53 protein-coding genes (2 of these 53 running past the window's edge) are annotated in these 56095 nt (G+C 67.6%); 21 read left to right on the top strand and 32 right to left on the bottom strand.

Annotated elements, in window-relative coordinates; all coding sequences use genetic code 11:
- The 4 genes from mrdA to IU514_RS14050 form a co-directional block, all read right to left on the bottom strand.
- On the bottom strand, positions 1–1666 hold the 5' portion of the coding sequence (gene mrdA / locus IU514_RS14035) for a penicillin-binding protein 2 (RefSeq protein WP_194931753.1). It extends 389 nt beyond the left edge of the window; 1666 of the gene's 2055 nt are visible here — the first part of the coding sequence; it begins with the start codon at positions 1664–1666; its stop codon lies beyond the left edge, outside the window.
- A 1-nt stretch (position 1667) separates the two neighbouring features.
- Positions 1668–2153 (bottom strand): rod shape-determining protein MreD, encoded by a 486-nt coding sequence (gene mreD / locus IU514_RS14040; RefSeq protein WP_194931754.1) that lies wholly within the window; start codon positions 2151–2153, stop codon positions 1668–1670.
- Positions 2150–3337 (bottom strand): rod shape-determining protein MreC, encoded by a 1188-nt coding sequence (gene mreC / locus IU514_RS14045; protein WP_194931755.1) that lies wholly within the window; start codon positions 3335–3337, stop codon positions 2150–2152. The genes mreD and mreC overlap by 4 nt, the downstream gene beginning before the upstream one ends.
- Positions 3338–3473: 136 nt before the next feature.
- Positions 3474–4520, bottom strand: a complete 1047-nt coding sequence (locus IU514_RS14050; protein ID WP_194931756.1) for a rod shape-determining protein — start codon at positions 4518–4520, stop codon at positions 3474–3476.
- A gap of 297 nt (positions 4521–4817) precedes the next feature.
- Between IU514_RS14050 and IU514_RS14055 the strand changes: the two genes are divergently transcribed.
- From IU514_RS14055 to IU514_RS14080, 6 genes are all read left to right on the top strand, one after another.
- The gene (locus IU514_RS14055) at positions 4818–5750 is read left to right on the top strand and encodes a carbohydrate kinase family protein (protein WP_194931757.1); all 933 of its coding nucleotides are present in this window, start codon (positions 4818–4820) and stop codon (positions 5748–5750) included.
- A gap of 133 nt (positions 5751–5883) precedes the next feature.
- On the top strand, positions 5884–6240 hold the full coding sequence (locus IU514_RS14060) for a hypothetical protein (RefSeq protein ID WP_194931758.1): 357 nt from the start codon (positions 5884–5886) through the stop codon (positions 6238–6240).
- Positions 6241–6309: 69 nt separating this feature from the next.
- The gene (locus IU514_RS14065; protein WP_228760732.1) at positions 6310–6963 is read left to right on the top strand and encodes a hypothetical protein; all 654 of its coding nucleotides are present in this window, start codon (positions 6310–6312) and stop codon (positions 6961–6963) included.
- 10 nt (positions 6964–6973) lie between these two features.
- Entirely contained in the window at positions 6974–7303 is a 330-nt protein-coding gene (locus tag IU514_RS14070) for a heavy-metal-associated domain-containing protein (protein WP_194931759.1), read from the top strand.
- Positions 7293–7694 (top strand): hypothetical protein, encoded by a 402-nt coding sequence (locus IU514_RS14075; RefSeq protein WP_194931760.1) that lies wholly within the window; start codon positions 7293–7295, stop codon positions 7692–7694. Before IU514_RS14070 ends, IU514_RS14075 begins: the two co-directional genes overlap by 11 nt.
- 50 nt (positions 7695–7744) lie before the next feature.
- On the top strand, positions 7745–7951 hold the full coding sequence (locus IU514_RS14080) for a GDCCVxC domain-containing (seleno)protein (protein WP_194931761.1): 207 nt from the start codon (positions 7745–7747) through the stop codon (positions 7949–7951).
- Positions 7952–8398: 447 nt separating this feature from the next.
- On the opposite strand, the gene IU514_RS14085 is transcribed toward IU514_RS14080, so the two are convergent.
- From IU514_RS14085 to ubiE, 9 genes are all read right to left on the bottom strand, one after another.
- On the bottom strand, positions 8399–8653 hold the full coding sequence (locus IU514_RS14085; protein ID WP_194931762.1) for a hypothetical protein: 255 nt from the start codon (positions 8651–8653) through the stop codon (positions 8399–8401).
- A gap of 80 nt (positions 8654–8733) precedes the next feature.
- On the bottom strand, positions 8734–8961 hold the full coding sequence (locus tag IU514_RS14090; RefSeq protein ID WP_194931763.1) for a hypothetical protein: 228 nt from the start codon (positions 8959–8961) through the stop codon (positions 8734–8736).
- A gap of 324 nt (positions 8962–9285) precedes the next feature.
- A complete protein-coding gene (locus tag IU514_RS14095) occupies positions 9286–12354 on the bottom strand; it encodes an RHS repeat domain-containing protein (protein ID WP_228760733.1) in 3069 nt (1022 codons plus the stop codon).
- Between the two features lie 76 nt (positions 12355–12430).
- Complete coding sequence (locus IU514_RS14100) at positions 12431–15226, bottom strand: RHS repeat protein (RefSeq protein WP_228760734.1); 2796 nt, start codon at positions 15224–15226, stop codon at positions 12431–12433.
- 274 nt (positions 15227–15500) lie between these two features.
- A complete protein-coding gene (locus tag IU514_RS14105) occupies positions 15501–15968 on the bottom strand; it encodes an aminoacyl-tRNA deacylase (RefSeq protein ID WP_194931764.1) in 468 nt (155 codons plus the stop codon).
- 210 nt (positions 15969–16178) lie between these two features.
- Positions 16179–16916, bottom strand: a complete 738-nt coding sequence (locus IU514_RS14110; protein ID WP_194931765.1) for a hypothetical protein — start codon at positions 16914–16916, stop codon at positions 16179–16181.
- Entirely contained in the window at positions 16913–17887 is a 975-nt protein-coding gene (locus tag IU514_RS14115; RefSeq protein WP_324187845.1) for an alpha/beta fold hydrolase, read from the bottom strand. The genes IU514_RS14110 and IU514_RS14115 overlap by 4 nt, the downstream gene beginning before the upstream one ends.
- Positions 17888–18046: 159 nt before the next feature.
- Entirely contained in the window at positions 18047–19996 is a 1950-nt protein-coding gene (locus IU514_RS14120; protein WP_194931766.1) for a M1 family metallopeptidase, read from the bottom strand.
- 125 nt (positions 19997–20121) lie between these two features.
- On the bottom strand, positions 20122–20886 hold the full coding sequence (gene ubiE, locus IU514_RS14125; RefSeq protein WP_194931767.1) for a bifunctional demethylmenaquinone methyltransferase/2-methoxy-6-polyprenyl-1,4-benzoquinol methylase UbiE: 765 nt from the start codon (positions 20884–20886) through the stop codon (positions 20122–20124).
- A gap of 83 nt (positions 20887–20969) precedes the next feature.
- On the opposite strand from ubiE, the gene IU514_RS14130 reads away from it, so the two are divergent.
- The 6 genes from IU514_RS14130 (at position 20970) to IU514_RS14155 (ending at position 26574) form a co-directional block, all read left to right on the top strand.
- Positions 20970–22610, top strand: coding sequence for an MFS transporter (locus IU514_RS14130; RefSeq protein WP_194931768.1), 1641 nt, complete (start codon positions 20970–20972; stop codon positions 22608–22610).
- Positions 22607–23710, top strand: a complete 1104-nt coding sequence (locus IU514_RS14135; protein ID WP_194931769.1) for an HlyD family secretion protein — start codon at positions 22607–22609, stop codon at positions 23708–23710. The genes IU514_RS14130 and IU514_RS14135 overlap by 4 nt, the downstream gene beginning before the upstream one ends.
- Before the next feature lie 37 nt (positions 23711–23747).
- Positions 23748–24248, top strand: a complete 501-nt coding sequence (locus IU514_RS14140; RefSeq protein ID WP_194931770.1) for a GNAT family N-acetyltransferase — start codon at positions 23748–23750, stop codon at positions 24246–24248.
- A 4-nt stretch (positions 24249–24252) separates the two neighbouring features.
- Positions 24253–24714 carry a nucleoside deaminase gene (locus IU514_RS14145; protein ID WP_194931771.1) on the top strand — a complete coding sequence of 154 codons (462 nt, stop codon included), beginning with the start codon at positions 24253–24255 and terminating at the stop codon, positions 24712–24714.
- 64 nt (positions 24715–24778) lie between these two features.
- Positions 24779–25483 (top strand): helix-turn-helix transcriptional regulator, encoded by a 705-nt coding sequence (locus IU514_RS14150; protein ID WP_194931772.1) that lies wholly within the window; start codon positions 24779–24781, stop codon positions 25481–25483.
- A 41-nt stretch (positions 25484–25524) separates the two neighbouring features.
- A complete protein-coding gene (locus tag IU514_RS14155) occupies positions 25525–26574 on the top strand; it encodes a hypothetical protein (protein ID WP_194931773.1) in 1050 nt (349 codons plus the stop codon).
- A gap of 22 nt (positions 26575–26596) precedes the next feature.
- Here IU514_RS14155 and IU514_RS14160 read toward each other — a convergent pair whose 3' ends face one another.
- The 15 genes from IU514_RS14160 to IU514_RS14230 all read right to left on the bottom strand — a co-directional run bounded on the left by IU514_RS14160 (position 26597) and on the right by IU514_RS14230 (position 42980).
- Positions 26597–27187, bottom strand: coding sequence for a hypothetical protein (locus IU514_RS14160; RefSeq protein ID WP_194931774.1), 591 nt, complete (start codon positions 27185–27187; stop codon positions 26597–26599).
- A complete protein-coding gene (locus IU514_RS14165; protein WP_194931775.1) occupies positions 27184–27756 on the bottom strand; it encodes an RNA polymerase sigma factor in 573 nt (190 codons plus the stop codon). Before IU514_RS14165 ends, IU514_RS14160 begins: the two co-directional genes overlap by 4 nt.
- Positions 27757–27885: 129 nt before the next feature.
- On the bottom strand, positions 27886–30657 hold the full coding sequence (locus IU514_RS14170; RefSeq protein WP_194931776.1) for a TonB-dependent receptor: 2772 nt from the start codon (positions 30655–30657) through the stop codon (positions 27886–27888).
- 212 nt (positions 30658–30869) lie between these two features.
- Complete coding sequence (hslU, locus tag IU514_RS14175; protein ID WP_194931777.1) at positions 30870–32267, bottom strand: ATP-dependent protease ATPase subunit HslU; 1398 nt, start codon at positions 32265–32267, stop codon at positions 30870–30872.
- Positions 32268–32396: 129 nt separating this feature from the next.
- Positions 32397–32948, bottom strand: coding sequence for an ATP-dependent protease subunit HslV (hslV, locus tag IU514_RS14180; RefSeq protein ID WP_194931778.1), 552 nt, complete (start codon positions 32946–32948; stop codon positions 32397–32399).
- Between the two features lie 183 nt (positions 32949–33131).
- Positions 33132–34055, bottom strand: a complete 924-nt coding sequence (gene xerC, locus IU514_RS14185; RefSeq protein WP_194931779.1) for a tyrosine recombinase XerC — start codon at positions 34053–34055, stop codon at positions 33132–33134.
- A 4-nt stretch (positions 34056–34059) separates the two neighbouring features.
- Positions 34060–34734: a DUF484 family protein gene (locus IU514_RS14190; RefSeq protein WP_194931780.1), complete on the bottom strand. Its 675-nt coding sequence runs from the start codon at positions 34732–34734 to the stop codon at positions 34060–34062.
- A complete protein-coding gene (dapF, locus tag IU514_RS14195) occupies positions 34731–35585 on the bottom strand; it encodes a diaminopimelate epimerase (RefSeq protein ID WP_194931781.1) in 855 nt (284 codons plus the stop codon). The genes IU514_RS14190 and dapF overlap by 4 nt, the downstream gene beginning before the upstream one ends.
- Entirely contained in the window at positions 35578–35838 is a 261-nt protein-coding gene (gene lptM, locus IU514_RS14200; protein ID WP_194931782.1) for an LPS translocon maturation chaperone LptM, read from the bottom strand. The genes dapF and lptM overlap by 8 nt, the downstream gene beginning before the upstream one ends.
- Positions 35839–35889: 51 nt before the next feature.
- Positions 35890–36303, bottom strand: coding sequence for a YbaN family protein (locus IU514_RS14205; RefSeq protein WP_194931783.1), 414 nt, complete (start codon positions 36301–36303; stop codon positions 35890–35892).
- Between the two features lie 261 nt (positions 36304–36564).
- Positions 36565–38691 carry a S9 family peptidase gene (locus tag IU514_RS14210; protein ID WP_194931784.1) on the bottom strand — a complete coding sequence of 709 codons (2127 nt, stop codon included), beginning with the start codon at positions 38689–38691 and terminating at the stop codon, positions 36565–36567.
- Positions 38692–38768: 77 nt separating this feature from the next.
- Positions 38769–40832 (bottom strand): prolyl oligopeptidase family serine peptidase, encoded by a 2064-nt coding sequence (locus IU514_RS14215; RefSeq protein ID WP_194931785.1) that lies wholly within the window; start codon positions 40830–40832, stop codon positions 38769–38771.
- Between the two features lie 101 nt (positions 40833–40933).
- Positions 40934–41242, bottom strand: coding sequence for a hypothetical protein (locus tag IU514_RS14220; protein WP_194931786.1), 309 nt, complete (start codon positions 41240–41242; stop codon positions 40934–40936).
- A 192-nt stretch (positions 41243–41434) separates the two neighbouring features.
- Complete coding sequence (locus tag IU514_RS14225; protein WP_194931787.1) at positions 41435–42403, bottom strand: helix-turn-helix transcriptional regulator; 969 nt, start codon at positions 42401–42403, stop codon at positions 41435–41437.
- A 127-nt stretch (positions 42404–42530) separates the two neighbouring features.
- Positions 42531–42980, bottom strand: coding sequence for an acyloxyacyl hydrolase (locus IU514_RS14230; RefSeq protein WP_194931788.1), 450 nt, complete (start codon positions 42978–42980; stop codon positions 42531–42533).
- A gap of 131 nt (positions 42981–43111) precedes the next feature.
- Between IU514_RS14230 and IU514_RS14235 the strand changes: the two genes are divergently transcribed.
- The 6 genes from IU514_RS14235 (at position 43112) to IU514_RS14260 (ending at position 49490) form a co-directional block, all read left to right on the top strand.
- Positions 43112–43735, top strand: a complete 624-nt coding sequence (locus IU514_RS14235; RefSeq protein WP_194931789.1) for a hypothetical protein — start codon at positions 43112–43114, stop codon at positions 43733–43735.
- A gap of 59 nt (positions 43736–43794) precedes the next feature.
- Positions 43795–46677 carry a molybdopterin oxidoreductase family protein gene (locus IU514_RS14240; RefSeq protein WP_194931790.1) on the top strand — a complete coding sequence of 961 codons (2883 nt, stop codon included), beginning with the start codon at positions 43795–43797 and terminating at the stop codon, positions 46675–46677.
- A complete protein-coding gene (locus IU514_RS14245; RefSeq protein WP_194931791.1) occupies positions 46674–46892 on the top strand; it encodes a hypothetical protein in 219 nt (72 codons plus the stop codon). Before IU514_RS14240 ends, IU514_RS14245 begins: the two co-directional genes overlap by 4 nt.
- A 10-nt stretch (positions 46893–46902) precedes the next feature.
- Positions 46903–47742: a 4Fe-4S dicluster domain-containing protein gene (locus IU514_RS14250; RefSeq protein ID WP_194931792.1), complete on the top strand. Its 840-nt coding sequence runs from the start codon at positions 46903–46905 to the stop codon at positions 47740–47742.
- 24 nt (positions 47743–47766) lie between these two features.
- The gene (locus IU514_RS14255) at positions 47767–48723 is read left to right on the top strand and encodes a dimethyl sulfoxide reductase anchor subunit family protein (RefSeq protein WP_194931793.1); all 957 of its coding nucleotides are present in this window, start codon (positions 47767–47769) and stop codon (positions 48721–48723) included.
- Positions 48724–48821: 98 nt separating this feature from the next.
- Positions 48822–49490: a DUF481 domain-containing protein gene (locus tag IU514_RS14260; protein ID WP_194931794.1), complete on the top strand. Its 669-nt coding sequence runs from the start codon at positions 48822–48824 to the stop codon at positions 49488–49490.
- Between the two features lie 170 nt (positions 49491–49660).
- Here the strand turns inward: IU514_RS14260 and hemC are convergent, their stop codons facing one another.
- The 4 genes from hemC to IU514_RS14280 form a co-directional block, all read right to left on the bottom strand.
- Positions 49661–50581, bottom strand: a complete 921-nt coding sequence (gene hemC, locus IU514_RS14265; RefSeq protein WP_194931795.1) for a hydroxymethylbilane synthase — start codon at positions 50579–50581, stop codon at positions 49661–49663.
- 86 nt (positions 50582–50667) lie between these two features.
- Positions 50668–51396 carry a LytR/AlgR family response regulator transcription factor gene (locus tag IU514_RS14270; RefSeq protein ID WP_194931796.1) on the bottom strand — a complete coding sequence of 243 codons (729 nt, stop codon included), beginning with the start codon at positions 51394–51396 and terminating at the stop codon, positions 50668–50670.
- 25 nt (positions 51397–51421) lie between these two features.
- A complete protein-coding gene (locus tag IU514_RS14275; protein ID WP_194931797.1) occupies positions 51422–52501 on the bottom strand; it encodes a sensor histidine kinase in 1080 nt (359 codons plus the stop codon).
- 2 nt (positions 52502–52503) lie between these two features.
- Complete coding sequence (locus IU514_RS14280; RefSeq protein WP_194931798.1) at positions 52504–53193, bottom strand: alpha/beta hydrolase; 690 nt, start codon at positions 53191–53193, stop codon at positions 52504–52506.
- Between the two features lie 165 nt (positions 53194–53358).
- On the opposite strand from IU514_RS14280, the gene IU514_RS14285 reads away from it, so the two are divergent.
- The 3 genes from IU514_RS14285 to ccoN form a co-directional block, all read left to right on the top strand.
- On the top strand, positions 53359–53949 hold the full coding sequence (locus IU514_RS14285) for a hypothetical protein (protein ID WP_194931799.1): 591 nt from the start codon (positions 53359–53361) through the stop codon (positions 53947–53949).
- A gap of 111 nt (positions 53950–54060) precedes the next feature.
- A complete protein-coding gene (hemN, locus tag IU514_RS14290; protein ID WP_194931800.1) occupies positions 54061–55467 on the top strand; it encodes an oxygen-independent coproporphyrinogen III oxidase in 1407 nt (468 codons plus the stop codon).
- A gap of 221 nt (positions 55468–55688) precedes the next feature.
- Positions 55689–56095 carry the 5' portion of a cytochrome-c oxidase, cbb3-type subunit I gene (gene ccoN, locus IU514_RS14295; protein WP_228760735.1) on the top strand. 1039 nt of this gene lie beyond the right edge of the window, so 407 of the gene's 1446 nt are visible here — the first part of the coding sequence; the start codon lies at positions 55689–55691; the stop codon falls past the right edge of the window.

Below are 56095 nucleotides of genomic sequence, written 5' to 3' on the forward strand. Positions count from 1 at the left end.
GATCGAAACTGACGCTGCCCTTGCGGCTGATCTTCTGCGCGGTGCCGGTCTTGCCGGCCATCAGGTACGGCGCGCCGCGGGCCATGGCCGCACCGGTACCACCGCCGTGGATCGTCGCGATCATGCCTTCCTGCACCGCACGCAGGTGGTCGGGGTTGTCGGTGATGCGAGGCGGCGCCTGCTGCGGCAGCAGCGTCCATGGCGCCTCATAGCCGTCGCGGCGCGCGGCGACCAGGTGCGGGCGGACCAGATTGCCGCCATTGGCGATCGCCGCTGTGCCCCGCGCCAGTTGCAGCACGGTGGCGATCCAGTAACCCTGGCCGATGCCGGCGTTGACCGTCTCGCCCGCGTACCACGGCTCCTTGCTGCGCTTGCGCTTCCACTCCGGCGATGGCACCACGCCCTTGTTCTCGCCGGCCAGGTCGATGCCGGTCGGCTCGCCAAAGCCGTACTTCCGCATGTACTGGTCGAAACGGACGATGCCCATCTCGTACGCGAGCTTGTAGTAGTAGAAGTTGACCGACTGCGAGATCGACTTGCGCAGATCGGTCCAGCCGGCACCGCCGTGCGCGTCACGCCAGCCACGACGCTGGCCGGGGATGTAGAACGTACCGGTCGAGAACACCTTGTCTTCGGGCCTGCGCAGGCCGCTGTCGAGGCCGGCCAGGCCGATCAGCGGCTTCACCGTCGAGCCCGGCGGGCCGCCGCCGAGCACGTTGCGGTTGAACAGCGGGCGCGAAGGGTTGTCCATCAGCGCGCGGTAATCGGCATTGGAGATGCCGTTGACGAACAGGTTGGTGTCGTAGCCCGGCAGGCTGACCATGGCGAGGATCTCACCGGTGCGCGGATCCATCGCGACCGCCGAGCCGTCCATGTCGCCGAAGGCGGTGACCATCGCCTGCTGCAGGTCCAGATCGACGGACAGGCGCAGGTCCGCACCCGGCGTCGCCGGCACATGGCCGACCTGGCGCATCGGCCGGCCGTCGACGTTGGTCTCGATCTGCTCGTAGCCGACCTTGCCGCGCAGCGCTTCCTCGTAATAGCGCTCCAGGCCGGTCTTGCCGATGTGGGTGAGCGCGGCGTTGCCCTCGCCCATCGTCTCCAGGTCCTTGGCGTCGATGCGGCCGACATAGCCGATCACGTGCGAGAACAGGTCGCCGTGCGGATAACGGCGATTGAGGTAGGACACCAGCTCGATGCCCGGGTAGCGCCAGCGATCCACGGCGAAGCGCGCGACTTCCTCCTCGGTGACGCGCAGTTTCAGCGGGAGCGGCTTGAAGCCGCGCGAGGCGCGGCGCTCGTCTTCGAAGCGCTCGATGTCTTCCGGCGACAGCGCGATGATCTTCGACAGCGCCGGCAGCCAGGTCTCGGTCTTGCCCGCTTCGTAAGGCGTGACCTCGATGCGGTACGCCGGCACGTTGTCGGCGAGCACGCGCCCCTTGCGGTCCAGGATCAGTCCGCGTCCCGGCACCACCGGCCGCAGCTTGATGCGGTTGGCTTCCGAACGCGTGGCGTAGTCGGCGTGCTCCCACACCTGCAGGCGGAAATACCACAAGCCGAGCCCGATCAGCGCCAGCAGCACGCCGAGGAACGCGATCGCAGCGCGGCTGCGGAACTGCTCGGCCTCGGCGGCGGTGTTCTTCAGGATGCGGCGGCGTGGACCCACCTCAGCGCCTCTTCCACTGGCCCAGCCGCATCGTGTCCATGCCGAGGAACACCAGCGGCCACAGCAGCATGCCGATCAGCGGCGCGGCCCAGAACTCATGCTGCGGCGACGGCGCGCCGAGCACGAAATGGATCACCGCGGCGACGATGCGGTCGTTGAGCAGCAGGCCGCCGATCGCCAGCGCCTGCTGCGACATCGGGAAGAAGCGCAGGCGCGCGCGGAAGCGCTGCAGGATGAAGGCCATCACCACCAGCCGCAGCGCCTGTTCGCCGAACAGCGTGCCGAAGGTGAGGTCGGCGGCCAGGCCGGCGATGAACGCCACGCCGAGTCCGACGCGGTCGGGATCCTCGATCAGCCAGTACGCCAGGACCAGCGCCAGCCAGTACGGACGCAGCGGCTGCAGCATCACCGGAAGCGGCAGCAGTCCCAGCACCAGCGCCAGCAGCAGGCTGACCGGCAGCGCCCAGGAAGCGTTCGAGCGGCTCATCGGCGCTCCTCGCCGGCGGCCGGCGGTGCAGTGGGCGAAGGGGCCGGCTGGACCGGAGCCTGTACAGGTGGCTGCGCAGGCTTCTGCACCGGCGGCTGCACCGGCACGGTCGCCGTCGAAGGACGGGGCGCGCGCGCGGCGTTGCCTGAAGTTGAAGCCCCCGGCGCCGCAGTAGTCGCAGGTCTGGCGGTCGCAGCAGCGGGCTTCGCTGGGGCAGTCGTGGGCGCGGCATTGCCGGTGGCGTTCGCTGCCGTTCCTGCCGCCGTCACGGTGCCCGGCGCGACGGTGGCCGCGGTGCTTTCCGGCGGCGGCGTCGAATCGAACTTGCCGACATCCAGCGGCGTCGGCATCGACAGCAGCACCAGCACCTCGCGGCCGCGGTCGAACTGTGCGGAAGGCTTCACGTCGCCCTCGAGGAAGGCGCGACTGTCGTCCGGATGCAGACGGGTGATCGTGCCGACCGGGAAACCGGCCGGGAAGCGCCCGCCCAGGCCCGAGGTCACCAGCACGTCGCCGACCTTCACGTCGCTCGACAGCGGCACGCTCGACAGGCGCAGGAGGTCGCTGCGGCCTTCGCCGTAGGCGACCAGGCGCACGCCGTTGCGGGCGATGGCGACCGGCACCGCGTGCGAGGGATCGGTGATCAGCAGCACGCTGGCGTGCATCGGCGTGATGCCGATGATCTGGCCGAGCAGGCCACCGGAGTCGATCACGCTCTGTCCGACCTGAACGCGGTCGCGGCTGCCGGCGTCGAGCACCAGGCGCTGGCGCGCAGGATCGAGATCGATGTCGAGCACCGGAGCGAGCATCACGTCGAGGTTGCGGCCGCTGGACGCATCGAGCAACCCACGCAGGCGGGCATTGTCGGCGGCGAGCGTCTGCAGCCGCGCCATGCGCGCCTGGTTCAGCAGCAGCTCTTCGCGCAGTCGGCGGTTCTCGGTGGTCAACTGGCCGAGCGTGCCGGCGTCGTCGCTGATCCGTTCGGCGATGCGCCCGGGCACCCCGGCCACCGTCCACAGCGGCTGCACGAACAGCGCGGCCTGCTGGCGCATCCGGTTCAGCCAGCCGCCGCGATGGTCGAGCACGATCAGAACTACGGCCAGCGCCAGATACGCCAGCAGCCGGAGGGTTCCAGCGACTTCACCGGTTCGGGCAGCGGTGGGTGGACCGGCGTAGGAAGGCACAGGGCTTAAGGTTGAAGACCAGAAACGGGGAAAATCGGAGGGGAACGCGGCCGGCGGGGCAAGCGAAGCGGCAGCGCTGATGCGGCTGCCTGGGATTATCCCGTTTCCCCTTCCCCGTCCCCGTTACTTTGCGCCGTTACTCCGGCGCAAAGAACTCGTTGCCGTGCATGTCGACAAGTTCGAGCGCACGGCCGCCACCGCGAGCCACGCAGGTCAGCGGGTCGTCCGCCACCTGCACGTGCAGGCCGGTCTCCTCGCTGATCAGGCGGTCCAGGTCGCGCAGCAGCGCGCCGCCGCCGGTCAGGACGATGCCGCGCTCGGCGACGTCGGCACACAGTTCCGGCGGGGTCTGCTCCAGCGCCAGCTTGATCGCCGTGACGATGCCGGCCAGCGGCTCGCGCAGGGCGTCGAGCACTTCGTTGGAGTTGATCGTGATCATCTTCGGCACGCCCTCGGCGAGGTTGCGGCCGGAGACCTCGATCGACGTCGCCTTCTGCTGCGGGTAGGCGCAGCCGATCTCGAGCTTGATGCGCTCGGCGGTGGCCTCGCCGATCAGCGTGCCGTAGGTACGGCGCACGTAGTTGATGATCGACTCGTCGAAGCGGTCGCCGCCGATGCGGACCGAGGCCGAATAGACGATGCCGTTCAGCGCGATCACCGCGACCTCGGTGGTGCCGCCGCCGATGTCCACGACCATCGAGCCGCGCGCCTCGGTCACCGGCATGCCGGCGCCGATCGCGGCCGCCATCGGCTCCTCGATCAGGTAGACCTCGCGGGCACCGGCCTCTTCGGCCGATTCCTTGATCGCGCGGCGCTCGACCTGGGTCGAACCGCAGGGCACGCACACCAGCACGCGCGGGCTCGGGCGCATGAAGCGCGACTTGTGCACCTTGCGGATGAAATGCTTGAGCATTTCCTCGGTGTAGGTGAAGTCGGCGATGACGCCGTCCTTCATCGGCCGGATCGTGGTGATGTGGCCCGGCGTGCGGCCCAGCATCTGCTTGGCTTCGCTGCCGACCGCCGCGACCGTGCGCGTGCCACCGATCAGGCGATCCTGGCGCACCGCCACCACCGACGGCTCGTTCAGGACGATGCCCTGACCGCGCACGTAGATGAGCGTATTCGCCGTGCCCAGGTCGATGGACAGGTCATTGGAAAACATGCCGCGAAACTTCTTGAACATCGAGGGATTGACCGTCAAAAGAGGGGGGCGCACAGGGCCCGCTAGCCTAGCAACCGCCCCCCCTGCGAGCAAGGAAAAACCTGCATTCCGCGGCGCTTTTCGCCGCTGAGGGGCAGGCCGCGGCAATCCGTCCAGCCTACCGGCTGGAGCCGCCCCCGATTCAGGACGGGGGTCGCAAAAAACTGGTAGGGATGGCGCCCAGCGGCTACCCTACGCGCCCGCGCGGCATCCCGCCGCCCGCGATCCCGACCCGCACGACCGGTGCGGGCTCGGAAACACCACACCAGGACGATACCGATGTCTGCACTGATCTGCGGCTCGCTGGCCTACGACACCATCATGGTGTTTCCGGACCAGTTCAAGAACCACATCCTGCCGGACAAGGTGCACATCCTGAACGTCTCGTTCCTGGTGCCGCGCATGCGTCGCGAGTTCGGCGGCTGCGCCGGCAACATCGCCTACAACCTCAAGCTGCTGGGCGGCGACCCGATCCCGATGGCGACCGTCGGCACGGACTTCGGCCCGTACCGCGCCCACTTCGAGGAACAGGGCATCCGCCTCGACTGCATCAAGGTGATCGAGGAACTGTTCACGCCGCAGGCCTTCATCACCACCGACCACGACAACAATCAGATCACCGCGTTCCATCCGGGCGCGATGATGCGTTCGTTCGAGAACCACGTGCGCGACGTCAAGGGCGTCACCTTCGGCATCGTCAGCCCCGACGGCCGCGAGGGCATGCTGCAGAACGCGCAGGAGTTCGCCGAGGCCGGCATTCCCTTCATCTTCGACCCGGGCCAGGCGATGCCGCTGTTCAACGGCGCCGAGCTGCGCGCCTTCATCGAGCAGGCCGACTACGTCACCGTCAACGACTACGAGTCCAACCTGCTGCAGGAACGCACCGGCTGGAGCGAGAACGACATCGTCCAGCGCGTGAAGGCCTACATCACCACGCGCGGCCCGCACGGCTCGCAGATCCACACCAGCGAGAAGACCTTCGACATCCCGCCGGCGCACGAGCGCCGCGTGACCGATCCGACCGGCTGCGGCGACGCGTTCCGCGCCGGCCTGATCTTCGGCATCGAGAAGGGCTACGACTGGCTGACCATCGGCCGCATGGGCAACCTGATGGGCGCGCTGAAGGTGGAACACCCGGGCACCCAAAACCAGCGCTTCGACTACGAAGAGTTCGCCGAGCAGTTCAAGCAGCAGTTCGGTTACGCGCTGTAACTCCGCGCGATTCAGAGTCATGACAAAGCCCCGCTGTTGCGGGGCTTTTGTTTTTCACGTTCGTTCCGGCGGGCGCCCCATCCTGCCTCCACGCAGCAAGGCGAGCGCTTCTGACGGGGAGTAGAATCCGGGCATGCCGCTGCGCCACCTCGCCCGCGTCGCGTTCCACCTGCTCCTGGCCCTGATGCTGGCCTTGCCGGCCGCGGCTGCGCCCGCACAGGGCGTGCATGACGCCCTTCAGACGGCGAGCGCGGCGGCAACCGATGACATGCCCTGCGACGAGATGGGCATGCCGGAGCACGACTCGAAACCGTGCGATTGCTGCACGCCGCACCAGTGCGATTTTTCCGCGTGCCTGGGCGTGGCCTGCTTGCCGGAACTGCAGCGCGTCGTCGCTCACATTCCGCCCGCCAGGGCGCCCTCGGCGTGGCGTCACGTCGCCGCCGCACCGCGGCCGCTGGAAACTCCTTTCAGGCCTCCCATCGCCTGACACCTCCGTAGACGATCCGGGCGCATCGCGCGCCCCACGCCGCCGTGCGCGGCAATAACGGAGAGTTTCATGAAAACCACATCAGGCTGGGCAGCCGTTGCGCTGCTCGGGCTGCTGCCCATGGCGGCGGCGGCCAAGCCGATCGCCTTCGCGAAAGGCACGACGGTGATGGCGGAGTACGGCGCCGGCACCATGAACGAAGTCCAGGTGTTCCATGCACCGCGCTACTGGTGGTCCGTGGGCGGCGGGTGGCTGGAGCTGAGCAGCGAGGACGGCGACAAGCTGCGGCACATCACCTACGCACGCGCCAACCTGCTCGCCAAACGCTGGAACCTGCCCGCGGCTCAAGCCAACGTCTTCGTCTGGGGCGGCCTTGGCCGCGCCACCGGCAACGACTTCGATGGCAGCGACCTGGCACGCAATGTCGGCTTTCAGACCGACTACGAGACGCGGCGCGTCTACGCGGCGTTCCGCGCTGACCTGCAGGAGAGCGACCACTTCTCGCACCGCATCGACACCCTGCAACTCGGATGGGCGCCGTATGCCCACGACTACGACACGCTGGCCACCTGGTTCGTCGTACAGGGCCGCCGCTACACCGGCGACCTGTTCGATGGCACCGAGACCGCCCTGCTCGTCCGCTTCTTCAAGGGCGGCACCTGGGTCGAGTTCGGCGCCACTCGCGACGGCAAGCTCCAGGCCATGGCCATGTTCAACTTTTGAGGATTACTCCATGAAGCGATTCAAACTGCTGCTGGCCACGCTGCTGATGGGCGTATCGACCTTCGCATCCGCGAAGACCATCGAGATGGACGTCAACGGGCTGGTCTGCGCCTTCTGCGCGCAGGGCATCGAAAAGACGCTCAAGACCTTTCCCGCCACCGAGGCCGTGTTCGTCAGCCTCGAGAACCGCATCGTCGCGGTGAAGCTCAAGGACGGCAACGACATCGACGACGACACCCTGCGCAAGGCGATCAAGGATGCCGGCTACACCGTCGTGGCCATCCACCGGACGGAGCGGTCACTCGAACAGGTCCGGGCCCAGGTGAAGCATGAAAGCTGACGCGGCCGACGCGCAGATCCCACTGCACCGGAACCTCGGCGTCGCCTTCATCGCGCTCCTCGCCAGCGGCGGCACGCTGGTGTGCTGCGTGCTGCCGGCGGCGATGGTGGCGCTGGGTGCCGGCGCGGCATTGGCCGGACTGGTCACCGCCGTGCCGCAGCTGATCTGGCTGTCCGAGCACAAGGCACTGGTGTTTGGCGTGGCGCTTGCCATGCTGGCGCTGTCCGGTGCCATGCTATGGCGTGCGCGCCGCCTGCCCTGCCCGGCCGACCCGGCACTGGCCTCGGCGTGCACGCGGTTGCGGCGCGCCAGCTCGTTCGTATGGGCCGCGGCGCTCGCCTTGACCCTGCTCGGCGCCGTGTTCGCGTTTGTCATTCCAGTACTGGCTTGAAGGCAACAGAGGGAGCGGACGCACCGCTCCCTCTCCTCTGGGGAAGCTCGATGAACATCGAACTGCAAAGCACGCTGACGTGTCCGCTCTGCGGCTTCGCCGCGGCCGAAGCCATGCCGACGGAAGCCTGTGTCTTCTTCTACACCTGCCAGGGTTGTGGCGAGACCCTGCAGCCGCTGCCCGGCGATTGCTGTGTGTTCTGCTCATACGGAACAGCAGTGTGTCCGCCGATGCAGCAGGGGCAGTGTTGCGGCTAGGTGCTGTCACACGTTCGAACGCAACGACAAGCCCCGCCATCGGCGGGGCTTGCAAACCTGCAATCGAGTACCGCCACTTCCGGTTTGATCCCAACCCTGATCAAGGCACGCATGCAACTTCGATTCTATTGATGCGCCCTGTTCGAACCGCAAACTTCAGCCAGAACCCATTGCGCGGGCCTTTGCATACGGCGGATTGCGCTTCGCTAATCGCCCTACCGCTCTTACCTTCTTGTGGAAGTGGTTGTGCCTTTCTGATCTTCTCAATCAGCAATGGCGAGAAGGTGCGCCTTGAGATCCGCCATGAACCTGTCGGATTCAAACCCCTGGATCTTCAGACCCAGAACTGCGTCGGACTCGGCTTCAAGCTGCGTGGCTATTGCCGAAGCAAGGTCTCCGCGTGATCGGATCAGCCGAAGCTCGGCCCCGGAGATTACGACCCCCAACTCAAGCAGGTTTTCGCCACTCAAGTACGAAGCCATCGGTTTCGACCACGTGATTCCCCAGGTAGTAGCGAGGACCTGACAGTTCGTCGTCGACATCGCTTCCGTCCATCAAATCCAGACCCATCACCACCTCCTCGACACCTGGGCCGTAATCCGCGGCCTCGAGCTTCGAACTCAGAACCGATTCGATCTCATCGGAAAGCTGAGTCAGCCAGTACACCCCCTCGGACACTCGAACCCCAAACCCGATTTTCATGCATCACCTATGGGTAAAGGGCCAGGTTCACTTCCCTTGCAAAATTCCCCTTTCGGCCGTTGAGCGTCACTCCCGCATGGCTAAATCCCCCAAAAGATATCCAAGACGGCTTTCCAGGCCTGCCTCAAGTTCATCCCACGCTTCTTGAACACAATCTGATAGATCGTCGCAAATACCGCACCGATGAACATCGCAAGAAATACGAGCAACCCAATCCACTTGGGGAGGTATAGACAGGACCAAGCAGCCAGCACGCCAACGGCTAGCAACCCTAGAACAAAGCGAATGCCTTCAATCTTGGCTTTCATGGAGAAAGTGACCCCATCTCAATCATGAACACCCCCGCAGAGAGGTGAACCTGCCCCTTCCGTGACGGATGCAACCCTCGCCTTGCCTTGGATGGTCATGGTCCACTCCTATTACGATCCACACCCGGCCTCCTTTCAGCTCTTCTTTCAACAACAACACCCAAGGCAGAACAGATTGCAAGAAGCAAAATTGCCACAACCGCATACCTCCACCCGCCGGAGGGGAAAAGAAGGGGCTTGATGGCTCCCGCCATGAACGCCCCCACTCCCCAAACAGTCCACCGCAGAGCCCGCGCAAGAGTCATAGCAGAATCCCGGTTCTGGTTACTTTCCATTGTTCTCAACGTCTTCCCGCTTCAGTCGCGCCGAATCAACAGCACCGCGAACCTCGATAATCTTGACTCCGTCCATTTGCTTGCTCTTGTCACCATTCGCAACATCCTGACCTAACCGCTTTAGGACGACTCCAGTTGCAGCCGCACCTGCGGTTTCAGCAACATCTCCTGCTGCCGCTGCAGCACCCGCAACATGCTTCGTCTCTCGAGCCGCGAGCTTCTGAGCTCTGTTTGCAGTGTTTCGCGCCTGTGCCGATACCTTTTTAGCAGCGCTCACAGATCTCTTTATCACTGACACCGCAGATTTCGCTCTAAGTGCAACAGACCCCATTCCAGGCAACACCGTGCCGATTGCCGCGGCGACTGCGACATCGGACCTGTCTATTTCTGACCATGACCGCTTTCCATCAAGCACAACCTGCATACCGATCTCGACCGCTGCCCCAGTTGCCGCGCCGAGGCCAGCTCGGCTAAGAACTGCCGCAGGAACGCACACCGGACAGCGTCCGTCGGGATCCGTGAACGCATATGGGTTGTTGTACGCATAGGCGAATCGATTGAAATGTCGCCAGCCTCCGTCGTAGGCAGTCACGGGATCCACACTTAGGAATCGCCCCACCTGCGGGTCGTAGTACCGCTGCTGCATATACGTCAGCCCGGTCGCCGCATCCATGACGTGGCCGGTGTAGCCGATGCCGTCGATGGCCTTTCCGATTGATGCGCCGTAGGGCTCGTAGTTCGTGCGCTCGATGATGTTGCCGGCTTTGTCGGTCACCGCGACCGGGCTTCCGAGTGCGTCGGTGTGCTGGTAGCGAGCTTCCCAGGCCTCGCCGTATTGGCCGGTGTCCGCACTGGCCACCAGGCTGCCAGCCAGGTAGTAGTGCTCGGTTGAGCCGGGCTTGCGGCTGTCGTGCTGGACCAGCAACTGACCGGACTGACTGTAGTACGACAACACCTGGCTGACGTCGGTACGCTCAATCTGCACGCGCCGGCCGTAGCCGTCGTAGCGGTACGACTCGATGCCCGCTGCATCGCGCAGGCGGTTGCCGTAGTCGAACGCGTAGGTCTGGCCGTTCTTCCTTGCCAGGTTGCCCTGCGCGTCGTAGTCCAGACCGATGACCGTGGCGCCGGCACCGTTCTTGACGTTGATCAGCCGGTTTCGGGCGTCGTACCAGTAGACGTGGTCCTTGACGCCTGCCAGCTTCGCTGAACGCAGGTTGTCGAGGCCGTCGTAGCTGTATTGGTAGACACCGTCGCCGCCGAACATGCTTGAAGATGCGGTGATCACACGATCGAGGCCGTCATATTGCATCGTGCGGTCGTAGATCGCTCCCTGCACGCCGTCGGCGATCGACGCGACGTTGCCGTTCGGATCGAATGCGTAATGCAGGTCGAGCACGTCCGCCGAGCCCATGGCCGACGTGCCGTCCACAAGAGACATCAGGCCATGGCCGTCGCTGCTGCGTGTAGGCAACTGGCGCGCGTTCTGGGTCATCGTGTGAACGAGACCGTTGCCGTAGGTGAATCGACGAATCGCGCCGTTGGGGTAGTAGGCGGCCCCGCTGGCATACGCACCCACCCGCGTCGGCTGTCCCCAGGCGTTGGGTGCGTACTCGACGGTGGTGCCTGAGGGGTAGGTCTGGGCCGCCAGATGGCCGGCGCTGTCGTAACCGTAGCCGATGCTCCACGCGATGCCGCCAGGCCCCTCCAGTGATTCGCCAGTCAGCAGGCGCCGCCGGTTGTAGGTGTAACTGTTGGTCACCGCGATGCCGCTCGCATCCCACGTGACGATCTGCTCGGGCTGGCCGTCCGGGGTGTAGGTCCAGCCCTGGTCGCCGTTGCCGTCCGGGAACGCCAGTGTCGCTAGGCGATTGCGCGCGTCGTAGCCACGCCACACCGCGCGCCCCGAAGCCAAGGCCTGACTGCGGTCACAACTGGCGGCGGACGGCAAGTCCAGGCCGCTGGCAGACCAGGCCGTATTGCCGGCAGCGTCGTAGTCGACAACAGTTGCGCCGACTTCGGGCTCGATGGTCTTGCAGAGCCTATGGTGCTGATCATAGACGTAGCGGCGCGAAAGCGATTGCGCTGGCGGAACAGACAGGACACCAGAGCCATCGAGCGGCCTGTTGTCGGCGCCGCTCGGCGAGATGCCAAGGACGTGGATCTTCTTGTTTGCATGCGCCTGCCGGATCGCAAGGGTGATTGGGATCCGGAAGCGATATGCGGCACCCTGAGCCTGGCAAATGGAAGCGATACCCGTATCGCTGGGCTGGTCGGCGTGATAGGTAGCGATGAGCGTGCCGATGCTGGCGGCGTCACCGGCATACAGCTGCACATCAATGGACGCGCTTCGTCCGGTCGAGCATGCCCATCCCTGTAGCTGGTAGCCCTGGTCCGACTGCAACTGCAGGTCTTCCACTTTGCCGATCAACGTGGGCGCGCCGACCGTGACACCCACTGGCGGCGAACTTGCCTCGATGCCGTTGTTGTCCGTCGCCCGAGCGGTGAGCGTGTAGGCTCCGCTGGCGACACTGCTCCACGTGATCGCGTACGGAGCCGTGGCGTCAGTGCCGACCAGCGTGTCGTTGGCATAGAACGCCACTTGCGCGACGGCGCCATCAGGATCGCTTGTCGTAGCGGACAACCCGATTGTGGCCGGCGCGATGAATGGCGCTCCTGTCGGTACGCCCATCGTCACCGTAGGCGGGAAGCCGCCCGGCACCATTACGCTGATGCTATGAGGCAGCGACTGCAGCGTCCGACCGAGGTTGGTCTTGACGACCGAGTAGAACTGGTAGCTGCCTGCCGGCAGCGCGGTCAGTGTGTGGGTCAACGTACGGGTGTTGCCGTAAGCAATCTGGCCGCCGTTGCGGTACAGGCGGTGCTCGACGACACGCTCGCCGTCGGCGGCAAACTCGGACTCGGAGGTCACGGTAACGGTCGCAGGCTCGGCGTAGGTGGAACCCTCGGCCGGCGCACTGAGCCAGATCTCGTCGGTGGCATGGACAGCGGGGCTGATCAACCCGATCAGCAAAAACAGAGTCATGGACCTGAACATCGGCGGATCCTTCCAGTCGATGGCGACGTCGCCCTGCAGCGTCGCGGTGCACAAACAGCAATGTCGGAATGACCTCTCAGCCCCCGGGGCCAGAGCGGCTCACTTCCAGCGGCTTGAGGTAGCGATCACGCGCGATGGTCGTGGAGGCGCCTTCGGGTGCGTCCTGTCCGATCAGTGCGTCGTAACTGGGTTCGTCGTACACCTGGAATCGCTGCAGGACCGGATGGCCACGCGGGTTGGTGATTCGACGTTCGAAGCCCGGCAGGTACTCGGTCCGCGTCAGCAGTGGCCCGAGTTCTGAATCCTGCTCGACGTGCGTGACCCTGCCCAGTGCGTCGTACCGCGTCCGCACGCCTTGGACCAGGCTGTTGTAGGCGTTCGCAGTGTCCGATGGGTACGACGCGAACGTTTCGCGCCCGTCGGCGTCGTAGCTGCGCGACCGGTATCGCGGTGCGGCTGCGCTGTCGCCAATGTCCCGTTCGATCTCGAACACCGGTCGCCACAACGCGTCGAAGTACTGTTCCTTCCGGTAGCGTCCGGTGATCGTGGTACGCAGCCAGGAGCCCACAGGCAGGTCCCAGGCAGTTGTCGGTATGGACTGGAACGACAGCACTGTTGTGGCGCCCGCGGGCACATCGCCTGCCGGCGGCTTGATGGTCGCCAACCGCCCCATCGCGTCGTAGGTGTAGGCCGTGGTGTAGCCATTCTCGTCGGTAGTCGCAGTGATCCAGCCCAACGAATTGACTTGCGCCGACTCCAGGCGGCCGTCGGCATGGCGGATCTGACGCGGCACGCCGCGATACCAGCCAGTCAGCTCTGTTGTGTGCTCAGCACCATCCTTCACAGTCGCCACGGTGCCATCGGTGTTGTAGCCCAACGTCTGCTGTAGCTTGCCGAAGCGAAACTCGCGAATCGGTAGCACCGACGCCGGCTCGTAATCGGTCTGGGCCATGACCTTGCCCTGTTCGACATCCACCTGCTGGCGCACCTGCCCGATAACCCATTTCGACAGGTCGTCGTAATAGGCGGTGGCGTCTGTCTTGGAATAGCCCAGCGAACTTGCCCTGCGGGTGCTGGTGGCCCGGGCGAAGGCGTCGAAGCCAGTGACGGCCTGATCGAAGGCAACCTCGTCCTGCGTGATCGCCTTTCCCGACTGCGGCCGCAGGTACTCTGAGGTAAATCCATCACCTCGCGGCTGCGGACTGGTACCGATCGGCGTTGCGTACGGGCGACCCGATTGCGCGAGATCGTAGGTGCTGACCTCGGTCTTGAGGATGGCATCTGGGCCATTGCCGGTCTCCACCTTCAGCAACTTGCCTTCGTTGTAGCGATAGCTGTTGCCAAAGGTATGGCGCTCCCACACGCCGTCCGGCCCCGCGAGTACGGTCATCGCCTTGCCAGCGCAGCTGTCCGACGTGCAGACGACCGCACCGCAATTGGATGTTGTGCAGACAGGTCCGGTGCCGGGTGCGAAGGTGGCATCGGATGAGTACGAATAGGTCCATTCGGCCGGAGCGAGCGCAGGCCCTGTGACGCGCTTCTTCACGACGCTCAGAGCGTCATAGTTCAGGGGGTAGTACGCGGTGTCGTCGTTCGGATCGTTGTAAGGACTGGTGTACCCGCTGCACAGCATCGGCACGTTGCTGCGGCCGTGCCGGGTCGGCTCCACGGTGAACTCGCCGGTGGCCCCGGAGGGATGGGTGATGGTGCCGAAAGCGCCTGCCGTGATGACTATTCCGGGATCGCCACAGCTGCGGACCGGATCGCAGATCTGGCCCAGCCCTGCCGGCCTGCAGAACGGCTTCTCGTAGCGGATTTTCGCGTCGGTGAGTGCTGCGAAGGCGATCGTCCAGCGACTCTGATCGGGGAGGATTACAGCCGAGAGACTGCCCTTTCCGATGCTTTGGTATGTGTATTGGTACGTCCAAGTCTGCGCACCGTTGCTGACAGTCGCCACCTGTCCCAGCGCGTTGTAAGTGAGGGACATCGCACGACCATCGCTCGCATCCATCCGCGTTAGGCGCACTGGCGCCGCCGCTGCGTTGGCGTAGGTATAGGTCAGCCAGTTGCCGAATCGGTCCTGGACGCGAGAGACATACAACACCCGCTTCCTGCGAAGAATGACGTCACCGCCACCGGCTCCACTCTTAAGATCCGGTTCCTGGTAGGAGGCCATCCAGTCGAACCAGTACTTCGTTCCATCCTTGCTGATCGCGAGAAAGCCCTCACCCCCACCATTCTTGATCTTGGCCAGGCAGGAGAAGTAGGTGAACTCGCTGGTCATCCAGTAGTACGGCCCGCCTGAGCTTGGAGACGGAGCACCGGAACTCGCCAGCAGCATCTCGCCACCACCAGGCATCGAAGCCTGATTGCCTTGCCAGTAGTCCTCCGGCGGAAACATGCTGGAGCCAATGTGCAGTTGTGGCGGCCTGGCCTGCGCGGGAGTGCTTGCGGTGCACGGCGTACCAAACCCATCGTTTTCCCCGCCAGCGCCAAAAACGCCGCTGATCCTCGGAATATCCAGATCCCAGTCCGCCATCGGCAGATCGTTGACGCGATAGCCCTTGCGGTTGCTGACCGTGTACGTTCGGGTAAGCGCCATCGGCAAGGCCACGCTGTTACCAGAAACCGAGACATCGGTCGTGGAGAACGACAACGCTCCATTCATCAGGTTGACCTGATCCCCGAGCAGGGCCGGTCCAAGCACCGCGATCGACTCGCGATTCTTGATGAGCTTGTCGTACTCCTCCCACGGCTGCTTCGCGTCATCCTGCGACCAGGCCGGTGACGCCGCAATGCCGAGCAGTGCTGCAAGCGCCCAACAGAAAGTTTTCATAACACCTTCCTTTTCGACCTTCCGGTCGAACTCCATGGCTTGTTTTTCTTTCCATAACGGCCTCGATGTGGCCGTGCGCTATATCCGCTCCTGGCAACGCGCAATGTCAAGGCACATTTGCATATGTGATCTGCAGTACGGATTCGACTGATGCAGTTGCGCATGAACACAACCATTTCGCGCGCCCTAATGCTCTCTATCGAAAACGCTCGCACCTATAACTAAAAGCCCCGCCGATGGCGGGGCTTTTCATTGCACGTCATGACACACCGCGCGCCCTGTGCGCACGTTGGTTACTGCAAACGCCGCCTCACATCATGTGCGCAAGCCAGAGCATCTCCGGTGCCGCGAGCCGTTCGAACTCCGAATACGGCATGCGCACGATCTCGGTGTGGTTGCCGGCGTTAAAGGCGACCATCTTCTGGTGCGCTAGACGCGAGTCGACGTATACCGGCATGCCGTAGAGATGACCGAACGGCGGCATCGCGCCGGGTTCGCAGTCGGGGAACTGACCGCGGAACTCCGCTTCCTCGGCAAGCTCCACGGCAGCACCACCCAGGGCGAGCGAGAGGCGATGCAGGTCCGCGCGATAGGCGGCCGGCATCACCACCATGCACAGCCGGCCATCGGCCTTGATCATCACGGTCTTGGCGAAATGCTCGGGCTCGATGTGGGCCACTGACGCGGTGTCGTGCGCGGTGATGGTGCGCGCGTGGTTGAGCGTGGTGTATGGCGCCTGCCCGTTGTCGAGCAGGTTGTGCAAACGTGGCGAGAGCATGTGGTCCTCCGCCCGGCATGGTCGCGGTCCGCTCACGGCCTATGCGCATTGGGGCGAACGGGCGTGCGCGTCCGGCGTCACGCCGCCACGCCGGCGCTCTGATGTCGCGCCGCCGCCTTGCGAGCTTACTCCCCGCGTTGCGGTGCAGCGTGCACGCCGTCTTGATCCGGTGGCACGCCGCGTTCGTAACGCAACGTTAGCGTTCGCCGATCAGTTCCACTTCGGCAGCTTCGATGCGTCGAGTCCGCCGACCTCGTAAACGGCGATGCGGGTGCCCCCCGCCTTCACCGGGAACTCGATCTCGATGCGCTTGGCGCCCTTCACGGTCCGCCACAGCATCTTCTCGTCCTCGATGAACATCGCGATCGCTTCGTCGGTCTTCGGGCGGCTGGCATCGACCGGCTTCGGCGCGGCATCGTCGACCTTGAGCTTCACCTTGCACCCGCCATAGCAGTCGAAGTCGCCCTTCTCCAGCACCAGGTAGCTGCTGCGGCCCCATTCGGGGTGGTCGCGGAAGATCAGCTGCACCGGCCGCGCGCCGCTGCCGTCGACATCGACCGGGTCCTTCGAATAGATCGACGCCGACAACTGCACGCCACCTTTGACCGGCGGATTCAGGTAGGTCCACAGGCCGGCGAGACGGCGCTCCTCGCGTGAGGCGGCGGCCTTGGCCTTGGCATCGTCGATCTGCGTCTGCAGCCGTGCGACCGCATCGCTGGTCGGGTACTTGGCCTTGAGCACTTCGCCGTGCGCGCTGGCCAGTTCCCAGTTCTGCTTGCCGTATTCAGTCTCGAACGCGCGCGCGTATTCGCTCGCGGCCTGTTCGGTCGCGGCGCGCTGCGCCTTGGCGGCGGCTTCCGGATCCTGCGCCGGGCCGCAGGCCGACAGTGCCAGCGCGGCGGCGAGCGACAGCACCAGCGGGCGAAGGGTGCGAAGAGGGGCGTTCATCGTCTGGGTTGTCCTTGTTCGATCAGCGTCGTCACGGCCTGCGCGACCGCATCGGGTTTTTCCATCACCGACATGTGCCCGCAGCCGTCGAGCAGCACTCGGCTCGCCTGCGGGATCTGCCGCGCGTAAAGGTCCAGGGCGCTCGCATCGATCACCGCGTCCTGGCGGCACCACAGCAGCAGCGCCGGCTGGTGAATCTTGGCGGCTTCCTCGCCCGGCAGGAAGCTTTCCGGGCCGCGACCGATGCGATCCAGCACGCCCTGCTCGAAGGCGGCCTCGCCGCGCCGGTGCGAGATGTAGATGTCTGCGCCCGGCCACGGCATGGCCGGGCGCACGCGCGCATCCACGAAGACCGTGCCGAGATAGCGCTCCAGCGTCTGCGCGTCGCTGACGGCGAACGGGTTGTGTCCGGCCAGCACCTGCTCGCCGAAACGGTTGTCGGCGAAGCGCACGCCGGCGGCGTCGATCAGGCCGACACGGGCGACGTCGCGTGGATACCGCGCCGCAGCCAGCGCGGCGATGCCGCCGCCCATCGAGTGGCCGAGCAGCACGACGCCGTGCTGCTTCCCGCCTATTGCGTCGATGAACGCCGCGACGCGTGCGCTCTGCGCGGCGAAACCGTAGTCGGCGCCGGCAATCCGCTGGCTTTCGCCCCAGCCCGGCAGATCGGGCACCAGCAGGCGGTAATGGCCGCGCAGGCGCTGCGCGACCAGGTACCAGTTCTCCTTGCTGCCGGTGAAGCCGTGCAGCATCACCACCGTCGGCGCATTGGCCGGTGCGTCGTCGCTGTAGGCATACACCCAGCGGTGATCGCCGACGACGACACTCTCTTTCGACAGACCGGCGGACACGCGCTGGCGGGCGAACTCGGCACGCACCAGCGAGTACGGGTCGCGCCAGAGCAGGATCGCGGCCGCGGCCAGCGCGATCGCGAGGATGACGATGACGATGCGCAAGCCGCGTCGAAACACACCCGATCCTCTGGCGCGAAGAAGCAAAGGCTTACCCCTCCTGTCCGGCCCGACGGCTTGGCCGTCGGGCGTTCGTCGGGCCGCGAGCCAATGGCTCGCAAACGGCCGTCCTCACTCCCTGCACGCAGGGGAGGGAGCAAAGCGACGACCGCGTGCCGCTTACTTCGCCGGTGCCGCCGCCGTGGCCTTGGCCTTGGCGATCGCTTCCTCGACCGAGGTCGTGGTGATCGGGTGGTAACCCGGGCGAGCCTTGGCGAAGGTGTCCTCGGCCAGCTTCAGGCCTTCGGGCGTCTTAACCAGTTCGTTGTAGGTCGGCATGATCAGCTTGCGGCGGCCGACGCGGGTGATGAACTCGGCTGCGGCCGTGTTCGCCTGCGTGTAGCCGCTGCGCACCGCCAGCGGGTACCAGCGCTGGGCGATCTCGCCGTTGGGCGTGCCGGTGAAGTGGTAGGCGGCATCGAGCGCGGCGAGCTGCTCGGTCTTCAGCGTCTTCGGCATGCCGTCGATGAAGTGCACCCATTCCTGCGTGCTCCACTTCGCGGTCGCTTCCTTCGCCGGCAGAGTGCCGGCGTCGAGGAAGGCCTTGCGCGCGGCATCGACCGCGTCGAAGCGCGGCGACACCGTCTTGGGCGCGCTGTCCGGCACGCCCGGCCCGTAGATCCAGGCGTCCATCTCGGCCTCGGTGACCTTGCCCGGGTTCTTGTCGAGCAGGTTGGCCTTGGCGTACTCGATGAACTTCGTGGTCGGGATCGACTGGAACGCGAAGTGGTTGAAGTATTCCTTCAGGAACGGATCGAACGTCTCGCGGCCGAAACGCTCCTCCAGGAACTGCAGGAACCACGCGCCCTTGGTGTAGTTGGTCGACGCGCTGGAGCCATCAGGATCGGCCAGCGTGCCGGGACGCAGCGCCAGCGCCTGCAGCTTCGGATCGATTTCCTTGTATTCGGCGGCCAGCTCGTTGCGCGAGATGACCTTCTCCATGTCGGCCGCTTCCTTGCCGTACAGGTCCTCGATGATGCGGTTCTCGACGTAGCTGGTGAAACCTTCGTTGAGCCAGCTGTCGTTCGGCGTGTAGAACGTCACCAGGTTGCCGGACCAGCTGTGCGCCAGTTCATGCGCGACCAGCGACACCAGCGACTTGTCGCCGACGATCACGGTCGGCGTGGCGAACGTCAGACGCGGATTCTCCATACCGCCGTACGGGAACGACGGCGGCAGCACCAGGATGTCGTAGCGTTCCCAGCGGTACGGGCCGTACAGGCGCTCGGCCGTCTGCATCATCTTGTCGGTGTCGGCGAACTCGGTGGCCGCCTTCTTCACCATGCCCGGCTCGGCCCACACGCCGGCGCGGCCGCTGATCGGCTGGAACACCAGGTCGCCCGCGGCGATCGCCAGCAGGTACGACGGGATCTTCTGCGGCATCTTGAAGGTGTAATCGCCGTCACGCGCCGCCTTCGGATCGTTGTCGGCGCTCATCAGCACCATCGTGTCCTGCGGCGACGTCACGTGCGCGGTGTAGGTGAAGCGCACGCTCGGCGTGTCCTGCAGCGGCACCCACGAACGCGCGTGGATCTGCTGCGACTGGCTGAACATGAAGGGCGTCTTCTTGCCCTGCGTCATCTCCGGCGTCATCCACTGCAGGCCGGAAGCCTCCGGCGAGGTGTGGTAGGTCACGCGGATGCGCGGATTGCGCGCGGGGGAATCGATGGTGAGCCGACTTCCCAGCTTCTCGTCCTTGGCGGCCAGCGTGTACTTGAGGTCGGCCCACTTGCCGTCGCTGCGTTCGCCGACGACCTTCTCGATGGTGAGGTCGCGCGTGTCGAGGTCGAGCTGGGTGGCCTTGGGATCGGTCCAGTCCAGCGTGTAGGTCGCGCTGCCGGCCAGTTCCTTCTTGTCGAAGTCGACCTTCAGCTCCAGCGCGAGGTCGTTGATGCGGACCTTGCCGGGCTCGGCGTACGAGTACTCGTCGGGCCTTGCGGAGGTCGTCTGGTCGGCGGTGGTCACGGCGGCGGCGCTCTGGTCGGCGGTGGCGGACGGCGTCGCGCCGTCGCGGGAACAACCGGCGGCGAGCGCGGCGGCCAGGCAGAGGGACAGGATCGAATAACGCATGCGTGGGCCCAGTGAGTGCAGGTCAGCGGGCGAGTTTAGCGCCTCGGCCCGGGGCCGAGATGGCGACGCATGTCCATTTCCGCCGTGCGGCGGGGCCGGCCGTGCTGGCCGGCCTGTTCAGGCCATCAGACCTTGTAGCCGGTATGGATCGCGACGATGCCGCCGGACAGGTTGCGGTAGTCGCTGCGGGCGAAACCGGCGGCCTGCATCATCGCCTTCAGCTCGTCCTGCGGGGGGTGCTTGCGGATGCTCTCGGCCAGGTACTGGTAGCTGTCGGCGTCGCCCGCGAACAGCTTGCCGAGCTTGGGCAGCACCTGGAACGAGTGGAAGTCGTAGATCGGCTTGAACCAGTCCGCCTTCACTTCCGAGAACTCCAGCACGCGCGCCTGGCCGCCGACCTTCAGCACGCGGTGCATCTCGCGCAGCGCGGCGTCCTTGTCGGTGACGTTGCGCAGGCCGAAGGCGATCGTGACCAGGTCGAAAGTGCCGTCCGGGAACGGCAGCTTCTCGGCGTTCATCTGCACGTACTCGAAGCCGGCGACCTTGCCCATGTCGGTCATGCGGTCGCGGCCGACGCGCAGCATCTCGCCGTTGATGTCGCCGAGCACGATGCTGCCCGCTTCGCCGACGCGGTCGCGCAGCAGCAGGGCGATGTCGCCGGTGCCGCCGGCCAGGTCGAGCACGCGGTCGCCGCGCTTGACCTGCGCGGTGGCGACGAAATATCGCTTCCACACGCGGTGCACGCCCAGCGACATAAGGTCGTTCATCAGGTCGTACTTGCTGGCGACCGAGGAGAACACCTGGCCGACCAGCTTCTGCTTCTCGCCCGTGGGCACGTCGCGGAAGCCGAAATGGGTGGTGCCGGGCTTGGAGTGGTTGGATTCGCTCATGCCGGGATTATCGCACCAACGTACAAGTCTCCGCCCGATGCGGGGACGAGGCTGATGGCCGGTCCGGCACTGCAGGCCCGCCGATGATCCCGTACGCCTCCCGCGAATGGCTGCCGCACGAACGGCCGCAGTTCCCCGGCTCGCCGTCGACGCCGGACCACCCGGTGCCGCTGCGCTGGGCGTTCGCCGTGGTGGGCGCGCTGGTCGCCATCACCGGCAGCCTCGGCAACGCGATGGTCACCACCAACCTGCTGCAGCTGCAGGGCGCCCTGGGCGTGACCGCTGCCGAAATCGCGTGGCTGCCGGCCGCCTACGTGATGACCAACGTCTCGGCCAACCTGGTGCTGATCAAGTTCCGCCAGCAATTCGGCCTGCGCCTCTTCACCGAGATCAGCCTGGTGGTCTACGCGCTGGTGACGTTCGCGCACCTGTTCGTGCACGGCCTGGGTTCGGCCATCAGCGTGCGCGCCGCGCACGGCATCGTCGGCGCCGCACTGACCACGCTCGGCGTGTTCTACATGATCCAGGCGATACCGGCGCAGCACCGCCTGCGCGCGCTGGCGCTGGGGATCGGCCTGAGCCAGCTCGGCACGCCGCTGGCGCGCGTCATCTCCAGCAGCTTGCTCGAATACGGCGAATGGCGCGGCCTGTACCTGTTCGAACTCGGCCTGGCGCTGCTGTCGCTGGGCGGCGTGCTGTTGCTGAGGCTGCCGCCGGGCGACCGCTACCAGGTGTTCGAGAAGCTGGATGCAGTCACCATCACGCTGCTGTCGGTCGGCATGGCGCTGCTGTGCGCGGTGCTGTCGCTGGGCCGCATTGAGTGGTGGCTGGAGGCGCCGTGGCTCGGCTGGTCGCTGGCAATCTCCATCGTGCTGGTGGTGTCCGGCATCGCGGTCGAGCACTTCCGCGCCAATCCGCTGATCAACACGCGCTGGCTCGGTAGCGGTCTGATGCTGCGTCTGGGCATCGCGATCGTGCTGCTGCGCACGGCACTGTCGGAGCAGAGCGTCGGCGCGGTCGGGTTCCTGCAGGCGATGGGGCTGACCAACGACGAGATGCGCGGGCTCTTCACCGTGGTACTGATGGGCTGCCTGCTCGGCATCGCGGTGAGCGCGATGACGGTGCGTCCGGTGCTGACGCGGTTGCCGGCCCTGATCGCGCTGGGCTGCGTGATGACCGGCGCGTTGATGGATGCGTTCTCCAACAACCTGACCCGGCCCGCGCAGTTGATGTTCAGCCAGTTCCTGATCGGCTTCGGCAGCACGTTCTTCCTCGCGCCGGCACTGATCGCCGGCGTCGGCAGCGTCATCGCCCAGCCACGCAACCTGATCAGCTTCTTCGTGATGTTCAACATCGCCAACAACGTCGGCGGCCTGATCGGCTCGGCGTTCCTCGGCACGTTCCAGGTGATCCGCGAGAAGTACCACTCCAGCCAGCTCGTCGAGCACCTGACGCTGCTTGACCCGCAGGTCGTGGGCCGCATCCAGGCGGCGCTGGGCGGCTACGCCCCGGCGTTGACCGACCCGGCCCTGCGCAATGCCGCCAGCGTGCGTGCCCTGGGAGCAGCCGCTTCACGCGAAGCGAATGTGCTTGCCTATAACGATGTGTACCTCGCCATCGCCGCGATCGCGCTCATGACGATGATCTGGCTGACCTACGTCGCCACGCGCGCCCGCCTGTACGCCAGGCGCGAGCGGCTCGCGGCCGCCGCGAGTGCCGCATGAGCACGCCGACCCCCACCGCTCCGCCTGCCCCGGCGCCGGCCGCGCCGCCGGTGCTGCCGCCGCGTCCGCGCTGGCAGATTGCCGCGTTCGCCGCGGTGGCCGTCATTGGTGCGCTGGTGGTGCTGTACGCCTGGCGGCTGCCGCCGTTCCGCAGCGCCATCCAATCCACCGAGAACGCCTACGTGCGCGGCCAGGTGACGCTGATCAGCCCGCAGGTGAGCGGCTACGTGATGCAGGTGCCGGTGCGGGACTTCCAGCGCGTCCGCAAGGGCCAGCTGCTGGTGCAGATCGACGACCGCATCTACCGCCAGCAGGTCGACCAGGCCCGTGCGCAGTTGCAGGCCGCGCACGCCAGCCTCGACAACTGGACGCAGCAGTTGCGCAGCGCGCAGGCCAACGTCGCCCAGAGCCGCGCCGCCAAGTCCAGCAACGATGCCCTGCACGTGCGCACCGCGGCGACGCTGGGCCGCACCGACCGCCTCGCACGCGATCAGCTGTTGTCGGCTCAGGACCTGGACACGGCGCTCGCCGCCAACGCCCAGGCCGTCGCCGGAGTCAACCAGTCGCGCGCAGCCGTGGATGCGGCCGAACAGAGCGTGCGCAGCGTCAGCGTCAATCACGCCGCGCTGGAAGCGTCGGTCGCCGGCGCCGAGGCGGCGGTGCAGCTCGCGCAGATCAACCTCGACCACACGCGCATTGAAGCGCCGCGCGACGGCCAGCTCGGCCAGATCCTGGTGCGGGAAGGCGCCTACGTCACCAACGGCTCGCAGCTGATGGCGCTGGTGCCGGCCACGTTCTGGGTCATCGCCAACTTCAAGGAGACGCAGATGGAGCGCGTGCGCATCGGCCAACCGGTGCGTTTCACCGTCGACGCGCTCGGCCGGCAGAAACTCAACGGGCATGTGCAGGAGATCTCGCCCGCGGCGGGTTCCGAGTTCGCGTTGCTTCCGGCCGACAACGCCACCGGCAACTTCGTCAAGATCGCGCAGCGCATCCCGGTGAAGGTGTCCATCGATCCGGGCCAGCCCCTGGCGTCGCGGCTGCGTCCGGGCATGTCGGTGGTGGTCGACGTCGACACGTCGGAAGCGAAGGAACGCTGAGCGCCTCGACGATCCCGCGTGCTGGCATCATGGCGGCATGAACCCGGCCGCCTCTCCTTCCGCGGTGCGATGGCTGGCCAGGCCATTCCGCGATCTCGACATCGACACCCTGTACGCGCTGCTGAAGCTGCGCTCGGAGGTCTTCGTCGTCGAACAGAACTGCGTCTACCTCGACCCGGACGGCAAGGACCGGCACCCCGAAGCGGTGCACCTGCTCGGCATCGCGGACGACGGTTCGCTGGCCGGTTACCTGCGCATCCTGCCGGCCGGCCTGAGCTATCCGCAGGTCAGCTTCGGACGCGTGCTGACGGCGCCGGACTGGCGTGGCCGCGGCCTCGGCGCCCCGATGCTGCAGGCAGCGCTGGCGGAAATCGAACGCCGGTGGCCCGGTGCCGACGTGCAGATCGGCGCGCAGTCGCACCTGCAGGAGTTCTATGGCTGCCACGGTTTCGAACCGTCCTCGGAACCCTACGTCGAGGACGGCATTCCCCACATCGACATGCTGCGCCGCGCCGGCGCGAGCAGCCCCCACGGATGACTCCATGACCACGATCGCGACACCCGACTACCGCGCCCTGCTCGCCACCGCGGTCGCCGAAGCCCGCCTGGGCCTGGCCGAGGGCGGCATCCCGATCGGCGCGGCGCTGTACCACCGCGACGGCCGCATGCTCGGCTGCGGCCACAACCGCCGCATCCAGGAGGACGACCCGTCGGTGCACGGCGAGACCGACGCGTTCCGCAAGGCCGGACGCCAGCGCCGCTACCGCGACACGATCATGGTCACGACGCTGGCGCCATGCTGGTACTGCAGCGGCCTGGTGCGGCAGTTCAACATCGGCACCGTGGTGGTCGGCGAATCGGTCAACTTCCGTGGCGGCATCGACTGGCTGCGCGAGAACGGCGTGAACGTGATCGACCTCGAGGACGGCGAGTGCATCGAGATGCTCGGCCGCTACATCGCCGGGCACCCCGAGGTCTGGAACGAGGACATCGGCGAAGACTGAACGGCATCCGGGCGAATGACTTCTGCCCCATGAGCCGGCACCGGCAGGCGCCCACCATCGCCGCATGCAGGACCACGTCGACCACGAAACCCGCCACGCCTCCGGCGATGCGCTGCGCACGCACCGGCACGGACCGGCGTACGCGGCGCTGGTGCTGGAAGGCAGCTACGTCGAGGCCAGCGCCGACGGCCCGGTCGAATGCACGCCGGGCACGCTGGTGCTGCATCCGCGCTACCACGCGCATGGCAACCGCTTCGGCCACCTCGGCGCACGCGTGGTCAACCTGGCCCTGCCCGAGTCCGGCGAACCGGCAACACTGCAGGTGCTGCGCGTGCCCGGCCGATCCGACGCCGAAGCGGTATTCCTGCGCGGCCCGCATGAACTGTTGGCACTGATCGAGGCATCCAGCAGCGAGCAGGTGGTGTTGCTGCATGCGTGGCAGGCCGGGTTCCTGCACGAACTGCAGCACGGCGACGCGCCGATCGAGCAGATTGCTCGCCACGCCGGCGTGTCGTGCGAGCACGCCAGCCGCACGTTCCTGCGCACGCATGGCATGGCGCCGCAGGCCCTGCGCCGCGAACTGCGCAGTCGCCAGGCACTGGCGCTGCTGGCCGGTGGAGCGTCGCTGGCCGACATCGCCGCGCGCAGCGGCTTCGCCGACCAGAGCCACCTGACCCGCACCGTGCGCGCCATGACCGGCCAGCCGCCCGGTCGCTTGCGCCGGCAGATCAACTGCGTTCAAGACGCCGCCACTGCCGCAATGCGCTAATGCCTGCGAAGCCGGTCCCGTGACCGCGCGGATACTCCCCCATGCGCATTGCCCGCCCCGTCCTGCTTTGCCTGTTCCTCGCCTCTTTCGCCGCCTCGGCAGCGCCGCCCGCCCCGGCATCGACGCCTGAGGCCACCACCGCGATCGCCGACTCGACCAGCGCCATCCTGCAGGGCGACAGCGACCGCGCGGTGGCCGCGCTCGAACGCAGTCCCGCCGACGGCTTCATTGGTGCCGACGCCGGCTACCGCGCCTGCATGATCGGCCGCTATCGCCGCACCACGCCGGAACTGGACACGCGGTCCGCCGACGATGCTTTCGTGCGCGACATCTACGCCACCTACCAGGATTACTGGTGGCATGCACTGCAACAGCCCTCGCAACGCGATGCGCTGCAGGCCACGTTGTACGCGACGCTGCGCAAGCGGCTGGGCGATGCCGCAGCGGGGACCACCGACATGGACACGCTGGAACCCGTGCTTCAGCAGGCGCTGCTCGACCGCGGCTACCACTCCCAGCTCGGCATGACGATGCCGCTGCGCGAACTGATGCTGTGGCGCAAGCAGGAAACCCGCTACTACGACGTCGAACTGCCGGAGGGCAGGCACCGCGCACGCGTGGAACTGCTGGACGGTTTCGTCAGCCGTGGCTGGAGCGGCTATGCCCGCTGCGGGCGCGGCTCGAACGGCGGCTGGGCCACCGCCGAAGCGCTGTACGCCATCGTGCCCAGCTACACCGAGGGGCTGGACAGCGAGGCGTTCCGGGTGGTGTTCCTCGGCCACGAAACCCAGCATTTCGCCGACCAGAACGCATTCCCCGGCATCAAACCGTGGGAACTCGAGTACCGCGCGAAGCTGGTCGAGCTGGTGCAGGCGCGCGAGGTCAGCGCGAAGCGGCTGGGCTACATGGTCACCGCACAAAGCGACAACGTCGATTCGCCGCACACCTATGCCAACAAGCGCGTGGTGTCCGACCTCACCGCGCGGCTGGGACGTGCCCCGGATCAGGTGGGTATCGACGAACTGCAACGGGCGGCGCGCGAGTTGTTGGTCGAGGACACGCAGCGGCGGCGGAGCACCGCCAGCCAGTAACCGAGCGTGCGGGTGGACGAACTCAGCCGTCGCCGAGTTCGTCCTGCAGCGCGCGCAACTGGAGCAGCCGCGCGCGTGCCTTGCGGGTGATGTACCAGGCCGTCAGTGCCGACAACACCAGCCCGATGCAGCCTCCGGTCATGCCGCCGATCAGCCTGCCCAGTTCGCTTGCTCCGGCCTGCCAGGCCAGCGTCACGCCGACCGCGCAGGTGAGCAGCCACAACACCAGACCCACCCACATCCCATAACGCCAGTAACGCAGCGAGGTGCGGGCGCGCTCGCTTTCCAGCGCCAGCAGGGCAGCCGCGTCGAGGCCTTCGTCGCGCAACTGGCGGCGGCGGATCCACAGCGACCACGCCTGGAACGCGACGACCGCCACGGTCATGACGACGCACAGCGCGTTGAACAGGCGTGGCTCCGTCCCGCGCCCGATGATGACAGCCAGTGCCGCCACGACCGCGATCGAGGTTGCCACTTCCAGGCCGAGCGCGAGTTTCAGCTTCGTACCGCGCCTTGCCGCCTCAGCGCGGAGCGCGTCGATGTCGATGCCGGGCGCGTCCTGGCCCCGCCATTCCTCGCCCAGCGATTGCCAGTCGTGCTGGAGGTCGTTCATGCGGTTTCTCCGAGCCAGTCACGCAGTTGCCGGCGCGAGCGGCTCAGCCGTTGCGCCACGGTGTTCTCCTCCAGGGCCAGCGCGTCGCCGATCTCGCGCAACGAGAAGCCTTCCAGCGCCAGCACCACCACCTGGCGCTGTCCCAGCGGCAGTCGCCGTACCGCTTCGAGCAGGTTGCTGCGGCGCTGATGCGCTTCGGCATGCCGCAGCGGATCGTCGCCCGGATCGGGATGCTCGTCGTCGAGTTCCTCTTCGATCCGACGCTGCCGCGACAACGCATCGATCGCGCGGTTGTGGGCGACGCGGGCGACGAAGGTGCGCAGCGAGGCCTCGCCGCGCCAGCTCGGCAGCGCGCGCCAGATCGCCAGGCTGATCTCCTGCAGCAGGTCCTCGCGGCGTGCGCGCTCGCCTTCGTAGCTGCCGACGATACGCGCCAGCATCGGACCGTGGTCGTGCAGCACCGCCTCGACATTGGGACGGACGATGGCGCCGCCCGCCGCCGGAGGCGACGGGCTCGCGTCCGGCAACGCGGGCGCGAGCGTGGAGCGGGTGGCGGCGGCACTGTCCATAGGCGAATCCGTCGGGTCTGCCGTTGGCAGTCTGCCCGAAGGCAAAAAACCTGACAGCGTCCGGCGTCCCCGGCGGAAACGTCTAGCCCACAGTGGCTGGCCGGGTCGAAGCCCGGCCGGCTGCCGGCCTTACATCTTGTAGCTGAAGCCGATCAGGTACTGGCGACCGTACTCGGTGTACTCCTCGGGCAGGAAGATCCCGGTGCCGGTGGACTCGCTGGCCTCGGTGCGGAACGGTTCGTTGTTGAGGTTGTTCACCTGGAACAACAACGACAGACCGCTCAGACGGCTGGTCTCGGCGAAGTCGTAGCTGAGCTGCAGGTCGACGGTCTTCTCGCTGAGGGTGTAGCGATACTGGCGCTGGCCGAACAGCGAGCTGTACTCACCGCGGTACTTGTCGCGGTAACGCTCGCTGATGCGGGCCGCGAAACCGTGGTTCTCGTAGTAGAAGGTCGCGTTGGCGACGACCTTCGACAAGCCCGGGATCGTGTCTGTGCTGGAGCCCAGGTCGGGGCCGTCCGGGTCGATGGACGACTCGGTGTAGGAACCGTTGAGCTGCAGGCCGAAGCCGGTCAGCGCGTCCGAGAACAGGTCGCCGGCCAGCGTGGTGCTGACTTCGACGCCGCGCATGTAGCCGCCGGTGCCGTTCTTCCAGGTGTAGAACGTGCCGAAGTCCGAGATCGGCGTCTTTCCGTCCGGGTCATAGCCGCTGAAGTCCCACGGCATGTTGTCCTGGTAGATGTAGCTCTCCAGGTCCTTGTAGAACAGCGCCAGCGCGATGTAGCTGGCCGGCCCCATGTACTTCTCGAACGAGATGTCCGCGGAGTTGGCGCGATAGGGCTCCAGCAGCGGATTGCCGCCACCGCCGCTCCACTCGTTGGTGATCTCGCTGACGCTGGCCGAGCTGTCCGCGCTGAGGTAGTTGATCGGCGGACGCATCATCTCCTTGGCCGCGCCGAAGCGGACCATCCAGCCGTCGCCGAAGTCGGCCACGAGGTTCAGGCTCGGCAGGATGTCGCCGTAGGACGCGCCCAGCGTCTGTGCGCCGACGATCGCGTCGCTGGTCGCGTTGAAGCCGGTCGACGACTGTTCGGTGTGGACGTACTGCACGCCGGCGTTGCCGCGCAGGCGCACGCGCTCGGTGAGGTCCATGTCCAGGTTGGCGCGGAGGTAGAACGTGTCGACGTCCTCATCGACCGTGAAGTCCTTGCGCAGGTCGTCGTTGCTCTCGCTCAGGCGCACGTCGTAGTAGCGCGACAGCAGGTCGCGCGCGTTGTAGCTGAGCAGGTTGCCCATGCCGACGAAACCCAGCGAGGTCGGCGACATCAGCAGCGCCGGATCGACCGTCGCCGGCGCGCGGTCGTTGAGCAGGTCGGCGAAATAGGTCTGCGACACCTTCTCCTTGGTGCGGCGGTTGAGGTTGACGCCGACGTCGTAGCTGCGCATCCAGTCGGAGTTCTCCATCTGGTGCGTCAGCTGCAGGCGCGCGGCCTTGATCTCGTCCTCCTGGCGCGAGTTCTCCAGGCGGCCGTCATGGCCCCACATCTGCGGGTCCCACAGGTGGACGCTGGACGGATCGGACAGGTCCGGCAGCGCGTACTGATTGAAGCCCTGGCCCGGCGACAGCTCGAAGCCGATGCTCTGCGGGCCCAGCAGACCGGCGTAGGTCTCCAGCGTGGACTGCTCGCGCTCGGCCTTGGAGTAGTTCAGGTCGGCCAGCAGCGACCAGCTGCCCCAGGTGAAGGTATTGGCCCAACCCGCCGCGTACAGCTTGTCGTCGCGGGTGTTGTTGTCGTTGCGCACCACCGGCTGCACGCCGTTAAGGACGCCGCGCGTGATGACCGGAACGCCGTCGACGTCGGTGGTGACGATGTTGCTGTAGCTGACCGCGCCCACGCCGTTCTCGTCCGCGTTCCACCACGGGTCGTTGGTCCACATCGCCCCGTGCATGTTCTCGTCCTGGTCGAACCGTGAGTAGTACAGGTCGAGGATGCTGTGCCAGGTATCGTTCGGCTTGAACTCGACCACGCCCATGACGCCGTCGCGCTTCAGCTCGTGCGACTTGATCCAGCCTTCGCTGCCCTGCAGCGCCACCGCGCCGGCGGGCTTGCCGTCCTGCGGCGCGCCCCATGCGTCGGTGTCGGCCCACCACCACGCCTTGTAGTGCTTTTCCTGGAACGGCGAGTCCAGGCGCGCGATGCCGATGGCGACACCGACGGTGTCGTTGGCGAACTGGTCGACGTAGGAAGCACTGGCGCGATAGCCGGTGTCGCTCGAGTCGGCGCTCAGGTCGCCGAAGGAATTCTTCTCGCCGCTGCCGCTGACCACGATCCGGCGCTCGCCGTATTCCAGCGGACGGATCGTCTGCAGGTCGACCGTGCCGGACAGACCCTGCCCGATCAGCGCCGCGTCGGGCGTCTTGTACACGGTGACGGCGTTGATCAGCTCGGCCGGGTACTGGTCGAGTTCGACGCCGCGGCTGTCGCCGGTGCTGACCTGCTCGCGGCCGTTGAGCGTGGTGCCGACGAACTGCTCGGACATGCCGCGGATGTTGACGACCTGCGAACGACCATCGACACGCTGCGTTGCGATGCCCGGAAGACGCGCGATGGAGTCGGCGATGCTGATGTCCGGCAGCTTGCCGATGTCCTCGGCCGACACGGCCTCGACGATCGAGGTCGCTTCGCTCTTCGTTTCGACCGAGGTTTCGATGCTGTGGCGGATGCCGGTGACGACGACCTTGTCGAGCGTCTGGGCGGAGTCGGTGGTGGCAACTTCCTGGGCCTGCGCCGCGGCGGATGCCAGCAACGCGAATCCGCAAGCGATCACGAGGCCGCGCTTGCGCGGCGATACGCACGACAACACCACCGCATTTCGCGGTGCAAAAACATGCAACGTCATTGAGGCTCCTGGGCCGGGGTTCGACTGCGCGGCTGGCGCAGGTTGGGCGTGAAGAACTCGTTATTTTGCCCTGAACCGGCGGCGGGAAGCCTGTATGCCTGCCGAACAAACCCGGCGAGCGGGTATGAATGGGACGCGCATCGCAACGCCTGAACGAAAACGGCCCGCTGCGTGGCGGGCCGTTGGTGGCGTGCGCTTGGCGATGTAACCGCTTACAGAATGTAACGGCTCAGGTCGGGGTCCTGAACCAGCTCACCCAGGTGCGAGTCGACGTAGGCCCGGTCGATGGTCACGGCCTGGCCGCCGCGGTCCGGGGCCTCGTAGCTGAGCACGTCGAGCAGGCGTTCCAGCACGGTGTGCAGGCGGCGCGCGCCGATGTTCTCCTGGCGCTCGTTGACCTGCGCGGCGATCTCGGCGAGGCGCTCGACCGCGTCGCTGGTGAACTCGACGGTGACGCCTTCGGTTTTCAGCAGCTCCACGTACTGCGTGGTCAGTGCCGCCTTGGGCTCGGTCAGGATGCGCACGAAGTCGTCCTTGGTCAGCGCACCCAGTTCCACGCGGATCGGGAAGCGGCCCTGCAGTTCCGGGATCAGGTCGCTGGGCTTGGCGAGATGGAACGCACCCGAGGCGATGAACAGGATGTGGTCGGTCTTCACCGCGCCGTACTTGGTGCTGACGGTGGAGCCTTCGACCAGCGGCAGCAGGTCGCGCTGCACGCCTTCGCGGCTGACGTCGCCACCGCCGATGTTCTCGCTGCGCTTGGCGACCTTGTCGATCTCGTCGATGAAGACGATGCCGTGCTGCTCGCACGCCTCGATCGCGGCCTCGCGCACGTCGTCCTCGTTGACCAGCTTGCCCGCTTCCTCCTCGGTCAACTGGGAACGCGCGGTGCTGATCGTCATGGTCTTGCGATGGGTCTTGGCGCCAGCCACCTGCGAGAACATCTGGCGCAGCTGCTGGCCCATTTCCTCCATGCCCGGCGGCGCCATGATGTCGACGCCGACGTTCACCGCGGCCTCGATCTCGATCTCGCGCTCGTCGAGCGCGCCGCTGCGCAGCTGCTTGCGCAGCTTGGCCCGGGTTTCGTTCTCCTGGGCCGACTGCGCCGACGGCTCGTCCTTCGCGGCCTCGGTGGCATTGAAGCCGAACACGGTGTTGGGCGCGGCACTGCGGCGCGGCAGCAGCGCGTCGAGGATGCGCTCCTCGGCGCGTTCCTCGGCCTGCGTGCGCACCCGCTGCTTCGCCTGCTCGCGATACAGCTTGACCGCGGTGTCGGCGAGGTCGCGCACGATCTGCTCGACGTCCTTGCCGACGTAGCCGACCTCGGTGAAGCGCGTCGCCTCGACCTTCACGAACGGCGCATTGGCCAGCGTCGCCAGGCGGCGCGCGATTTCGGTCTTGCCGACGCCGGTGGGGCCGATCATCAGGATGTTCTTGGGCATCACCTCGTTGCGCAGTTCCGGCGGCAGCTGCATGCGGCGCCAGCGGTTGCGCAGGGCAATGGCGACCGCGCGCTTGGCGGCGTGCTGGCCGACGATGTGGCGGTCGAGCTCCTGCACGATCTCGCGCGGAGTCATGGTGGTGTTGCTGGTGTCGGGCTTGATGGGCATGGGGGATTGATCGTCTATTAAGTGCCCTTCTCCCGCTTGCGGGAGAAGGTGCCCGGAGGGCGGATGAGGGCAAGCGCGGAATCGCCCTCACCCCAACCCTCTCCCGCAATGCGGGAGAGGGGGTATGCGTCAAAGCTCTTCGATGACGACGTTGCGATTGGTGTAGATGCAGACGTCGCCGGCGATGTTGATCGCCTCGGTCGCGATCGTGCGTGCGTCGAGCTGCGTGTGGGCGATCAGCGCGCGCGCCGCCGACAGCGCGTACATGCCGCCGGAGCCGATCGCGATGATGCCGTCCTCCGGCTCGATGACGTCGCCGGTGCCACTGATGATCAGCGAGGTTTCCCGGTCGGCGACGGCGAGCAGCGCTTCGAGCTTGCCGAGGCGACGCTCGGTGCGCCAATCCTTGGCCAGTTCGACGGCGGCGCGGGTCAGCTGCCCGTGCTTTTCGAGCTTGGCCTCGAACAGTTCAAAAAGAGTGAAGGCATCCGCCGCGGCACCGGCGAAACCGGCCAGCACCTGGCCGTCGCGGCCGAGGCGGCGCACCTTGCGCGCGTTGGCCTTCATCACCGTGTGGCCAAGGGTGACCTGGCCGTCGCCGGCCACGGCAACGCGGCCGTCGCGGCGCACCGACACGATGGTCGTGGCGTGGAAAACGTTCGGGTTCTGACTCGGGTCCATGCGACCTCCGGGGTGTTCCCAACGAAGTGGGGCCGTGCCGACCACCTTCAAGGCACCAGGACGGAGCCCCTCTCCCGCCTGCGGGAGAGGGTTGGGGTGAGGGCGGCGGCCGGCAACGCGGCAGAAGCGCCCTCATCCGCCCTTCGGGCACCTTCTCCCGCAAGCGGGAGAAGGGATTACACACTATGGCTTGCGCTTCGCGCGCGGGTGCGCCGCGTCGTACACCTTGGCCAGGTGCTGGTAGTCCAGGTGCGTGTAGATCTGGGTGGTGGCGATGTCGGCATGGCCGAGCAGTTCCTGCACGCCGCGCAGGTCGCCCGACGATTCCAGGATGTGGCTTGCGAAGGAATGCCGCAGCAGGTGCGGATGCACGCGCTTGAACAGGCCCTGCCGCTGCGCGAGATGGCGCATGCGCAACTGCACCGCGCGCGGCGTGATCGCGCCGCCACCGCGTCCGGGAAACACGTGCGCATCGTTGGCCGCGCCGGTGGAGGAGCGCCATTCCGACAGCGAAGCGCGAGCGTGCGAACCGACCGGCACGCTGCGCTGCTTGCTGCCCTTGCCAAGCACGCTGACCAGTCCGTCCTGCAGATCGATATCGCGCCAGCGCAGCGCGCACAGCTCGGACAGGCGCAGGCCGGAGGAATAGAACAGCTCCAGCAGCGCGCGATCGCGCAGGCCCAGCGGTGCGTCGGTCGGCACTTCGACGAGCGCCTTGGCCTCGTCGGGATCGAGCACCTGCGGCAGCTTGCGAGGCGCCTTCGGCGAGCGGATCACCGCGGCAGGATTGGAGGCGAGACGACCCTGGCGCACGAGCCAGCCGTAGAAGCTCCGGCACGCCGACAGCCGGCGCTGCAGGCTCTTGGGCGAAAGTCCGCGACGGTGTTCGGCGGCGACGAACGCGCGGATCTGTTCGGCGTGCAGCGCGGTGACGTCGTTGCCCTGCTTCGCTGCCCACGAGGCCAGCGCGGCGAGGTCGCGCCGGTAGGCGTCGAGCGTATGCGCCGACATGCGCCGCTCGACGACGATGCGGGCGAGGTAATCCTCGATGGCAGCGACGCGGGGCGCCTCGTCCTCCGAAGCGCCGCTGCCTTCCGCAGCCGTCATGGCGTTACGCCGCATACCTCTTCAGCGCGGTCGCCAGCGACTCGCCCATCATGCGCAGGAACAGCGTGCCCATGCCGGGGAAGAAGCGGTTGGGATCGCGGCTGCCGACGGCGATGAGGCCGATGCCGGGCAATGGCAGCAACGCGGACGATTGCACGTCCTCGGCGCGCACGCCGTACAGCAGTGCGTGCTTTTCCGGCTGCAGGCGGCCGCACAGCGGCTCTCCGTCGGCCAGGCAGTCGCGGAACGGCGCCAGGCGCCCGTCGTCGGCGGCAATGACCTGCAGCCAGTCGGCATCTTCCAGGCCTTCCGCCGGCGCGAACATCACCAGCCGCACCAGGTCGCCGTTGAAGTCTTCGGCCAGGCTTGCCGCCATGGCGCGCAGCGTGTCGGCCGCGCTGCCCTGCCGCATCAGCGCGAGCGTGAGCTGGTGCGTGCGCACCGACAGCCGCTCGTTCTCCTGCGCGTTGCCGAACAGCTCCTGCAGGCGCCGCGTCAGTTCACGGTTCTTGTCGCGCAGCACTTCCAGCTGGTAGCTGGCCAGCGACGACGCCGAGCCTTCCTCACGCGGCACCACCAGGCTCAACGCCAGGTCCGGGAACTGTTGCAGGAAGCGCGGGTGACGGCGCAGCCAGGTCGCGACTTCGTGCGCGCCCAGTTTTTCCTGGATCTCTGTCATGCGGTCCACTCCCCTTCGAATACGAATGCCGTCGGCCCCGACATCGACAACGGCGCGTCGTCGGACGGCCATTCGATGCGCAGCTCCCCCCCGGGCAACGCGATCACGACGTCGCGCCCGACCTTGCCCCGTCGCATCATCACCGCGGCGGCGGCGCAGGCACCACTGCCGCAGGCCAGCGTCTCGCCGGCGCCGCGCTCGTACACGCGCAGACGCACGCGACCAGGCGATTCGACCTGGGCGAAACCGACGTTGACCGATTCAGGAAACGCCGGCTGCACCTGCAGCAGCGGACCGATCGTCGCGACCGGCGCGCTGGCGACGTCCTCGACCTCGATCACCGCGTGCGGGTTGCCCATCGACACCGCACCGAAGCTGACGACGGTGGAATCGACCGCGAGCACGTACTCGCCTTCGACCGCATCGACGCCCCGCAACGGCACGTGCGCGGGCACGAAATCGGGCACGCCCATCACCACCCGGTAGTAGCCGTCGGGCAGACGCGTCACGGCGTGAGTGCCGGCCGGGCTGTCGAGCAGGAGCCCGTCGCCCTCGGCCGCACCGTCGCGCACCAGCCATGCAGCGATGCAGCGGGCACCGTTGCCGCATTGCTGAGAGGACGAGCCGTCGGAGTTCCAGATGCGGTAGCTCGCCACAGCTCCGGGCGTGCGCGGCGGCTCGACCGTCAGCAGCTGGTCGTAGCCGACGCCGGTATGGCGGTCGCCGATGGCCCGGCACAGCGCGGCATCGGGCGCCGGCCGGCCGTCGCGCAGGTCGATCACGACGAAGTCGTTGCCCGCGCCGTGCATCTTGGTGAAAGACAGTCCCATGGTGCGCGCGGGATCAGCCATTGCCACCGGACGGAGGCGTGTCCGCCTTGGGTTCGTTGCCGGTCTTGTCTTCGGCATCGGCCGGCGGCGGCGGCGTGGTGTCGGCCGGCTCGTCGGTGGGGACTTCGGCCGGCGTGGTCTCGGCGCCCTCGGGTGGCAGCGTCGAGGGATCGACTTCGACCGGCTTGGGCGGCAGCACCAGCGGGCCCTTGTTGCCACACCCGGCCAGCGCCAGCGGCAACGCGATCAACAGCAGAGCGGTACGTGCATTCATGCCCGCAGTGTAGCCCGCGTCATGCGGCGAAACGAAGCGCGATGCCGCGGTTCAGCGCGGCGGTTCGGGCCGGCGCCACAGCCAGGTCGCGACCACGGCCATGATCGCGGTGCCGGTCGCGGCCATCCAAGCGCGCGGAGCGGTCAGGAACATGATCACCGCGCAGACCGACATCATCGATACCGCCAGCCACTTGGCCCGGCGGCTGACCGCGCCGTGCGCCTGCCAGTCGCGGATCATCGGCCCGAACTGCCGGTGTGAGAGCAGCCAGTCGTGCAGGCGCTGCGATCCGCGAGCCGCAGCGAAGGCCGACAGCAGCACGAACGGGACCGTCGGCAGCCCCGGTACGACGATGCCGACCAGGCCCAGGCCGAGACTGGCATAGGCCAGCAGCCACCACGCCCAGCGGAAGCGGACACGGGCGGTGGCTGGCGTGGAGGCGCGGGGGAGGTCGGGCTCGGACACGGGGTTAGCTTAGCCGGGGGAGGACATCCGATCGTGCGCGAGGATGGCCATTCTCGCCGGCCGGCAAAGGCACGGACCTCAACCCCGTTCGTCCTGAGCGTAGCGAAGCGGAGTCGAAGGATGAGCGGTTCGCGTGGTTCATGCCCGCTCGCCCTTCGACTCCGGCGCTACACGCCTACGCTCAGGACGAACGGGGTGAGAACTGCAGTTGCGCATGCATACCGGAAGCGCCCCTGACCTGGCAGGGGCGCCACCACCCGGCTACTTCGCCGCCGCCGGCTCCGTCGTACTGCCGCCTGCCACTTCCAGCTGGTCGAGCATGAAGGCGTACATCTCGGACAGCTCGCGGTAGCGGCGGAAACGGCCGGACTTGCCGCCGTGGCCCGCATCCATGTTGGTGCGGAACAGCACCGGCGCCTTCGACGTGTTGACGTCGCGCAGGCGCGCCACGTACTTGGCCGGCTCCCAGTACTGCACCTGCGAATCCCACAACCCGGTGCCGACGAACATGGCCGGGTACGCCTGCGCCTTCAGGTTGTCGTAGGGCGAGTACGACAGCATGTAGTCGTAGTAATCCTTCTTTTCCGGATTGCCCCACTCGTCGTATTCGTTGGTGGTCAGCGGGATGCTCGGATCGAGCATCGTGGTGACCACGTCGACGAACGGCACCTGCGACAGGATCACGCGGTAGTGGTCCGGCGCCATGTTCGAGATCGCGCCCATCAGCAGGCCGCCGGCGCTGCCGCCGTACGCGGCGACGCGATCCTTCGCCGCGTAGCCCTGCTTGACCAGGTCGTCGGTGACGTCGATGAAGTCAGTGAAGGTGTTCTTCTTGTGGAACAGCTTGCCGTCGTCGTACCACTTTCGGCCCATTTCCTGGCCGCCGCGGATGTGCGCGATCGCGTAGACCATGCCGCGATCGAGCAGGCTGACGACCGGGCCGTTGAAACGCGGATCGGTCGAGCTGCCGTAGCTGCCGTACGCGTACTGCAGCATCGCGGCCTTGCCGTTCTTCTCGAAGCCCTTTTTGTAGACCAGCGACACCGGCACCTTCGTGCCGTCACGGGCGATGGCCCACAGGCGCTCGGTCACGTACTTCCCGGGGTCGTAGCCGAGCACCGGCTCGCGCTTGAGCAGCTTGCGCTCACCGGTCTCCACGTTCACTTCGTACGTGGTCATCGGCGTGGTCAGCGAGGTGTAGCTGTAGCGCAGCCACGGCGTGTCCGGCTCGGCATTGACCGACAGGCCCATCGAATAAGCCGGCTCATCGGCCTTCACATGCTCCTCGCGGCCGTCCTTGCGCAGCAGGCGCAGGCGCTCCAGGCCGTCGGAGCGCTCGGCCACGGCAGTGAAGCCGTCGAACAACTCGAAGCCCTCGATGAAGACGTCGTCGCGATGAGCGACCCATTCCTTCCATTCCTTGCGCGAGCGGGCGCCGTCGGCGGCGGTGACCAGCTTGAAGTTCGGCGCGGCCTTGCCGTCCGCGCCCGGCGCGTTGGTGCGGATCACCCAGCGATCATCGAGATGGTCGGCGCTGTACTCGACGTCGCGCTCGCGCGGCGCCAGCACCACGAACTCGCGCGGATCAGCGGCGGACGCACAGCGCGTCTCGCTCGATACCGTGCTCTCCACACCGATGCAGATGTACTGGTCATCGCGCGTGCGGCCGATGCCCATGTAGAAGCTGTCGTCGTGCTCCTCGTACACCACCATGTCCTGCGCGGCCGGCGTGCCGAGCACGTGCTTCTTGACGCGCACGGTCAGCAGCGTTTCCGGGTCGTTCTCGACGTAGAACAGCGTGCGGTTGTCGTCGGCCCAGACGAGGTTGGGCGAGACGCCCGTGATCTCGTCGCTGAAGACCTCGCCGGTGGCCACGTCCTTGATGCGGATCGTGTACTGGCGACGGCCCACGGCGTCCTCGGCCCAGGCCAGCAGGCGGTTGTCCTGGGTGACCGCCCAGTCGCCGACGCTGAAGTAGTCCTTGCCCTTGGCCATCACGTTGACGTCGAGCAGGACCGCTTCCGCCGCCTCCATCGAGCCCTCGCGGCGCGCGTAGATCGGGTAGTCCTGGCCGGTTTCGAAGCGCGTGTAGTACCAGTAGCCGCGCTCGCGGTACGGCACCGAACTGTCGTCCTGCTTGATGCGGCTGACGATCTCCTCGTACAGCTTGTTCTCCAGCGGCTTCAGCGGCGCCATCGCGGCGTCGACGTAGGCGTTCTCCGCATTGAGGTAGTCCAGCATCTGCTGGTTCTTGCGGGCGTCGTCGCGCAGCCAGTAGTACTCGTCGTCGCGCTGCGCGCCGAAGGGCGCCTTCACCACGTGCGGCTTCTTCGTGGCATCGGGCGGCGTGGACAGGGAGGCGGCGGCGGAAACGTTGGATAGGGTCATCAAGCGGCCGAGAGCAGGAGCGAGGTCGGTTTCATAGTGGGTCCGATTTTGTAGGACGCAATGCCGGCGCGGAAGCGTCAGCTCCCCAGCCGGTGCCGCAGGAACGTGAAGGCCAGCGCGCTCATGTGCGCGGCCTGGGCATTGTTGGCCGAACCGCCGTGGCCGCCCTCGATGTTCTCGTAGTAGCGCACGTCCTTGCCGGCTTCGAGCATGCGTGCGGCCATCTTGCGCGCATGCGCGGGATGGACGCGGTCGTCGCGGGTGGAGGTCATGAAGATCGCCGGCGGATACTCGCGGCCCGCGTCGAACAGGTGGTACGGCGAGAACGTCCGGATGAAGTCCCAGTCGGCGGTGTCTGGATCTCCGTATTCGGCCATCCACGACGCCCCCGCCAGCAGGTGGCTGTAGCGCTTCATGTCCAGCAGCGGCACCTGCACGACGACGGCGCCGACCAGCTCCGGGTATTGGGTGAGCATGTTGCCGGTGAGCAGGCCGCCGTTGCTGCCGCCCTGCACGCCCAGGTGCGGCGCGGAGGTGATGCGGCGCGCGACGAGGTCCTGCGCGACCGCGGCGAAGTCTTCATAGGCGCGATGGCGGTTGGCCTTGAGCGCGGCCTGGTGCCAGCGCGGACCGTACTCGCCGCCGCCGCGGATGTTGGCCACGGCATAGACGCCGCCCTGCTCCAGCCAGGCCTTGCCGACACTGCCGGAATACGCCGGCGTCAGCGAGATCTCGAAGCCGCCGTAGCCGTACAGCAGCGTCGGCGCCTTGCCGTCCAGCGCCAGCTCCTTCGGCCGCACCAGGAAGTACGGGACGCACGTGCCGTCCTTGGACCTGACGAAGTGCTGCTCGATGACATTGCGGCTGCCGTCGAAGAAGGCGGGCATTGCCTTCAGCTTTTCCGGCGTCTTCCCCGGCTGCGCCAGCGACAGCGTGGTCGGGGTCAGGTAGTCGGTGGCGATCAACCACACCGCATCGGTCTCATCGGCGTCGACAGCCGAGACCGCGAGCGTGCCGAACGACGGCGCGCCGGTGAACTCCTGCCGCGTCCAGGTGCCCGGCATCGGCGTGAGCACGCTCAGGCGATGGCGGACGTCGTCGAGCACGTTGATCACCAGGTGCGTCTGCGTCCAGGTATAGCCGGCCAGCGAGGTGCGCGCGGTCGGCGTGAACAGCGCGGTGAACTCGCGCTTTCCCGCCATGAAGTCGTCGAAGGACGTCGCGATCAGGCTGCCGGCGGGCCAGGTGGTAGTACCGGCCTGGTACGGCTCGCGCAGCTCCAGCAACAGCCACTGCCGGTGCACCGACTTGTTGGCCGAGTTGGGCGCATCGATCTTCGCCAGCGTGCCGTCGTCGCGACGCAGGTACAGCTCGTCGTTGTAGAACGCCAGCGTGCGGCTGACGTAGTCGCGCTCGAAGCCCGGCGTCGGGTCGTGGAACGCGGCGATGTACATGTCGTCGCGATGGCCTTCGAAGACCACCTGCGCCGACTCGATCGGCGTGCCGCGCGTCCAGCGTTTGACCACGCGCGGATAGCCGGAACTGGTCATCGTCGGAGCGCCGGACGCGTCCGGTCCGAAGTCGGTGTAGACATAGACCGTGTCGCGGTCGATCCAGCCCAGCGCGCCCTTGGCCTCGGGCCGGAAGAAACCGTCCTCGATCCAGCGCTTGTCGATCAGGTCGAACTCGCGGGTCACGTCGGCGTCGGCGCCGCCGCGCGACAGCGAGACCAGGCAGCGGCGGGTTTCGCCGCCCTGCAGCCACGGCTTGAGGCTCAACGCGCCGTGCCAGACCCAGTTCTCATCCTCCTCGCGGTTCAGCGCGTCGAGGTCGAGCACCGTTTCCCACTGCGGGTTCGGCTTGCGGTACTCGTCCAGCGTGGTGCGGCGCCACAGGCCGCGCTCATGCTGCCGGTCCTTCCAGAAGTTGTAGTAGTGATCGCCGATCTTCTCGACGTCGGGAATCCTCGCGTCGGAGTCGAGGATGGCGCGGATGTCGGATTCGAGCTGCCGGAACGGCGGCGTGTCCGCGAGCTCGGCCTCGGTCCGCGCGTTCTGCGCGCGCACCCAGTCCAGCGCACGCTCGCCGGTGACGTCCTCGAGCCAGGCGTAAGGGTCGTCGACCTGCGTCTGCGGGGACATGGGCGCTCCGGCGCGAGAGTCGGGCCGAAAACGCTAGCACAGCGCGCGGTCAGAGCCGGTGTGCGCCGCCTGCCAGAGTCAGGCGGGCGCAGGGAAGGCGATCAGGCCGCGCGTGCGGTGGCGATGCGACGGGCAGGCAGTGCGCGGCGTCGCGCCTGGGTGCCGGGCCGGCGGCGGCGCACCGGCGCTGCCACGCCGCGCGGCTGGCGCGATGCCGGCATGCGGAAGCGGTGCAGCGCCCACCACGCGCTCAGCGGCATCGCCAGCAGCCACAGCGGCATCCATCCGAAGGTGTCGCTGAAGCCACGCGCGGCCGGCAGCAGCATCACCAGCATCGCGCCGAGGGCGACGACGTAGTGCAGGACGTGTTCGACACGGCGATCGGCTTGGGTGGCGGCGTGCTGCGACATGACGCTGGCTCCGGATGAGGTGTGGAGCGAGCGTGGACCGGGGTCATCTCAGGGGCTGCGACGGGGGGCGCCCTTGAGACCTGGGTTTGGGCCAGCAAGAGAAAGTGACCCGGCCGCCGCCAGGCGGACGGAAGCTTCGCTGTCGCGGGATACCAGGCTGCGAGGAACACCAGGGCGTGCAGCCCTCCGCCCTCAGCCGTCGTAATTGCTCAGCGCCAGCGACAGCAGCGCACGCGCCTGCTCGCGCAGCGACGACGGCTCGAGGATCTCGGCGTCGGCACCGTAGTGCATGACATCCATCAGCAGCTCGCGGCCGGTGCTGTAGGGCACCTTCAGTTCGTAACGGCCATCGGACAGGAAGCGTCCCTGCTGTTGCGAATGCCAGTGCTCGTCCGCGACCCAGCGCGCGGCCTTGGCGCTGAACACGATCGTCGCCCAGCCCTTGGGCTCGCCCGAGAAAATTCCGTAGCTGGATGCGAGCTGGCGGTCGAGCTCAGCGTCGGGCACGTCCCGGGCGGACTCGTCGAGCAGCTTGGCCGCACCGATCCGGTCTACCGCGAAACTGCGCAGCGCCTCGCGGCCGTGGTCCCAGGCGTCGAGGTACCAGTTTTCGCGGTAATGCGTCAGCCGCTGCGGCGACACCGTACGACGGGTCTTTTCGTCGGTGGAGCGCGCGCGGTACTCGAAGCTGATCTGCTTGCGGTCGAGGACCGCGGTGGCGACGATGCGGAACGCGGTCTCGTCGAGCTTGCGGGTGCGGTGCGGGATGACGCGCACACGCTCGACCGGCACGCGCCGGCCGCCGGCATGCTCGTCCAGCAGTTTTTCGATGCGGTGCTGTAACGGTGCCAGCGCGTTCGACAGCACGCCACCGCCACTGCGCACGAGCAACTGCTGCGCGGCGAGCAGCGAATGCAGCTCCTCCGAACTGAGCCACAGGCCGGGCAGCTCGAAGCGGTCTCCATCGCTATGGTCGTAACGGAAGCCGGCTTCGCCGTTGCCCACTACGGGCGCCATCAGGTAGTCACGCAGGTACGCCAGGTCGCGATAGACCGTGGCACGCGAGCACTCCAGGTCTTCCTGCAGGCGCTGCACCGTCACCGGATAGCGGGCGGCGCTGAGGATGCGGTGCAGGGCGTGGATGCGTTCGATGCGTTCCATGTCAGGCGGTCCGGCGACGGGGCTTTGCGGCTGCCTAGCATCGCACATGCGCCGATCCGCGGACGTTGACCGGGCGCCCGCTCTGCCCAGAACGTCTGCCCCCAGAACGTCTGCCCAGAACGTCCGCTCAGAACGCGATCTCGGCCAGCAGGAACGTCTCGCCGCGATTGCGCCCCTGCGTGCTGCCATTGGACAGATGCCGCAAAGAAACGTTCACCCGGCCGAAATCGCGGCCAATGGCGGTCAGGAACTGGCCATGGCCGGACAGCGTGTCGTTGTCGACGCTGACCAGCGCCACGCCGCCGCTGACGAACCACTGCCGCCAATAGAAGCGCTTGCTCAGTGCAAGGTACGCGGCGGCCGGTATTTCGGCGCGATCGCGCTCGCCGACGTGTCCGATCATGACCTCCCACGGATGCGCGTGATCGCTCAGCCAGGCCACCGCCAGGACCACCGCGTTCTCGTCGTCATAATCCTTCGCCACGCCACCACTGACACGCACTTCGGCGCGCGCGGCAGCGAGCGCGGATCCGCACAGGATCGCGACCAGCAGGACCAGCGTGGCGACGCGCGACATCGAGCTCCCTCGGCATCGGACGGTTGATGCATACAACGCAGATTTCGATCCCTCGGGGCCTCGCGTCGCGCGGTTAACCGGTTCCTAACCGCGCCTCCGACACACTGCCGCGAAGCCACCAGGGAACGGGCATGCGCGCAACAGGGACGTCGCAACGCGATCACACGATCGCGGCCATCATCGTGGTCGTGGTCCACCTGGTGTTGGCCTGGGGCCTGTCGCGCATGCTGCGCGCGTACTACGCACCCGTGGCTGACGACGCGCATGTGACAGAAATACAGTTCGTACCACGGGCGCAGCCGCTGTCCGCAGCGCGCGCCGCCGGGCGCCCGCTCGCCGTCGCTCCCGTACGCGAACGGGAACCGGCACGCGCTGTTCCCAACGACCCAAAGGAACAGCGACCGGCGCCGGAAAATGCAGCCCCGTCCGGGACGCTTTCGGCGGTGCTGCTGGACCAGGCGCGGCAATGGGCCGAGCAGCAGGCGCGCGCCGAGGCCGAACCTGTCGACGCGTTCGCACGCACGCATCCCCTGGCGAACGACGGGCTGCGCCCGACCCGCACGCGCTTCCGTTTCCGCGAACCGCTGTCGGCCGCCGCCATCGTCAACAGCGTCGGCAAGGCCTTTTCGCCGCCGGGCTATGAAGCCGATCCGTGCCTGCAGAACCGGCGCAACATCTCCGAACTGGCGCCCCTGGGCGACTCGGCGGCCCTGCGCCACGACGTGGAGTTCGAGCGCCGCCATTGCCGGCCATAGCGCCGTTTTGTGCGCGGCTGCGTTCGACGTGCGCCCGGCCGCGGGGGCACAATGTACGGATGCGCGCGCCCGCCGAACCCGTCATCGACACCTCGCCCTCACCCGGCGACGAGGTCAAGACCACCACGTGCTACATGTGCGCGTGCCGCTGCGGCATCAAGGTGTGGCTCAAGGACGGGCAGATCCGCTACATCCAGGGCAACCCCGAACACCCGGTCAACCGCGGCGTGCTGTGCGCGAAGGGCTCGGCCGGCATCATGCAGCACTACTCGCCGGCGCGGCTGGACAAGCCGCTGCTGCGCGTGGGCGAACGCGGCTCCGGCGAGTTCCGCGAGATCAGCTGGGAAGAAGCCTTCGAGATCGCGACCTCGTGGCTGAAGCCGATCCGCGAGCGCAACCCCGACGAACTCGCGTTCTTCACCGGACGCGACCAGAGCCAGGCGCTGACCGGCTGGTGGGCGCAGCAGTTCGGCACGGTCAACTATGCCGCCCACGGCGGTTTCTGCTCGGTCAACATGGCCGCCGGCGGGTTGTATTCGCTCGGCGGCAGCTTCTGGGAGTTCGGCGAGCCCGACTGGGAGCACTCGCAGTACCTGATGCTGTGGGGCGTGGCCGAAGACCACGACTCCAATCCGATCAAGCTCGGCCTCGGACACCTGAAGGCGCGCGGCGCCAAGATCGTCGCGGTCAATCCGGTGCGCAGCGGCTATGGCGCGATCGCCGATGAGTGGATCGGCATCCGCCCCGGCACCGACGGCCTGTTCGCGTTCGCGCTGATCCACGAACTGCTCAAGGCCGACCGCATCGACCTCGACTATCTGGTGCGCTACACCAACGCGCACTGGCTGGTGGTGCGCAACCCGGGCGGCGCCGACGACGGGCTGTTCGCGCGCGATGCCGATGGCCGGCCGCTGTGCTGGGACCGCGACGCCAATGCGCAGGCACCCGCCGAAGCGATCGGCCTCTCGCCGGCCGTGGTCGGCGAGTACGCGCTGGCGGACGGCCGCCGCGCTGTGCCCTCGTTCCACCTGCTCGCCGAGCGTTACCTCGACCCGCAGTACTCGCCCGATGCGGTCAGCGCGCGTTGCGGCATTCCTGCCGACACGATCCGACGCATCGCCCGCGAACTGGCGGAGGCGGCGTTCGATCGCGCGTTCTCGCTGCCGGTGGCGTGGACCGACGCCTGGGGCCGCGAGCACGCCGAGATGCCTGGGCGTCCGGTGTCGATGCACGCGATGCGCGGCATCAGCGCACACAGCAACGGATTCCATACCTGCCGGGCGCTGCACCTGCTGCAATTGCTGCTGGGCGCGGTCGACACGCCGGGTTCGTTCCGGTACCAGCCGCCGTTCCCGAAGCCGATCCCGCCGCCGAACCGTCCCGGCAAGGCGCGCCAGGCCAACGGCGTGCTCGACGCCGCGCCGCTCGGCTTCGTGCACGGTCCGGAGGACCTGGTCGTCGACGCGCAGGGGCAGCCGCGCCGCATCGACCATGCATTCTCGTGGGCGTATCCGCTGTCCGCGCACGGCATGATGCACACCGTGCTGCGCAACGCCTGGGCCGGCGATCCGTACAAGATCGACACGCTGATGATGTTCATGGCGAACATGAGCTGGAACTCGGCGATGAACACGGCCGAGACCATCGGCTGGCTGACCGACAAGGGCGAGGACGGCGAATACCGCATCCCGCACATCATCTACGCCGATGCCTACGCCTCGGAGATGGTCGCCTACGCCGACCTGGTGCTGCCGGACACGACCTACCTGGAGCGCTTCGACGCGATCTCGATGCTCGACCGCCCGATCTCCGACGCCGACGGTGCGGCCGACGCGATCCGCCATCCGGTGCTGGATGCGGCGCAGCAGGCTCCCGGCCGCGACGTGCGCGGCTTCCAGTCGGTGCTGATCGAGCTCGGCGCGCGCCTCGGACTGCCCGGGCTGGTCAACGAGGACGGCTCGGCGAAGTACCGCGACTACGCCGACTACATCGTCCGCCACGAGCGCGCGCCCGGCATCGGCCTGCTGGCCGGCTGGCGCGGCGAGCACGGCGAACTGGAAGCCAAGGGCCGGCCGAATCCCGACCAGCTGCAGCGCTACATCGAGCACGGCGGTTTCTGGCGCAGCGAAGTGCCGGAAGAGGCGCGCTATTACAAGATGGCCAATCGCGGTTATCTCGACTGGGCGCAGCGCATGGGCTTCCTCGGCCATGCCGACCCGATCGTGCTGCAGGTGTATTCCGAGACGATGCAGAAGTTCCGCCTGGCGGCACAGGGCCATGGCGTACTGCAGCCGCCGGCGGAGCATCGCGACCGCGTGGCGACGTACTTCGATCCACTGCCGACGTGGTACGAGCCGTTCGAGGGCGCGCAGATCGACGACCTCGACGCGCGCTTCCCCCTCAGCGCGGTGACGCAGCGGCCGATGTTCATGTACCACGCGTGGGGCTCGCAGAACGCCTGGCTGCGGCAGATCGCCACGCGCAACTACCTGTACCTGCATCCGGACACCGGTGCGCGCTTCGGCATCGGCGACGAGGACTGGATCGACGTCACGTCGCACAACGGCACGATCACAGTGCAGGCGAAGTTCGCCGCCAACGTGCAGCGCGACACCGTGTGGACCTGGAACGCCATCGGCAAGCGTCGCGGCGCCTGGCGGCTGGGCAAGGACGCGCAGGAAGGCCGCAAGGGCTTCCTGCTCAACCACCTGATCTCCGACATCACCCCGCGCGGCGACTACGCCAACGCCGACCCGGTTACCGGGCAGGCGGCCTGGTTCGACCTGCGCGTGCGCATCGCCCGGGCCGAAGCGCCGCAGGACTCGGCGGACGCCACCAGCCAGCCGCAGTTCGCGCCGCTGCCGATGGGTACCGCCGACAACCGCCCGCTGCGCTACGGCGCGGGCTTCCGCACGACCGCATCCCGCAGGAAGGATGGATGAAACGCACCCTACGCATGTTCGCCGGCTGGATCTGCATCGTGCTCGGTTTCGCGGTGATGGCGATGCTTGGCCTGGGCCTGTACGACCCGACCACCGCCGCGGCCGCGGACGCGACGTCGATGACGCCGGTGCTGATCGCGGTGCTGCCGAGCGTGAGCTTCGGCATCGCGATCTTCGCGGTCGGCGTCTGGCTGATCACCACGGCGCGGAAGTGAACGCGAACCCATGACCGACCTGCCGCCGCCGTCGAAGAAGAAGCTGGGCCTGGTCATCGACCTGGACACCTGCGTGGGTTGCCATGCCTGCGCGGTGGCCTGCAAGGAATGGAACGCGGGCGGTTTCGCCGCGCCGCTGACCGACGAGCAGCCTTACGGCAAGGACCCGTCCGGCGTGTGGTTCAACCGCGTGCACAGCTACGAGGTGGCCGGCAGCGACTACACGACGCCGGCCTACGATCCGGGCGAGCACCAGGCGATCGCGGCGTCCACCAGCGCCTGCGCTTCCAGTCATTCGATCGCGCAGGAAGCGGCGCAGCCAGCGATGACGCTGCACTTCCCGCGCTCGTGCCTGCACTGCGAGCAGCCGGCCTGCGTCACCGTGTGCCCGACCGGCGCCAGCTACAAGCGCGCGGAGGACGGCATCGTGCTGGTCGACGAGGACAAGTGCATCGGCTGCAAGCTGTGCTCGTGGGCCTGCCCGTATGGCGCGCGCGAGTACAGCGCGGTCGAGGGCGTGATGAAGAAATGCACGCTGTGCATCGATCGCATCTACAACGAGAACCTCGCCGAAGCCGAACGCCAGCCCGCCTGCGTGCAGGCCTGCCCGACGCGCGCGCGCCACTTCGGCGACCTGGGCGATCCGGAGTCGAAGGTGTCGAAGCTGGTGGCGGCACGCGGTGGTATCGACCTGATGCCGCAGCTCGGCTACCAGCCGGTGAACCAGTACCTGCCGCCGCGACCTCGCCGCGCGGGTGGCGCGCCCGCCACGACCGCGCCACAGGAAACCCTCGACACCACCGCGCTTCCGCCGGTGCTGCGCTGGCTCGACCGCGTGCTGTCGCGCTGACCTCCCTTCCTTCCGCGGCCTGACATGCATCCCGCCCTTTCAGTCATCTTCTTCACCACGCTTTCCGGCGCTGGTTATGGCCTGCTGGCCTGGATCGCACTGGCCGCGCTCGGGCAGTCGCTGCCGGCACGTCCGCTGCTGGTATCGCTGGTCATCGCGCTGGTGCTGGTGACGATCGGCCTGCTCAGTTCACTCGGCCACCTCGGCAAGCCTCAGCGCGCGTGGCGTGCGTTCTCGCAGTGGCGAAGCTCGTGGCTGTCTCGCGAAGGCGTCGCCTCGGTGCTGACGTTCGTGCCGGCGCTGCTGACCGGCATGGCGCTACTACCGGGCGCGCTGGCGCCGGTGCAGGCGGGTTCGAAGGTCGCGCTGTCGATGCCTGGCATGCTCGCCTGCGTCGCACTGATCGCCGGCGCCGTGGCGACGGTGGTGTGCACGGCGATGATCTACGCCTCGCTCAAGCCGATCCCCGCCTGGCGGCACCGGCTGGTCGTGCCGGCGTACCTGCTGTTCGCGCTGCTGACCGGCGGATTGCTGCTGGCGGCGGTGGCCACGCTGTCGGGCGCATCCGTCGGCAACCTGCCGGCGTTGGCGGTGGTGCTGTTGGCGGCCACGCTCTTGATGGTGAAGCGGCGCTACTGGGACGACATCGACACGACGCCGCTGCCGGCCACGCGCGGCGACGCGGTCGGCCTGCCCGGACGCGACATCAAGGTGTTCGAGCGCCCCCACACCGAGGACAACTACCTGACCCGCGAGATGGGGTTCGTGGTCGCACGCAGGCACGCCACCCGCCTGCGCGGCATCGCGGTGGCGCTTTTCGCCTGGCTGCCGATGCTGCTGATGGTGCCGGTCTGGCTGTTCGTGCACCTGGACGCGGGACCGTGGTTCGCCGTGGCCGCGCTGGCAGCGCTGGCCGGTGCCTTCGTCGAGCGCTGGCTGTTTTTTGCCCAGGCCCGGCATCTGGTCACGCTCTACTACTGACCGGGCCTGCAGAAGCTGAACGCCGAATCGCCTGAACGGGGCCGTGTAACCGCTTTCATGGCATCATCCGCCCCGATTCCGGCTTAACCCAGACGACGATGCTCGGTGTATTCGGGCTCGCCCTGCTCGGCGGCCCCTTCGTGACCCTGCCTTCGCCCGCCTATGGCGGCGACCCGACGCTGATCGCCATCGCTGGCGACCCGGCGCAGATGCGCCTGCCCTGCTATTCCATCCGCTGCGGCGACGAGGAATGGCGGCTGGCCCTGGGCACCCCGGAGAACGCGCGCCTCGCCGTGCCGGAAAGCCGCAAGCCGGGTGTGCAACTGCCAGGCAGCCAGCGATATATCGGCCTGAGCGCGCCCGCTGTCTCGCGCGAAAGCCGCTCCAACTATTCCAACGACTGGCGGATCGGCACGCGCTACGACGTGCAGGCCCTGCGCGACGGGCCGACCCAGCTCGGCCTGCAGCTCGGCGCCGGCTACCGGCTGGCGCCGCTGTACGACGACGGCGTCGCCGAGGCCGGGCCGATCTTCCGCGGCGCCGTCGACTTCGACCGCCGTTTCGGCGAACGGGCGCAGTGGAACCATCGCATCGAGTTCGAAACCGGCCGCAGAGGCGACACCTTCGTCAAGCAGAGTGCGGCGTTCGACGTGAACCTGTGGCAGGACTGGACGCTGGAGACCGACTTCACCATCCGCCACGACTCGCGCAGCGGCAGCGGCAGCGAGACCGCCGAGAGTTCGATCGAGTTGCGGCGGCGGTTCTAGGCCGGCACTCGGCCATCCTGCAGCCCGCCCATCCTTCGACTCCGGCGCTGCGCGCCTACGCTCAGGACGAACGGTGATGGATTGCGAGAAGAACCTTCTTGTACGACAACCCCCGGATCCCGTTCGCCCTGAGCGTAGCGAAGCGGAGTCGAAGGTGGACGGGCCTGATTTCAGGCGTGGCTGGCGGCGATGAAGTCGCCCGCGCCCAAGTCGAGCAGTGCCTGCGCGACCTGCAGGCCCAGGCATTCCGGCGCGTCGCCTCGGCCTTCGCCGGCGCTGCGCACGACGCGGCCGTCCTGTGCCGAACCGACCAGGCCTTCCAGATGCAGGTGTTCGCCGTCGAGCCTGGCGAACGCCGCGACCGGGACGTGGCAGCTGCCATGCAGCGCGCGGTTCATCGCCCGCTCGGCCTCGACGCAGGTGCGGGTGCCGGCATCGTCCAGCGCCGCGCACAACTCGCGCGTGGCGATGTCGTCGTCGCGGCATTCGATCGCGATCGCGCCCTGCGCCGGCGCAGGCAGCCAGTTCGGCGCGGCCATGCGCGCGCGGATGCGCTCGCCGAAGCCCAGGCGTTCCAAGCCGGCACAGGCCAGCACGATGGCGTCGTACTCGCCGGCGTCGAGCTTGCCCAGGCGCGTGTTGACGTTGCCGCGCAGGTCCACCAGCTGCAGGTCGGGGCGCAGCGCGCGCAGTTGCGCCTGGCGCCGCAGCGAGGAGGTGCCGACGCGGGCGCCGTGCGGGAGGTCGGCGATGCCGGCGTAGCGGTTGCTGACGAAGGCGTCGGCGTAGTCGGCGCGGGCGAGGATCGCCGGCAGCGCGAAACCGGGCTCCAGCTCCATCGGCACGTCCTTGAGCGAGTGGACCGCGCAATCGGCTTCGCCGCGCAGCATCGCCAGCTCAAGTTCCTTCAGGAACAAGCCCTTGCCGCCGATCGCGGCGAGGGAACGGTCCAGCACTTCATCGCCACGGGTGCTCATCGGCACCAGGGTCACATCGAGTCCGGGGTGGGCGGCACGCAGCGCGGCGGCGACGTGCTCGGTCTGCCACAGCGCAAGCGGGCTCTTGCGGGTGGCGATACGCAGGGTCTTCATGGCGGCATTATCGCCGCAAAGGGCCCGACCCTGTGGACGCGGCCCGGTCTGAACGGCCCTGGAGCCGCTCCTGCACAGGGGCTCGGCTACAGGTGCTTCAGGGTATCCCGCAGCCCCGCCACGCAGCGGCGGCTGACTTCCAGCGGCTGCTTGCCATGGCGCAGCAACGCCTGCACGTGGCCGTCCGGACTGCGCTTGAGCTCGACGATCTCGTGCCGCGCGACCAGGCAGTTGCGGTGGATACGCACGAAACGCTCGCCGAACTCGTCCTCGAGAGACTTCAGCGACTCCTCGATCAGGTCCTCGCCACGCGCGTGGTGGACGATGACGTACTTCTCCTCGGCGTGGAGGTAATGCACGTCCTCGAGCGGGATCAGGCGCAGGCTGCCGCGCAGGCGCGCGCACAGGTGGGTACGGCGCTGGCCCGGGGTCGCGACGATGCCGCGCTCGCGGCCCGCGGCGAAGGTGCGCACGCGCTCGATCGCGGCAACCAGGCGCTCGGCGCGCACCGGCTTGACCAGGTAGTCGATGGCCTGCGCCTCGAACGCCGACAGCGCATGCGCGTCGTAGGCGGTGCAGAACACCACCGCGGGGCGGGGCTCGAAAGCGGACAGGTGGCGCGCGGTTTCGAGGCCGTCGATGCCCGGCATGGCGATGTCCAGCAGCACCAGATCGGGCCGGTGCTCGGCGCACGCGTGCAGCACGTGCTGGCCATCGCTCGCCTCGGCCACGACCTCGACCCCCCTTACCTCGGCCAGAAGCCCGCGCAGGCGCTCGCGCGCCAGCGGTTCATCGTCGGCGATGATCACTTTCATTGGCCCACGGCCCTCTTCGGTGCCTTCATCGGTTCAGCGCCCCCTGCCCCACCGGTATGCGCAGCTCGCAGAGATAGTAGTCCTGCGCCCAGCCAGCCGTCATCTTCGCGCGTGGTCCATAGGCGTAGCGCAGGCGCTGGCCGATGCTGCGCTGGGCGTGGCGCGCGCCGACATGGCCCTCGGGCCCGTTGCTGTCGCGCTCGCGCGGCGGCGGCGCGGGGTTGCGCAGGCGCAGCAGCAGCTCGTCGCCGTCGCTGACCAGGTCGATCTCGATCATGCCGCCGGCGGGCAGACGCGAGATGCCATGCAGCACCGCGTTCTCCACCAGCGGCTGCAGCACCAGCCGCGGCATCGGCTGCGTCCACGGCAGCGGCTCCGCGCGGCGCCAGGCGATCTGCAGGCGCTCGCCCAGGCGCAGCTGTTCGATGGCCAGGTACTGCTCGGCCAGCTCGACCTCCTCGGCCAGCGACGAGTCCGAATCGCCGGCGCCCAGTGCGGCGCGGAACAGGTCGGACAGGTCGAGCACCGCGCGCTCGGCCACCACCGGATCGCTGCGGACCAGACCGGCGATCGTGTTCATGCTGTTGAAGAGGAAGTGCGGCTTGATCCGCGCCGCCAGCGCATCGGCCTCGGCGCGGGCGCTGGCGCGCACCTGCGCCTTCCAGCCGTCGTTTACATACAGGTAGCGCAGCACCACCCCGACGATCAGGATGGTTACTGCCGCCGCGCCCCAGGCGAAGCGCCACACGCTCACGCCGCGCGGCACCAGGCCGTAGCCGAGGCTGGTGTCGATCACGTACATCATCGACGCGCCGAGCGCGGCGATCAGCGCGCCGCCCAGCAGCGCCAGCGACGACCCGAGGCTGGGCGGCAGCTTCGACAGCCAGCGCCGCGACACGCATAGCAGCACCGAGGCGGTCAGCGCCAGCCACAGCGCGAAGCCGCTGGCAGTGATGAAACGTTCCAGGTCCCAGCGGCCGCCGTCGGGCGACAGCGCGAGGATCAGCACTACCAGTTCCGCCATGCCCAGCATCACCGCCAGGCGCGGCAAGCGGCACAGGTCCGGCAGCCAAGGCTCTTCGCGCTCGCCGGACGTGACCGCCATGCTCAGGCGGTCAACCGCCGCGAGAGCCATTCACCGAGATCGCGGATCTCCTCGGCGCACACCTGGTGCGCCATCGGATAGCGATGCCAGTCGATGGCGAAGCCGAGCTGCTGCAGCAGCGCGGCGCTGTATTCGCCGGCGCGGTACGGCACCACCGGGTCCTGGGTGCCATGGGCGAAGAACACCGGCTGGGTGCGGGCGGCGTCCTGCAGCTGCGCGGCAGCCTTCTGCGGGGCCGGCAGGTAGGTCGACAGCGCGACCAGGCCCGCCAGTGGCTGCGCGCGCCGCAGGCCGGTGGCCAGCGTGATCGCGCCGCCCTGCGAGAAGCCGGCCAGCACGATCCGCGAATCGGGAATGCCGCGCGCGTTCTCGTGGGCGATCAGCGCCTCGACCTGCGCGACGGATTCGTCGACCCCGGCCTCGTCGGCACGGTTGGCCAGGTCCATGTCGCGGATGTCGTACCAGGCGCGCATGCGCACGCCATTGTTGATGGTGACCGCCCGCACCGGCGCGTGCGGGAACACGAACCGCAGCGCCGGCCAGTCGCGTCGCACCAGCTCGGGCACGATCGGCTCGAAGTCGTGGCCGTCGGCGCCCAGGCCGTGCAGCCAGAGGATGGTCCATTCCGGCGACGGGCCGGTTTCGCGCACGACCGCGTCGAGCAGGGTCTGGTTGGAAGCCTGTGTATCCATGGCCGGCATTGTGGCGGCAGCGCCGCCGCGGCGTCACTCCCCACCCCAACCGGCCGGGAACGCCATCACGGCCCTCATGCAGCGCCGCCGCTACCGTCGCGCCGACGGCGCCCGCCGGTGCCGACTGCCCCCCCGTCCACGTTCACAGCATTCATGGAGATCGCAGTGAATACGTCCCTGTCCGCCCGCTCCGCCCTGCTGCCGCTCGCCCTGGCCCTCGCCCTGGTCGCCTGTTCGTCCACGCCTGAAGCCGTCACGCCGACCGAGGTCGCCGCCGTGCAGATCAGCGTGAGCGGCACGGTGAGCAACATCGACACGCCCAACCGCCTGATCACGGTCCGCGACGACACCGGCAGCGAGGTCGAGGTGCATGCCGACGACACCGTGCGCAACTTCGATCAGATACGCGTCGGCGACACGGTCAACGTCGACTACACACGCTCGGTGGCGGTCGACATCCAGCCCGCCGGCAGCGCCGAGCCCGGCGCCTACATCAAGGAAGACCAGGACGTCGCCAAGCTGGGCGAGAAGCCGCGCGTCGGCGCGTCGGAAACGGTCACCGTGCTGACGGCGATCACCGCGATAGATATCGCGAACAACACCATCACGGTGAAGGGCCCGCGCGGCAACGTGGTCGACCTGGACGTCACCCGGCCCGAGCACCGCGCGCAGCTGCCCAAGCTGAAGGTCGGCGACATGCTGCGCATCGCCTTCACCGAGGCCGCGGCGGTCTCGGTGCGGCCGCGGGGTCGCTGATTCCTGCCTGCCCTCACCCCCCTCCCGCCAGTCGGGGGTGAGGGAATGGCTTTTCACTCCGGATTGATCCGGATCAAGGCGCCCGGTCCGGCGCGGACCTAGCCTGCGGGCATGGTCAACGGTCGAACCCTCATTCCCTCGCCCGAACTGCTGCGCCGCTACGACCGGCCCGGTCCGCGCTACACCTCGTACCCCGCGGCGCCGCGCTTCCAGGAGGCGTTCGGCGAGACGCAGCTTCGCGAATCCATCGCCGCCAGCAACGGCGATCCGATCCCGCGCCGCCTGTCCCTGTACGTGCATGTCCCGTTCTGCAGCAGCCCCTGCTTCTACTGCGGCTGCAACCGCGTCATCACCCGCGACCTCGCCCGCGGCGAACGCTACATCGCCCATCTGCAGCGCGAGATCGACCTGGTCGCGCCGCTGTTCGACCGCGACCGCGAGGTGGTGCAGCTGCATTTCGGCGGTGGCACGCCCAATTTCCTTTCGCCGGAGCAGTTGGACGTGGTGGTCCGCACACTGCACCGGCATTTTCGTTTCTCCGAGGCGCGCGATCGGGACATCAGCATCGAGCTGGACCCGCGTTTCGTCAGCCCGGAACAAGTCGCCGGACTCGCCGCGATCGGCTTCAACCGCGCCAGCCTCGGCGTGCAGGACTTCGATCCGGCCGTGCAGGCGGCTGTGAACCGCATCCAGAGCGTGGAGCAGACCGTGGCCGTGGTCGACGCCTGCCGCGCCCACGGCTTCCGTTCGGTCAACATCGACCTGATCTACGGCCTGCCGCTGCAGACGCTGGAAGGGTTCTCGCGCACCCTCGACCAGGTGATCGCGATCCGGCCGGACCGCCTGGCGGTCTACAGCTACGCGCACCTGCCCGAGCTGTTCAAGCCGCAGCGCCAGATCGACGCGGCGCAGATTCCGGATGCGGAAACCAAGCTGGCGCTGCTGCAGCTGTCGATCCGGCGGCTGATGGACGCCGGTTACGTGTACATCGGCATGGACCACTTCGCCCTGCCCGACGACGAACTGGCCCAGGCGCAGGCCCGCGGGGGGCTGCACCGCAACTTCATGGGCTATACCACCCACGCCGACAGCGACCTGGCGGGTTTTGGCGTCAGCGCGATCAGCCGGATCGGCGACAGCTACAGCCAGAACCATCGCGACCTGCCGTCGTGGGAGGCGGCGCTCGACGCGGACCGCCTGCCGGTCTGGCGCGGCCTGCGCCTGTCGGAGGACGACCAGCTGCGGGCCGACCTGATCCAGCAGCTGATGTGCCAGGGGGAAATCCCGGTAGCCGCACTGGAACGCCGTTACGGCATCCGCTTCGACCTGTACTTCGCCGATGCCCTCGCACACCTGCAGCCATTGGCGGAGGACGGCCTGGTCCAGATCGAACCGGGCCGCGCCATCCGGGTACGCCCGCTCGGCCGGCTGCTGCTGCGGAACATCGCGATGTGCTTCGATCGCTACCTGCATGCCGCCGACACCGTCGCGCGGCCGCGCTTCTCGCGGGCGATCTGATCTCACGGGCGATCTGAACGGCCCTGCACCGCGCCGTCACGTCCCGACAACGCTTTTTTGATCAGCATCAAGCGGGGACTTAACCGGCTCCCCTAACGTACGCCCGCCGTCCGGCCACCCCGGACGCCCGGCCGGATGCGGGTTGCCGATACGGCCAACGCAATTCCGTTTTGTCCCTGAAGCACGACAAAGAAACAGCAGCCTCCGCACCGGAGATCAGCATGCAAGCGCAAGCCATGGCGGAAACCTACAACGACAAAGTGGTGCGGCAGTTCGCGGCCGCCACCGTGTTCTGGGGCATCGTCGGCATGGCCGTCGGCGTCTTCATCGCCGCGCAGCTCTACTGGCCGGCGCTCAACTTCGACGTGCCCTGGCTCAGCTACGGCCGCCTGCGGCCGCTGCACACCAACGCAGTGATCTTCGCCTTCGGCGGCAGCGCGCTGTTCGCGACCAGCTACCACGTCGTGCAGCGCACCTGCCACGTGCGCCTGTTCTCCGACCGCCTCGCGGCCTTCACCTTCTGGGGCTGGAACGCGGTGATCGTGCTGGCGGCGATCACGCTGCCGCTGGGCATCACCCAGGCCAAGGAATACGCCGAGCTGGAATGGCCGATCGACCTGCTGATCAC

Origin of the sequence: Lysobacter niastensis (assembly GCF_015453285.1) — a bacterium.
GTDB classification, from domain to species: Bacteria; Pseudomonadota; Gammaproteobacteria; order Xanthomonadales; family Xanthomonadaceae; genus Lysobacter_J; species Lysobacter_J niastensis.

What these genes read in the sequence shown, in the direction of transcription:
- mreD (WP_194931754.1), bottom strand. Translation starts at nt 2,153, where the DNA reads ATGAGCCGCTCGAACGCTTCCTGGGCGCTGCCGGTCAGCCTGCTGCTG.
- IU514_RS14050 (WP_194931756.1), bottom strand. Translation starts at nt 4,520, where the DNA reads ATGTTCAAGAAGTTTCGCGGCATGTTTTCCAATGACCTGTCCATCGAC.
- IU514_RS14055 (WP_194931757.1), top strand. Translation starts at nt 4,818, where the DNA reads ATGTCTGCACTGATCTGCGGCTCGCTGGCCTACGACACCATCATGGTG.
- IU514_RS14060 (WP_194931758.1), top strand. Translation starts at nt 5,884, where the DNA reads ATGCCGCTGCGCCACCTCGCCCGCGTCGCGTTCCACCTGCTCCTGGCC.
- IU514_RS14065 (WP_228760732.1), top strand. Translation starts at nt 6,310, where the DNA reads ATGAAAACCACATCAGGCTGGGCAGCCGTTGCGCTGCTCGGGCTGCTG.
- IU514_RS14070 (WP_194931759.1), top strand. Translation starts at nt 6,974, where the DNA reads ATGAAGCGATTCAAACTGCTGCTGGCCACGCTGCTGATGGGCGTATCG.
- IU514_RS14075 (WP_194931760.1), top strand. Translation starts at nt 7,293, where the DNA reads ATGAAAGCTGACGCGGCCGACGCGCAGATCCCACTGCACCGGAACCTC.
- IU514_RS14080 (WP_194931761.1), top strand. Translation starts at nt 7,745, where the DNA reads ATGAACATCGAACTGCAAAGCACGCTGACGTGTCCGCTCTGCGGCTTC.
- IU514_RS14085 (WP_194931762.1), bottom strand. Translation starts at nt 8,653, where the DNA reads ATGAAAATCGGGTTTGGGGTTCGAGTGTCCGAGGGGGTGTACTGGCTG.
- IU514_RS14090 (WP_194931763.1), bottom strand. Translation starts at nt 8,961, where the DNA reads ATGAAAGCCAAGATTGAAGGCATTCGCTTTGTTCTAGGGTTGCTAGCC.
- IU514_RS14095 (WP_228760733.1), bottom strand. Translation starts at nt 12,354, where the DNA reads ATGTTCAGGTCCATGACTCTGTTTTTGCTGATCGGGTTGATCAGCCCC.
- IU514_RS14100 (WP_228760734.1), bottom strand. Translation starts at nt 15,226, where the DNA reads ATGGAGTTCGACCGGAAGGTCGAAAAGGAAGGTGTTATGAAAACTTTC.
- IU514_RS14105 (WP_194931764.1), bottom strand. Translation starts at nt 15,968, where the DNA reads ATGCTCTCGCCACGTTTGCACAACCTGCTCGACAACGGGCAGGCGCCA.
- IU514_RS14110 (WP_194931765.1), bottom strand. Translation starts at nt 16,916, where the DNA reads ATGAACGCCCCTCTTCGCACCCTTCGCCCGCTGGTGCTGTCGCTCGCC.
- IU514_RS14120 (WP_194931766.1), bottom strand. Translation starts at nt 19,996, where the DNA reads ATGCGTTATTCGATCCTGTCCCTCTGCCTGGCCGCCGCGCTCGCCGCC.
- ubiE (WP_194931767.1), bottom strand. Translation starts at nt 20,886, where the DNA reads ATGAGCGAATCCAACCACTCCAAGCCCGGCACCACCCATTTCGGCTTC.
- IU514_RS14130 (WP_194931768.1), top strand. Translation starts at nt 20,970, where the DNA reads ATGATCCCGTACGCCTCCCGCGAATGGCTGCCGCACGAACGGCCGCAG.
- IU514_RS14135 (WP_194931769.1), top strand. Translation starts at nt 22,607, where the DNA reads ATGAGCACGCCGACCCCCACCGCTCCGCCTGCCCCGGCGCCGGCCGCG.
- IU514_RS14140 (WP_194931770.1), top strand. Translation starts at nt 23,748, where the DNA reads ATGAACCCGGCCGCCTCTCCTTCCGCGGTGCGATGGCTGGCCAGGCCA.
- IU514_RS14145 (WP_194931771.1), top strand. Translation starts at nt 24,253, where the DNA reads ATGACCACGATCGCGACACCCGACTACCGCGCCCTGCTCGCCACCGCG.
- IU514_RS14150 (WP_194931772.1), top strand. Translation starts at nt 24,779, where the DNA reads ATGCAGGACCACGTCGACCACGAAACCCGCCACGCCTCCGGCGATGCG.
- IU514_RS14155 (WP_194931773.1), top strand. Translation starts at nt 25,525, where the DNA reads ATGCGCATTGCCCGCCCCGTCCTGCTTTGCCTGTTCCTCGCCTCTTTC.
- IU514_RS14160 (WP_194931774.1), bottom strand. Translation starts at nt 27,187, where the DNA reads ATGAACGACCTCCAGCACGACTGGCAATCGCTGGGCGAGGAATGGCGG.
- IU514_RS14165 (WP_194931775.1), bottom strand. Translation starts at nt 27,756, where the DNA reads ATGGACAGTGCCGCCGCCACCCGCTCCACGCTCGCGCCCGCGTTGCCG.
- IU514_RS14170 (WP_194931776.1), bottom strand. Translation starts at nt 30,657, where the DNA reads ATGACGTTGCATGTTTTTGCACCGCGAAATGCGGTGGTGTTGTCGTGC.
- hslU (WP_194931777.1), bottom strand. Translation starts at nt 32,267, where the DNA reads ATGCCCATCAAGCCCGACACCAGCAACACCACCATGACTCCGCGCGAG.
- hslV (WP_194931778.1), bottom strand. Translation starts at nt 32,948, where the DNA reads ATGGACCCGAGTCAGAACCCGAACGTTTTCCACGCCACGACCATCGTG.
- xerC (WP_194931779.1), bottom strand. Translation starts at nt 34,055, where the DNA reads ATGACGGCTGCGGAAGGCAGCGGCGCTTCGGAGGACGAGGCGCCCCGC.
- IU514_RS14190 (WP_194931780.1), bottom strand. Translation starts at nt 34,734, where the DNA reads ATGACAGAGATCCAGGAAAAACTGGGCGCGCACGAAGTCGCGACCTGG.
- dapF (WP_194931781.1), bottom strand. Translation starts at nt 35,585, where the DNA reads ATGGCTGATCCCGCGCGCACCATGGGACTGTCTTTCACCAAGATGCAC.
- lptM (WP_194931782.1), bottom strand. Translation starts at nt 35,838, where the DNA reads ATGAATGCACGTACCGCTCTGCTGTTGATCGCGTTGCCGCTGGCGCTG.
- IU514_RS14210 (WP_194931784.1), bottom strand. Translation starts at nt 38,691, where the DNA reads ATGACCCTATCCAACGTTTCCGCCGCCGCCTCCCTGTCCACGCCGCCC.
- IU514_RS14215 (WP_194931785.1), bottom strand. Translation starts at nt 40,832, where the DNA reads ATGTCCCCGCAGACGCAGGTCGACGACCCTTACGCCTGGCTCGAGGAC.
- IU514_RS14220 (WP_194931786.1), bottom strand. Translation starts at nt 41,242, where the DNA reads ATGTCGCAGCACGCCGCCACCCAAGCCGATCGCCGTGTCGAACACGTC.
- IU514_RS14225 (WP_194931787.1), bottom strand. Translation starts at nt 42,403, where the DNA reads ATGGAACGCATCGAACGCATCCACGCCCTGCACCGCATCCTCAGCGCC.
- IU514_RS14230 (WP_194931788.1), bottom strand. Translation starts at nt 42,980, where the DNA reads ATGTCGCGCGTCGCCACGCTGGTCCTGCTGGTCGCGATCCTGTGCGGA.
- IU514_RS14235 (WP_194931789.1), top strand. Translation starts at nt 43,112, where the DNA reads ATGCGCGCAACAGGGACGTCGCAACGCGATCACACGATCGCGGCCATC.
- IU514_RS14240 (WP_194931790.1), top strand. Translation starts at nt 43,795, where the DNA reads ATGCGCGCGCCCGCCGAACCCGTCATCGACACCTCGCCCTCACCCGGC.
- IU514_RS14245 (WP_194931791.1), top strand. Translation starts at nt 46,674, where the DNA reads ATGAAACGCACCCTACGCATGTTCGCCGGCTGGATCTGCATCGTGCTC.
- IU514_RS14250 (WP_194931792.1), top strand. Translation starts at nt 46,903, where the DNA reads ATGACCGACCTGCCGCCGCCGTCGAAGAAGAAGCTGGGCCTGGTCATC.
- IU514_RS14255 (WP_194931793.1), top strand. Translation starts at nt 47,767, where the DNA reads ATGCATCCCGCCCTTTCAGTCATCTTCTTCACCACGCTTTCCGGCGCT.
- IU514_RS14260 (WP_194931794.1), top strand. Translation starts at nt 48,822, where the DNA reads ATGCTCGGTGTATTCGGGCTCGCCCTGCTCGGCGGCCCCTTCGTGACC.
- hemC (WP_194931795.1), bottom strand. Translation starts at nt 50,581, where the DNA reads ATGAAGACCCTGCGTATCGCCACCCGCAAGAGCCCGCTTGCGCTGTGG.
- IU514_RS14270 (WP_194931796.1), bottom strand. Translation starts at nt 51,396, where the DNA reads ATGAAAGTGATCATCGCCGACGATGAACCGCTGGCGCGCGAGCGCCTG.
- IU514_RS14275 (WP_194931797.1), bottom strand. Translation starts at nt 52,501, where the DNA reads ATGGCGGTCACGTCCGGCGAGCGCGAAGAGCCTTGGCTGCCGGACCTG.
- IU514_RS14280 (WP_194931798.1), bottom strand. Translation starts at nt 53,193, where the DNA reads ATGGATACACAGGCTTCCAACCAGACCCTGCTCGACGCGGTCGTGCGC.
- hemN (WP_194931800.1), top strand. Translation starts at nt 54,061, where the DNA reads ATGGTCAACGGTCGAACCCTCATTCCCTCGCCCGAACTGCTGCGCCGC.